The organism is Streptomyces sp. YGL11-2, from assembly GCF_050054615.1.
Lineage (GTDB): Bacteria > Actinomycetota > Actinomycetes > Streptomycetales > Streptomycetaceae > Streptomyces.
In genome coordinates, this window is record NZ_JBNHIN010000050.1 from 1 (window position 1) to 56,691 (window position 56,691).

The window sequence follows — 56,691 nt, forward strand, 5'->3', positions numbered from 1 at the left end:
GAACCCCACCCGCTCGTCAAGGAGTTCAGGCATACGCGAAGCCCCTTCCCGTGCCGGCCCACACGCCGATCCGCGGCCCATTCCACCGCGCCCCAGGCTGACACGACCGGCGCCCCCGCGCACCGGTCCGCACCGCATCGGCCCGGCCGGAGCACGTAAAAATGCCCCCTTGGAGAACGGCTCCGAGGGGGCATTTTGATGCTCCGGGGGACAAGCGGGGGACAGGATGTCTACGCGGCGCCCGACGCCCCGTCCCGGGGGACGGGGCTCACCAGCCGTAGGTGGCGCTTCTGCGTGCCGGGCGTCTGGGTCCTGGGGGCAGGGTCCTGCGATATCTGTCCTTCTGCTTGGGCGGGTGCGGCTTCCTCGACGCGGTCTGCGGGCTCGGCTACACCTGCAGGGGCAGCAATGGTGCTGGCAGAGGTCGCGGCTGTGGTCGGTGTGCCTTCTTCGACAGCAGGTTCTTGCTCTTGGGCAAGCTTGTCGATGCCTTTGCGGCGCGGCACAAGTTCGACAGGGGCATTGGCTTCGGCTTGTTCAAACTGCGGCAGGAGGCTGGTGTAGGTGTCGGCTGTCAGCTGGTAGTTGCTGTGGCCGAGCAGTGCCTGGATTGCCTTCATGGAGAGGCCGGCGGCCAAGCTGAGGGATGCGGCGCAGTGTCGCAGGTCGTGTAGGCGGATTGGCGGTAGGCCGGTTCGCTTGATGAAGCGGTCGAATGCGTTGGAGACGTTCTTGGGGTGGTGGGGGCGTCCGTCGGGTTGGGTGAAGACGTAGCCGGAGTCAACGTAGGGCCCGTACTTGTCGGGGTCGTTGTGGTGCGTTTTCTCCCATTCGCCGCGTTGTGTCTTCTGGACGTCGCACCAGGCGGTGAGCAGGGCGAAGGTGGCGTAGTCGAGGGTGACGGCGCGGCGGCCGCTTCGGCTTTTGGGAGTGTCTTGCCACACGGTGTTGGAGTAGTCGGTGACGAGCTGCTCGGTGATGTGGGCGACGCCTTTGGTCATGTCGAGTTCGTTCCAGGGCAGGCCGGTGGCTTCGCCTCGGCGTAGTGCTCGGTAGACCATGAGGTGCCACAAGATGTACATCGGGTGGTCGACGGCTGCGTCAAGGAACTGCCCGGTCTGCTCGGGGGTCCACACCATGACTGGGCCGGGCTTCTCTCCGGTTTCGCGCCAGCGGGCCACGCGCTCGTCGGTCCAGACGAGTGCCTCGGGCCGCTCGTATTTGGGCAGGACGACGAGCTTGGCCCAGTTCTGGGTGATGAGCTTCTCCACAACGGCGTCCCCAAGGGCGGCGGCGAGGCAGTTGAGAAATCGCTTCTGCGTGCCGGGGCCGGTGTTTTGACGGGGCTTTGCGAGGGCTTCCTTGAGGGCTTTGCGAGCCTGCCGCCATGCCTGGTGTAGCTCCGATGGGCGGGGCTTGGGGGCTTGCTTCCATGCCTGGTGGGCAGCCTGGCATTCATGTCGGGCACGCTTTGCGGCCTCCAGGTTGGCCTTCTTGACCTTGTTGAAGGCCCATATTTGCTGAAACATCGCCTGGATGTGACGGTCACGGAGTTCACGCATCGCAAGGTGGCCGATGGCAGGCTTAAAGACGCGGTCGATGTAGTCGCGGTAGTAGGTGCGGGTGCTGCGCTTGAGGTCAACACGCTTGTCGTACCAGCGGTCGAGGTATTGGGCGACTGTCTCTGTAGCGTCGACGTCGATGCCGCCTTGGGCGTCGTCCCAGAGATTTTGCGCCGCTTCCTTGGCCTGCGTCTGGGTGAGGAAGCCGCCTTTGCGGGGGCGTCGGCGCTTGCCTCCGGGGCCGTCGGGGAGTTTCACGTAGTAGTACCAGGAGCCGTGGTCACGTTTCTTCAGGAGAGGGCAGGAGGAGCCAAGTTCACGTGTCTTGGCGTTGCCCTGCGGGTCGAGGAGTGGCTGACCGTGCTCGTCGAGCTTGGGTTCGGTGCACTTGCACCGTTTGTAGGTACTGCCCTCAAACACGCGAAGAACCTCCCTGTATGTGCGGGATCTTTCCTTACGTGCCCTGATCATGCTGTAGCGAAGGCGGTGGCTCCTTGGCCGTCGTATGCTTCCTGCCAGGTGGCGCGGGGAAGAAGGGTGTGACCACCTTTGTCCTCATCTGCGATGGCCACGGAGCATGCTCGTTCAGGCGGGCGACGTGGCGGGATGTCGGTGGAGGAAGTGAAGGCTCTGCCGGCTGCCGTGAGCGTGGTGACGGCAGCCCGGGCGTTGGGCATCGGGTCCGACAAGGCGTACGAGTTGATCAAAACTGATGAGTTCCCGGCGCAGACGATCCCGCTGGGGCAGACCCAGAAGGTTTCGACGGCGAGCCTGTGGAAGGTACTGGGAATCTACTGAGTGATATGCACCCGCCTACGTAGGCCCGGGAAACCTGCGTTCATCGAGGTCCAGGCCCAGCACGCCAACCGCCTGCGGAGTACGGAAGACACCCACCCCACGGGGGATACCGTGAGCTGCATCACACCGAAAAAGGTCTTGACGCCTCCGACCTGTGCATATCGCACCATCAAGAACAGACCAAGCACGCGCATAGTGCACCGTTCAGGGATCCAGATATACATTGGCCTATGTCAGGTCTAAGCGGCCCCTAACGTGACGTCGATGTCATCGGTCGCAGGTGCGAATCACTGATCGGAGTCAGCTGCGTGGGACGGTTGTCGGGCTACGTCCGCTCAGGGGTGACACATGCTGAGGAGGCCCCTTTGCTGCGAGAGGCCGTCACACTGCTGTTCGACGGTCAAACGGAAGCCGAGGCGACGCGATGGCTGACCCGCAAGGGGATGCTGACCCCGCGCGGCAATGAGTTCCGCCGCGAGGTCTTGCACCGGTTGCTGACGAACCCGCGGCTGGCGGGCCTCCACGAGAACGGCGAGCCGATCGAGGGCTGGGATGAGCGGGTTCTGGAGCCGGCCGTCTTCATGCGCCTGCAGAAGCTGTACGTAGAGCGCAGCGAGAAGCGCAGTGCGTACCGTGAGGCGCATGACTACTTGCTCACGGGCGGGTGTGCGGTGTGCGACGAGTGCTCGCAGCCCCATGTCGGCAGTCGCGCTCACGCTGATGCCCCGCCGTCCTACAAGTGCGATGGCTGCGGCAAGACCCGCATCAATGCCGAAAAGCTTGAGGACTTTGTGGCCGAGCACGTGCTGGCCGAGTTGCTAAAACCTGGAGCGCGCAAGCGGCTTGAGAAGTTGGAGTGTGACAACGAGGCGGAGATCGCCCGCCTGAAGGAGCACATCGCGGGTGCCGACGAGCGGTTCGCGAGTATCGGTGATCTCTATGGGCGGGGGCTGATGGTGAAGGCTGCCTTCGTCGCAGCGCAGAAGGCCAGCAAGGAAGATTTGCGGGTCTCCAAACTCCGGTTGAAGCACTTGGAGCAGATGACCGATCTGCCGATTGGTGACGTGCATGACCTGGTGGCCTGGTGGCGCACGGCCTCGTACGCCTCGAAGCGGGGCCTTGTACTGCTGGAAGTCAAACACGTGCGTGTCGGTCGCGCCGAAGGCAGCCAGGACCCGGCCAAGCGGGTCCTGATCGACTGGCGGCAGCCGACCACCTGAAAGCTTTGTAACCATGCGCACCGCAATGCCTGCACAGCCTGCTCCTGCCCTGGTCCCTTTGTCCGAGGCGACGTGGGCCTGGATGCACAACCGCACCGACTGGGGTTACAGCAACAGTGGCCTCATCGCCTCCCGGGGCCAAGCTCTCTTGGTGGACACGCAGTTCACGCTGGATGCCACACGGCGCCTTCTTGCCGCTGTCGAAGAGATATGCCCGTCCGATGCCGTTCGCACGGTGGTCTCCACGCACCAAAACGGCGATCACACGTGGGGCCACCGGCTTGTCCCGCAGGCCGAGGTCGTCACCTCGGTGGCGAGCGCCGCGAGTAGCTGTCACGAGATGGGTCCCGAGCAGCTCACGTTGCTCGCTCAGTCGGCCGCGGCAGACAACGCGTCGGCGTACGTGGCTGAGCACTTCGGGCACTTCGACTTCACCGACGTAGTGGTGGTGCCTCCCACGCGCACGTTCGAGGGCCGGGAGGAGCGCCAGGTCGGCGACGCGGTCGTGGAGTTGATCGATCTGGGCGCCGGGCACAGTGCGGGTGATGTTGCCGTGCATGTCCCGGACGAGCGGGTGGTGTTCGCCGGCGATGCGCTCTTCTCTGGTGCGCACATGGTGGTGTGGTCTGGGTCGCTCAGCGGGTGCATCCGGGCGTGTCAGGTGCTGTTGGACACCGGTGCTGAGGTGTTCGTGCCGGGGCATGGGGCGCTACTCGACCGTGCCGGAGTCGCCGCCATCCAGGGCCGACTCAGTGACGTGGCCGAGGCTGCGGGCGCGTACGCGCAGCGTGGCGTGCCGCTGGCCAACGCCGCTCGTCTGATCAAGGCGAGCCACGCGGGCACGTGGGCGCATCCGGAGCGGCTGTTTACACAGGCCGCGGCTGCTTACATAGAAGCCGGGGTACCGGGGGTGCCGTCAGGCACGCTGGCGTTGGTGGAGGGCATGGCCGCGCTGGCTGGCTGAGCGCACTATCCGAGCGTAGGGGGCTTCCGCGGGCAGGGCGCTGCCCGCCCGGGGCCGTTCAGCTGTGTTGCAAGGTGCGTCACCGAGTTGATGCTTCCGGTCTAGGCCCGCCGTGTGGCGGGCCCTTTCTTGCGCCTTGCGTTGCTCTGCACGCCCCGTGCCGACGCCACGAAGCCGGCATGGGACTGCGACTGGAGTACTAAAGTGCCTGGCCGTAGATTCAAACCCCGTCGGACCGAGTCACAAAAGTGAAGCCGCGCCAACTTGATTCGCGCTGGTCAGGCGGCCGTTGAACCGCGATCGTTCCGCACATGGAAGATGAACCGCATTCCGGGCAGGTGCCCGTGCCGGGGTGGCGGCCCGCTCCGTGCGGTCAGACATAGTCCGGCGCGGGGCGAAGGACAGGCTCAGGTCGGCTCAGAACGGACGATCACCCAAGTGGGCATATAGGGCCGTAAGCGTGATCGCTTCGGAGTGGCGAAATATAGCGCAGGATCGCCGGTTACCCAAACCGGTGATCCTGCGGATTATTGATGGTCCACCGCCATTACCTGACCGTACGTCGAAAGGCATCGCCGAGATGACCATCAATTCAATGCGCCTCGCAATGGATGAACAGGGTCACGAGACGCAGGACGCCCGGTATAGCCCGACGAACATCCGCGCCACATGGAACGGGACAGCAAGCGTGGAGGACGCTTCCAGGGCGCTCGGGGTTTCACGGGCGAAAGGCTACGACCTGATTCGTCGTGGGGAGTTCCCATGTCGAGTGCTGCGCATAGGCCGCAGCACCCGTGTCGTCACCGCTTCGCTGCTCCGTGTTCTCGAAAGTGGCGAGCCCGAGTACGGGCCCTCGCCCAGGACCCCAGAACAATCGTAATCCCCGCTCATGGAACACCCTGAATCCGACTCCGGCTGACCACAACGGATCGCGAAGGTCAATATCACGTTCAACCCTCAGGGTTCACCAGCGGCGCCAGCGGGTGGCGGGGCCTTGGTCCCGACTGCCGGACGGGGATGAGCGCGCTCCCACGGGGCCTTACCGCTTCCTCTCTTCCGAGCTCTTCTCTGTTGTGGTTCCGGTTTCGGTGGGAGCAGGGGCAACGTCTGTTCCGCGGCGGCTTTCAGGTGAGTGAGGACCGCTGGGTCGGCGTAGAGGGCGGTGACCTCGGCCGAGGGCTGCGAGGAGTTGGGCAATGCGGTGGAGGGAGTCGCCGGAGAGGCACGAAGCGAGAGGCTCCGAGCGGTCCTCGTCACGGATGAAACGTGGACGGACGATGTTGAGCGTCTATCCAATGCTCACGCGGCGAGTGTCAGCACCGGGGAAGTCAGGCCATCGCCCCGGAACGCATCTGGATGGTGACGGTGGGGACGCGCGTCCGTGTCCTGTTCACTAACCACCTGCGGAGCGCGGGACGGGTCGCGGGGGAATTGTCGGCGGTGGATGCCTTCGTCCGGGCTTCCCGGTCAGGGGTTCTCGATCCAGTTGGGAGGGACGTCGCAGATCAGGTACGGGATGCGGGCTTTGCATGCGTCGCAGGACTGGGCGGTCCAGGAGTTCGTGGCGCCATGTCCGTGCCACGTCCGCATGTGTTGGGCGTCCTCCGCCTTGGGGCCGACGTAGACCATCTCGCTCATGCGCACGTAGTCGACGGACTTCCAATCGAGGTGCATTCCGCCCAGTCCGAGCAGGAGCTTGACGGCGGAGCACGGCCGGGTGACGCCCTGGATGTCTGCGCCCAGGTCCACCTTCTCGCCGCGGACGGTGAGCCATCCCCTGTTGTTCGCGGGAATGGCCGGGTCCGCCAGCGTCCACTTCCCTGGGTGGTAGGTGATCCCGTCGAGGTGCTTGGGCTGGATCCATGGCGCCGCAGTGCGTCCACTGGAGGCGTAGAGGTAGTACTCGCGCCCGCTGATCCTCGCTTCGAGTACGCCCATCATGAAGACGGCCGCCGGGTCGCCGACCAGGCTCTTGTCCTGCATCAGGTTGTCTTTGATCTGTCCCACGACGCTGCGCAGCTTCGCACTGTCGGTCAGTTCCGGAATGCCGTGGAGCAGCTTCCCCTGTTCCTTCTTGTTCCTGACGTAGTGACACCTCGGGCAGGTGTCCGTGGCGAAGCCGCCGTGCCGAAGATTGTCGTCTGCATCCGGCTTGCGGGGCTTGATCTTCGGCATGCTCGGCCTTCCGCCAACGGTCCGTGGAGCGGGGAAAGTAGCACGTGATGGCCCTCCCGCCAGCTCCGCCTCAGGGCGTAGCGATCAGATTTGGACGCTATTCGATGACACCCCGTCGCGACACCGTCACTCTGCGGAAGCCGCCACTCGGCCCTCTTCCGACCCTCCAGGGCCGAACTGCCCCCCAAGTCCCGATCGATTCTTCGGGAACAAGCACGGGATAACGCCCTATGTTCGATGGAAACAGTCAAAAGCTGGATTTTATCACGGAAACTCACGAAAGCGCCGCGCCCCCTCCCCCACTACCTGGCCTGATCACCGCTGCGACAGGTTCCCCCGCTGATAGCGTGCGCCGGAATTTCACGTCCACACACTCACGGCGGCCCGTGCCCGGCGCGGCCCATTGGCCAGGAGGGAATGCGTTGTGGCGGTGACCGCGATGACCGTCGGCGAACTCAAGGGCTGGTTGAAGACCCTTTCATCTCCAAATCCCGGACTGCTGCTACCCGATGGTCTCCCCGACACCCTCGGCGCCGGGGGTGCCCTCAAGAACGCGGTGAACCCCGGCGCACTTTCGGGCTGGTTCACCATGGGGACCACCCTCACCACGATGGTTCCGGACCCGGACCATCTCTGCGTCACCGGAATCATCGCCCCGGAGACCCCGAAACTCTCCCTCTGGTTCTTCAGTGACAAGGAAGGGAACCCCGACGACGCCACCGTCACCGGCGTCCAGTTCGGTCTGGCGCTGAAGAACCACCCCGTGATGTCCGTCCTCAGTGCCCTGGGGTTGCGGGACCTCCTCCTCACCTACACGATTCGCCTCCTGGACGGCGCCGCCGTCCGCGAGCTTTCCGCGCAGGCGAAGCTCGCCGTCGGCGGCGGGGACCCGCTCCTCATCACCTGTGCCCTCGACTTCGAAGCCGGACAGACCAGTTACGAGTTCGTCGTCGAGCCCGAGGCCGGCAAGGAATGGCATGTCGCCGAGGCGCTCTTCGGGCTCTTCGGCGTGGCCCCGCCGCCCGTTTTGAAGGACATCGCCCTCAAGCGCCTCGTGCTGGCCTACGACCACGGCAAGGGTCCCAGCGGGTTCCGTGTCGAAGTGGACGTCGACTTCCCGTTGGGCGACCTCGATGCCGACCTCGACGTCAAGGTGTCCCTGTCCAAGTCCCGCCGGAGCCAGACGTACGACCAGGAGTACAAGGCGCGTCTGGTCCTCGGTGTTCCCACACAGGGGGGCGGGGACGACACCGTCCGTACCCTGACGTTCGACATCAAGGACGTCCAGCACGCCGAGTTCAGCGCGACCTGCGAGGACTCCAAGGGCGTGTCGTTCGCGGACCTCGCCGGATTGCTGGGCGTGACGGATCCGCCGGCGTTCCTGGCCGATCTGGCCATCTCCGGCCTCACGGTCGGGTACGCGTCCGCCCGCAAGTCCATCGTGCTCGCCGCGAAAGAGAAGGGCGGCGGCTCGCTCGTGGTCGTCTCGGACCGGCCGAAGGGCGGCACCCGCGCCTGGGCCGTGCGCGCCGGCGTCGGGCTGGACGCCAAGCTCTCGGACCTGCCGTTGCTCCAGGGGCAGATTCCCCAAGGCCAGGACCTCGGCGTGCGCGGGCTGGGTGTGCTGCTCACTCCCGACGAGCTGAAGACCGACCGGATCACCGAGCTCAACAAGGCGCTCGCGGCGAGCGATGGGACGCTGCCCCTGCTGCCCGCCGACGGTCTGAGCAAGGGGCTGGCCTTCACGGTCGACCTCCAGCTGCCGGGATACTCCGAGACCACTTCGGTCGTCGTCCGGGGCGACCGCAAGAAGACCAAGGCCCCCGCCGGGGCCGTCGAGGCTCCCGCTCGGCCACGGCTGATCACTCAGGACGGCACGCCCGTCCCCGAGATCGCCGCCAAGAACATCACCGCGAACGTCACCGAGGACGCGTCGGCCACCCCCACCGGCCTCCCCCTGGTCGCCTGGCTCAAGGTCCAGCGCGACATCGGCCCCCTGAACCTCAGCCGCGTCGGCGTGGGCTTCGCCGACGACACCGTGTGGGTGCTGTTCGACGCCTCCCTCGGCATGGCCGGACTCACCGTCGGCGTCGACGGGCTGGGCATCGGGATCCCGCTGTCCCACCCCGTGCCGCCACAGTTCCGGCTTGACGGGCTGAGCGTCGGCTACTCCCGCCCGCCGCTGGCGATCAAGGGCGCCCTGGTCAACCGGCCCCCGGACGCCACGTACAGCACCCTGATCGAAGGTGCCCTGGCCGTCTCGGCCGAGAAGTTCGGACTGACGGTGCTGGGCGCGTACGCGCGGACGAGGCAGGACCCCGACCAGCCGTCGCTGTTCCTCTTCGGCAAGGTGAACGGCGAGTTCGGCGGGCCGCCGCCCGTGCAGATCACCGGCATCATGGCCGGTTTCGGCCTCAACACGGACCTGCGGCTGCCCGAGGGCGACCAGGTGCTGGACTTCCCGTTCCTCGCGGACATGTCCTCGACCGAGACCGACCCGCTCGTGGTCCTGAAAAAACTGATGGGGGGTCAGAAGGACGCCTGGGTACGCCCCGCCTCCGGGCAGCTGTGGTTCGCGGCCGGCCTCGAATTCAAGGTCTTCGAGTTCGTCAGCGGGCAGGCGCTGCTGGTGCTGGAGGTCGGCGATGACTTCGCCGTCGCGGTGCTCGGCACGGCGGAGGCACAGTTCCCCAAGGACCAGTCCCTGCCCGCGTACGCGAAGGTCCGGCTGGGCCTGTCCGCCAAGTACCGCGCCAGCGAGGGCGTGCTGAAGCTGACCGCGCAGCTCGCGCCCGGCTCGTTCCTCCTGTCCGAGGACTGCGTGCTGACCGGCGGCTTCGCGCTGTACACCTGGCTCACCGGCGCGCACACCGGTGACTTCGTCCTCACCCTGGGCGGCTACTACCCGCACTACCCGGTGCCCGGCCACTACCCGCAGGTGCCACGACTGGGCTTCAACTGGCCGATCACCTCCGAGCTGACCATCAGCGGCGGCTCGTACTTCGCGCTCACCCCCGGCGCGATCATGGCCGGTGGCGCGCTGGACGTGAACTTCCGCGCCGGCGACCTGCACGCCTGGCTGACGGCGCACGCCAACATCCTCATCGAGTGGGCACCGTTCCACTTCGACGCCGGGATCGACGTGAGCATCGGCGTCAGCTACGTGCTCGACCTGTGGCTGGTACGCGAGACGATCAGCGTCGAGGTCGGCGCGTCCCTGCACCTGTGGGGACCGCCGACGGGCGGCGAGGTCACCGTCCACCTCTGGTTCATCTCCTTCACCATCGGCTTCGGCGACGGCAACACGAGCGGCGACAAGGCCGCGCCCTGGACCGACGTGGTCAAGCAGCTGCCCGTGGCGAAGGACGCCGTCCGGCTGGTGCCCATGGACGGGCTGACGCCGGTGGAGTCCAAGGACACGCCGGGACTATGGACAGTCGGCACCGGCGCCTTCTCCTTCGCGGTGCGCACGGCCATCCCGGTGGGCAAGCTCCACCTCGGCGACCAGCAGCACACGATCGACGGCATGGACGTCAACATCCGTCCCCTCCGCGACGGCGGCGAGCACCTCGACTCGACGCTCACGATCACGCTCACCCACCACGGACGCTCCCAGGACCTGAGCAAGTGGGCCACCACACAGAACGTGGCGAGCCTGCCCGCGGCGCTGTGGAGCAAGTACGACGGCAAGCTGACCACCGGCAGCACGCAGCGCGTGGACGGCCAGCTGACGGGAGTCGACCTGCGGCTGCCGAAGCCCACGCCGGGCAGCACCCCCGGCCCCATCAAGGCCGGGACGATCGCGCACGACGACCGGACACCGAACGGCAAGCTGCCGCTGACGCGGCCGGCCGTCGTACAGGCCGTCACCGCCGTGGAGTCCGCGCCGGCGCGGGCCGAGGCTGCGCAGCCGGCCACCGTCGAGCTTGTCACCGAGACCGCGCCGGTACCGGAGGTCCGCACGAGCGTGGCCGCCGTCACCGGCGACCAGGCCGGCGCGCTGACCGACCAGTCCCGCGACCGGCTCTTCGCCGCCATGGACTACCTGGGCGTGAGCCCCGGCACCAACGAGCGGCTCGCCGCCACGGACGGACTGGTCGCGGGCGACATCGAGGCGAAGCCCGCGCCCCCGGTCCCCGGTCCGCCGACCGCGAGCGAGCGGCTGTACGTGCTGGGCGCGGGGGCGACCGTGACGCCAGTCGACGCGCAGAGCCTGACACCGTACGCTGGCGTTCCGCTGGAGTTCGCGTCGGGAGCCTCCGCGCCGTTCCACTTCGCCGTCGGCCCTAACGGCCACCGTCTGTGCGCGGTCGACAACGACCAGAACATCGACGTGCGCGACATCTCGGCGAACCCGCCGGGCGGCACCAAGTCCCTCTTCCACGACCGCATCTGGGGATACCAGCAGACGCGGGGAGCGGTGCTCTCGCCCGACAACAAGTGGGCGTACGTCACCGCCACGCAGTCGCAGCAGATGCTCGTGCTCAACCTGCAGCCGGATGTGCCCGTCAAGAAGTACGACTTCGGCCTCCAGGCGGCCATCGGCGAAGTCGTCCCCGCCGCTCGGTGGGATGACTCCTCGCAGGTCGTGTACGTCGCCAAGCCCGATCTGAACACCGTGGCCCAGGTGGACGTCACCAACGGGAAGTACCCCACGACCAACCCGGGAGACGACCTGCCCGCCGGTCCCTCCCCCACCCGCCTCGCCGTGGACCCCAAGGGCCGCTGGCTCTACGCGCTCAACCCAGCCAAGTCGACAGTGACCGTCGCCGACGTCGCTGCCAAGAGGATCGTCGCCACACTGCGCACCGGCACCGGACCGAGCGCCCTGGCCGCCTCGGCCGACGGCAAGCGGCTGTACGTGGCGAACGCCGTGACCGGCACGGTCTCCGTGTTCGACACCGGAGACGGCCTGCCGCGGGAAGCGGCGGAGCCCGTGTGGGTGGGGGCGGGGCCGACCGCTCTCGCGGTGTCCGCCGCGGGTGACCGGCTGTACGTCGTCCGGGAGAAGGTCAAGCAGGTCCAGGTCGTGGGCGTCGCGTCGGACCAGCCGGTCCTGCTCCCCGCCACCGTCCCCCTCAAGGACGCCCCGGTGGCCCTCGCCGTCACCGTACCGCCGACCGTCACCGACACCCCGGCAGCCCCCAGCGTCACCCGAATCACCGAAGGCGGTGCGGCATGAGCCACCCCGAGTACGCCCCGGACCCCGACCCGTCGCTGAACGTGCAGTTCGTCGACTCGCTGGTGCCCACACTCACCGCGGGGCGGTACAAGCTCACCGCGCATCAGTCCCTCACCAAGGGCGGCGCCCGGGTCGACACGGACAACTACCTGGACGCCCACGCGACCGAGCAGCAGGTGGAAGTCCGCGCGCCGCGCTTCACCGTGCAGCCGGAGTGGATCCACGGCGCGTACCCAACGCCGGGCGCGAGCGGCCTGTACGACGACGTGCTGCCGCACGTCACGCTCGACCGGGCCACCCTGCCGTGGGAGCGCGAGGCGAAGGCGAAGGACGGGAAGACGCGCCTGCCGTGGCTGGCCCTCCTCGTCTTCGGCGAAGGCGAGCTGCCCGACACCGACCCGCACTGCCTCGGGCAGACGGACGCGAAGACCGTGGCCGACCTGATCGGCTCCGAGAGCGGCGTCGTACTGCCCCCGTTCGACCAGGCCACGGACCCCATCACCGACGACGACAAAAAGCAGGTGTGCCGCACCGTCCTGGTGCCCGCCGCCGTCTTCCACGCGCTGGCCCCGACCGAGGTGGAAATGCCGCTCCTGACCCATGTGCGCCGGGTCAACGAGGAGCACCAGCGTGCCGCGCCGGGCGACGACCTGATCCAGGTCGGTGACTACGCGGTCGTCGTCGGCAACCGCCTGCCCCGCGCGGCGGGCGGCCGCTACGTCGCCCACCTGGTCTCCCTGGAAGGCTGGCAATCTCACCTGCCCGACGGCGCCAAGGAGACGTACGACGGACCCGACGAGAAGCTGCGGCTGATCTCCCTGTGGTCGTGGGCCTTCGAGACGATCCCCGACCACATCCCCGGATTCGCCGCGCTGACCGAGCACTTCGTCGACACCGAGGGCACGGACGGCTCCGCGCTGCTGCTGCGCGTGCCGCTGCCCGGCCGACCGCTGTCCGGAAAGGACCAGCGGGAGGTCGCCGACCGGCTCGGCCAGGGCTACCTGCCGATCTCGTGCCGCACCGAGTCCGGGCGCTCCACCTTCGGCTGGTACCGCGGGCCGCTCACCGCCCAGTACGTCATGCCGGAGTCCGACCGCGAACGGCGCCGCTGCGCGGCGGAGGCGCTGATCCACCTGGACCAGTACGGCGTCTTCGACGTGAGCCTCGCAACCGCGTTCACCGCGGGCCGGGGCGTCGCCCTCGCCGACCACCAGTTCGGCGCGGCGCTGCTGCGCCTACGCGGCAAGGTGCAGCGAGCGGCGGAGAAGAGGAGCCGCGCGACGGCGACCGCCGGGGCCCGGGCCCGTATCGAGCACCTGGTGGCGAACGGCCTCGCCGGCCACCTCGGCGAGGTCCTGACCACGCCGGCCCGCGCCCAGGCCGTCGCCGCCTCCGTACGCCGCCCCGGCGTCACCCCCGTACCGGCCGCGACCGAGTTGCCCGCCACCGCCGGACTCACCCTGGAGCGCCTGCGCGCCGACGTGGACCTGCACGCGCGGTTCACAGCGGACGACAAGCCACTGGTGGACCCGCACGACGACGACCTCACCCTCGTCCGGAACCGGCTGCTCGACCTGCGGAACCTGACGGGCGTGCCGTTCGCGCACCTCGTGCCCGACACGCGGATGCTGCCCACGGAGAGCCTGCGTTTCTTCTACGTGGACGCCAACTGGACCGCCACCCTGCTCGACGGCGCCCTGAGCGTGGGGCTCGCCCACACCTTCGACCTCACCTCGGACGACCTGGTCTTCGGGCCCAAGGGCGTCGCCCCGCTGCCACCGCAGGCCACACCGGTCACGGGTCTGCTGCTGCGCTCGGAGCTCGTCAGCGGCTGGCCCGCGCTGGAGGTCCGCCCGTACACGAACCCCCGGACCACCGAAGGGGAAACGGCCCTGCGGCTACTGCGCCGCGAGGCACTCGCCGACGACGTCCTGCTCGTCCTCGTCGAGGGCGTGCCGGGCCGGGTCGAGCTCGCCGAGCCGCAGCAGGGCGTGCACTTCGGCATCGACGAGCCGACTCAAGGCGGCAGCGACGACCCGATCAACGACGGCATCATCCGGCTACGCGAGATCGACCCGAAGAGCACAAGGCCCCTCGGGCAGGAGACCGGCGCACAGTTCCCGACGCGGCCGGGGCTGCGTTCCTACCTGCGCGCTGCGGGCGCAGGTGCCCCCGACACCGTGCTGAGCGTGACGCGCCTCGCCGACGGGCTGAAGGGAGCCCTGCACCTGAAGCGTCCGCTGACGCCCAGCGAGTTCGCCATCCAGATGATCAACGCCGCGCAGCGCCGCACCTTCACCACCGTTTCCACCGCGCAGACCCCCTTCACGACAGGAGACCACCCCAATGGCTGACCGCGACGACACCCTCATCGTCCCGGTGAACGTGGACGCCCTGGTGGTCAACCAAGACCTGCGCCAGCGCGACAGCCAGGGCTTCCGGCGCTGGCGCCCCAACTTCAACCTGCTGCGCCACAGCCTCAGCCCCGAGGTGGCCCCGTTCACCAACGAGGACCCGTGGAACGCCACCCAGAAGGGCGAGCCGGACGACAAGTACAAGAAGTACGACGGCGTCTACGTGCGCTGGGAGCTGCCCGACGCGCTGCGCCAGGGCGCCACGCGGGCCGAGAGCGGGCGCACGGAGTTCCCGCTCGTACCCAACCGCTGGCTCGTCGTCCGACAGGTGCAGGGAAGGGACGACCTGACCGCCGGCTGGGTGGTGGAGAGCGACTTCCTCGACCCCAAGGACGGCACGTCGCGCTTCATGCACCCGGTGCGGCCCGACGCCGGGGATCCAGCGACCACGCCGTACCGCTCGACGATCATCACAACGCAGATCGGCAAGAAGCAGAGCATCAACGGCAGCAGCACGTGGAGCGAGCCCACGGACGCCTCGCGCAAGGAGCTGTTCCTCACCGCGGTCGGCCCCGGCATCATGACCTTCCACGTCTACCAGCCGTACCACGAGAACGTCTTCTCGCTGCACGACCCGCTGGACGGCGTCGACTCCGGAGTCGTGAACTACCAGGTCATGGGCTGGTATTCGGACCCGGCCCAGGAGGAGCTGCGCCGCCGCCTGGACGGCACGGGCGCGACGGTCGCGTCCGTCCTGGCCGATCTCGGCTGGACGGTCGCCGACCTGCCGGGCACCTGGACGCCCGACAGCACCACCTACTGCGGCCGCGCCCTCCAGGTGCAGTGGAACCGCACCGGTACCGCACCGGACTCGGACCGCCCGAAGCAGTCGGACGTCCGTGACCAGATCGCCGTCGGGAGCAGCGCGGACGAAGCGCACGCCGCACTGGTCGCCAAGGCCCGCGCGGCCCTGCCCGACGGCTCCGGCAACGCCCTCGACCACACCACCGACCCCGCCCTCCTGCACGCCCTCGGCAAGGGCCTGCTGAACACCCTCGACGAGCCCGACGGCGACATCCTCACGGCGCAGACCCTGCACAAGGGCTGGTTCCAGCAGGTGCCGGGCGGCTATGTGTGGCGGCTGGCCGACACCGCCGACAAGGGCAACGTCTCCGGAGACCCGAAGTCGGTCACATGGTCCGGCGTCGCGCCCGAGCACGAGGCGTGGCTGGCGGAACTCAACGGCCACCAGAGCGCGTACGACGCCGCGGAGCGTGAACTGACCGCGTTGCAGCAGCGGTTGTACGGGCTGTGGTGGATGCACAGCCTGCCGCTCATCCCGCCGCAGTACCGCCGTGAACGGCTGTACGCCGAGATCGACCCGGCGAACGCGGACGGCCTCGCCGCCCGCGTGGCCGCCGCGCAGGACGACCTGAAGAACAAGAAGCTCAAGGCCGTCACCGACTGCCTCAGCGGCCACCCGCTGCCCAAGGGTTACGAACTACGCAAGGAGACCCTGCCGCCCTTCTACCAGGTCACCGACCCGACGATGGTGCTGGCCGGCGCGAAGAGCCACACGGCGTACAAGCCGCTGACAGGCGACGGGGCACTCATCTGCCGCATGCCGTCGCAGATCGTCAATGACGGGCGGGCGAACCCCTTCACCTCGCTCCAGCTTGGCGGGCTGCCGTCGGTCGCGTCGGCCCTGCTGATCGAGTTCGCGTGCGTGCTCGACCCGAAGGTGTCGTACCGGTCCGACATCGCCCCCGCCCCCTGGCGGCAGCCGTGGAAGCCGCTGCTGTTTCAGTGGCGGGTCGAGCACTGGCAGGTGCCCTACGGCAGCCCGAACAGTCCCAACTGGACGTTCGACGGCAGCCACTACCAATGGACGAACGGCTCCTCCGCCACCACCGCCATCGAGGTGACCGGGCGCCGCTTCCTCGTACCGCTGCCGCAGCACACGGCGAGCGGCGGGCTCGAACAGTACGCCGCCGACCACCCCGACGCGGCGACGGCCGAGGCGCTCATGACAGCGGCGGCGCAGATCAAGGACCTGGACCTGCTCTCGCAGCGGCTGGACCGGCTCACCGACGCCTTCGCCCTGCGCGATCCCGCGCCCGGCGTCAGCCCGCCCGGCAGGATCGGCAAGCTCATCGGTGACGCGTTCCGCCACCTGCCCAACCCGGGCATGCTGCCCGTGCCGTTCAAGGGCTGGCAGGACTCCGGCTTCACCCAGATCCGGGCCGGGCAGTTCGCGGTGAACAGGCTGAGCATCGTCGACGAGTTCGGCCAGAGCCTCGATGTCCTGCTGCCCGGCGACGCGCCCACGTTCGTCCCCAAGGTGGGCGACAGCCTGCACACTCACGGCAAGTTCGTCCAGCCCACGGACACGGGACGGTTCGTCCAGCTGCCGCCGCGCCTGCTCCAGGCCGCCCGGCTGCGGTTTGACTTCGTCGCCGAGCACGACGACACGCGGCTGGTCGACCTCACCGCGAACACCACGCCCGTGGGCGCGTGGATCGTCCCCAACTACGTCGACCGCTCGCTGCTGTGCTACGCGCCGACCGGCGAACCGCTCGGCGAACTGCGGCTCGAACTCCGCGAGGGAGCGGGCGGCGCCGTGACGACCATGGTCGGCTGGGGTCCCCTGCCGGATTCCCAGGTGAACACGATCGACGCCCTGCGCGATGCCCGGCCGCAGCTCTACGCGTTCGCCCGCGAGCTGGCCGCGAAGGGGCCGAACGCCTTCGCCGACCTGCTGGCCACCATCGACCACGCACTCGCCGGCATCGACCCGGGCAACCCGTACGGCGACGAGGTGCTCGGCGCGCTGCTCGGGCGTCCGCTCGCGCTGGTCCGCGCCCGGCTCGGCTTCGAGCTGGACGGCCTTCCCGTCGCCGACGGAGGCTGGCAGTACGCGCTGGACTGGAAGACGCAGGAGGCATGGGCCACGCGCCAGAGCGAGAAGGCGCCGCCCGAGATGGCTCACCTCGACTACCGGTGGCCCATCAGGCTCGGCAACGCCGGGCAGAAAGGCGATGGTCTGATCGGCTACTTCTCCCAAGCCGACTACGGCACGTTCTACTCGGTGGCCACGCCCGGCGAGCACCCGCACACGGACTACGTAGCGCGGATCTCCGACGCCAACTGGCCCAAGCTGCGGGCGGACTCGACGGACCGGACGCACCTCACGCTGCTGCTCGACCCGCTCGCCACCGTCCACGCGACCACGGACATCCTTCCCGTGACGGATCTTCAGCTCCCGACCCGCTTCACACGGACCGCCATGGCCACGATGCGGGTGGCGCTGCGGCTCAGCCCGGTGCTGACCACGACGCGGAAGGTCCCGGCCAAGGACGTGGGCGTGGGCGACGCGTCGTCCGGCTTCGTCAACGCCCTCGCCGTACCGCACCCCACGTCCCCGCAGGGCACGTGGGACTGGGCCGAGCTGGTCGTCCCGGACGCGCCCGCCGACGCCGGCCCCGCACCGCAGTGGAACCACGAGTCGGTCGTGCAGATCGACCAGACCGCCCGGCTGGACGAGAACGGCCCGACCGTACGCACCGGCTTCCTGCGCCTGTCCGGCGGCTTCACCACCAAGTGACTTCGAAGCAACCGCACCCGATCCCGATTCTGAAAGGAGCCGACTCCGTGAGCGAGCCGGACGCCCCCCTGCCCCTGCTGGACTACGCCATCATCAGCGAACCGTTCCCGCTGTACGCGACGACCGGTACCGACGACCCTGCCACGGCCCTGCACATCGTGGTCTCGAACGGCGGTGGCGAGACCGTTTACTGCCGGGAGATCGTCTTCTCCCTGCCGCAGGGCAAGCTCGCCCAGAGTCTGGTCGAGGCCGACGCGGGTGACGGTCAGGCCGATGACTGGGACGTGGTACGCCTCCAGCCCGGCACGCAGACCGTCCTGCCGTCGGGTGAGTACGCCCGCTTCCAGGCCACGCCCAAGGGTGACGACAAGAAGAAGACGGGCGTGGCGGTCGACGCCTCCGGCCTCGTCATCACCCTGAAGAACCTGAAGATCAGCTCCCGGCCCGGCACGGCCCGGATCGAGATCCGCGAGGTCGCCACCACGAACACGGACCAGTGGCCCGACAACCCGCGCTTCACCAAGCTGGCACTCACGAAGTTCCCGGCACCGAAGATCCCTGCCATGGCAGTCTCCGACTTCACGGCGGACAAGCTGGAGGTGACGGCCGGCACCTCGCTCCGCCTCACGTGGAACGGCCCGTCGACGCTCGACTACACGGTCTCGCACGGCGGCAGCGCGCACCCGGTCGGCAAACAGCACGCGTACGACGCGACGATCGACCGCGACACGACCTTCCAGCTCTCGTACGTCACGGGCGGGACCACGCGCTACCTGACGACCACGGTGACGGTGACGAACCCGAAGCTGACGGGGCTGGAGGTCGACGGCAACGTCACGGTCATTGGCGGTGCGATCACAGGAAGCAGCCTGAGCGTGGGCAGCGGCACGATCACCGGCGGTTCCATCACAGGCACGAGCGTCAACGCCGGGAGCGGTGCCATCACGGGCGGTTCCATCACAGGAAGCAGCCTGAGCGCGGGCAGCGGCACGATCACCGGCGGTTCCATCACAGGCACAAGCGTCAACGCCGGGAGCGGTGCCATCACGGGCGGTTCCATCACAGGCACGAGCGTCAACGCGGGCAGCGGTGGCATCACCACCAGCGGAAGTGTCACGGATGGCGGCCAACCCTTCCTCCGCCGCGGCTCCCAGGTCCGGATCAGGAATAGCTACCACTCGGAAGAAGGGCTGAACGAGGACAACAAGGCGTCCGGCGGTGTCTCGCTGAAGAGGGTGGACAGCGGTAACTCGCGCTGGTACTGGTACCTGGACCAGTGAGTAGTCATCCCGGGCCCTTGTGGTCCCGCCCGAGGATCCTGCTGGCCAAATGTGGGGATCAGGCGGCGAGGGTGAGGTCGAGGCGGGCGAGGTGGCTGGTGCGGGTGTGGCCAAGGGCCTCGCCGCCCAGGGCGCGCTCACGGTGAGCGAGGCCCTGACCGCCGCGAAGGCGGTCTCGGTCGGCGACACGCTCACCGTGTAGAAGGCACTGTCGGTGGGCGGTGACCTCACCGTCTCCGGACAGGCCACGATCAAGATGGACCTCGAAGCCGGCTCCCACTGGGTTTCCCCCTACAAGTTGAATAGCCCTCAACAACTCAGCCGAGCCGGAACGTTCCGCGAAGTACCCCCCCGTATTCCGGCAGGACCTCCGGGTAACGGTTGAAGAGATGCCCGAGCACCACCCCGCCTCGATTGTCCGCCGCCGGGGCGTCCCTCATCGCCGCGCGAATCTGGGACGCCGTCCGGCCACCCCGGCCCGTCACGGTCGAGCATGTCGATGGTCCAGGTGCACATGCGGTAGCCCAGCTCCGAGGCGACCCGGGGCTCCCGCTCGCCGAAGTCGCCGGTCCTTGTCGGCGATGGCTACCAGGTACCGCGCGATGCACGCGCCACCATCGGTCGGGCGAAGGACAGCAGTGACCAGGAAGAACACCACACGCTCGGTGAGCGTCACCGACTCCAGGAAGAGGAGGAAGGTGTGGGTTCCTCACATCTCGCACTGCCCCTACGAGCGGGTTCCTGGCTGTAGCCGTCTAATTCCAGGACTCGGCACCAAGTCCGGTCCGCCACCTCAGTAGCCGTTCGTGGCACCAGCGCACCCCACGGGCCCCGGTCTATGCGGGAGCTCAGACGGCTCGGGCGTTTCGAGAGGTCACCGCGCGGCGGGCTCGTACCACGAAGATCAACGAGCAAGCGCCATAACAGGTGGTGGCGGCCGCGAGGACACCGGACGCGCGCGGTCTGACCAGAGGCGTTGGTTCCACCAATGGACTCCCCGCGATGCTCACAAAGGAATTAGTACTCCAGTCGCAGTTCGCTATCACTGCTGGTCAGAGTCGTGTTCCTGAGTGTAGTCGGCTGACGTTTCGTCAGGTTGCGGGAGTTCGAGACCTCGCGTGCGGCGGCGGTAGTGGCAGCGTCTGGCGATGGCCTGGTGGCGGCGGCGCCAGCGGGACCAGCTCAGCGCGTGGCCGGCGTGCCGAAGGTGTGTGGCCGAGGGACGGCCAACTGCCATGAGTCGCCGGATTTCTGCCACGGTGAGCGGTGCAAGAGTGCCGGAACCGTTTCTGCCGCCCCCTTTTCGGCTGCCGCTGATGCCATGGCGGCGAGGAAGGCGTGGGCGAGCATGGCCAGGCTGATGTGCCGGTACCAGCCCGGATACCGGCGGACCTCGTACTGGTCGAGGCCGCACTCGTTCTTCGCGGCTTGAAAGGCTTCCTCGATCGCCCAGCGGGTCCCGGCGATGCGCACGAGCTCGGCGACGGCGGTGTTGTTGGGCGCGTAGGCGAGGTAGTAGGCGATCTCGTCTGGCCTGGCCAGGCTGCGGCGGGCCAGGACCCAGCGTTGGTGGGTGGGCTGATCGCCGTCGAAGTCGTCGATGGCGGGCAGTTGGGCTGCGGCCCAGTCGTAGACGCGCGGGCCTTTGGCGCCGTTGCCGCAGGAGTGGCGCTCCCAGGCGTCGTCGGGTGCCTGGGCGATGGCGAAGTCGATGCGGCCCAGGGCGTGGACATGCTGGGACTTCGGCACGGCCAGGACGTAGCCGACGCCAGCCTCCTCCAGCATGCGGCGCATCCGCCATTCCTGGCCGTAGGCGGAGTCCGCGGTCACCCAGGCGATGGGCAGCGGCGAAGCCAGTGCACGCGTCACCATGGCCTTGGCCAAGTCGCCCTTGGTGGCGAAGGCGCGCTCGTCGGGGATTCTCGCTGCCCGGCAGCGATCCCGGTCGGACATCCAGGACTTGGGCAGATACAGCTCCCGGTCCACCAGGGCTCGGCCCTTGGGTGAGGCGTAGGCGGCGAAGACGCCGATCTGGCAATTCTCGGTGCGGCCCGCCGTGCCGGAGTATTGGCGCTGCACCCCGGCCGAGACCGAGCCCTTCTTGAGGAACCCCGTGTCGTCGATGATCAGTACTCCAGCGGGGTCCCCGAGCCTCTCGGCGACGTATCCCTGCAGGTCATCGCGTACCTCGTCGGGATCCCAGCAGGCCTGGCTCAACAGATGCTGCAGACCCGCAGGAGTGCGGTATCCGGCGTGTTCGGCCAGCTGCCAGCTGTTCTTGCGGCCCACCGGGCCGATCAGACCGTGCACGTAGGCGCGCATCCGCCGCCGCAGATCCACCCGACCGAACCGGTGGCCGACCCGCACGAGTACTTCTTCCAGCTCCGCGGACCAGACATCGGGCTGCACATCATCTTGCACGACTAACACAACGGCCCGCCGCACGCGAGGTCACGAACTCCCGCAACCTGACGAAACGTCAGCCGACTACACTCAGGAACACGACTCTGACCAGCAGTGATAGCGAACTGCGACTGGAGTACTAGTCGTTCTCAGCCTCGTCGGGGACCTCGATCGTGGGGACGATCATGAGGCGCAGTGAAGGGTCGGCGTTGGGGGTGTAGCAGAGAAAGGTCACTTCGAAGACGGTGTCGCCGTGGCCGGCGAGGTATGTGCGTCGCTGTTGCTTGTCAGGGTGGTGGATGGCGGTGGTGTCTTCTTCAAGGAGGCGGGCGGCGACGCGGTCGCGTTCCTTGATCTCGTTGACGACCTCGGCAAGGCGCGGGTGATCGGGGTTGGCTTCGTAGCGCAGGCGCAGCTGGGAGGCCATGGGCTTGGCCCAGGATTCCTCCCAATCGATGAGCTGCATGCGCGCCTCGGGGTAAGTGAGCGCCCACACCATCACGTTGGTGCCATTGAGCATCCAGGGCCAGTCTTTGCCCGCTTGTTCATTCATGACCAGGACGTCCCAGGCGAAGTCTGAGACGTAAGCGCACCAGGGCTGGATACGGATGAAGGCTTCTGCCGCGGGGTGGATGAGGCTGGCGTCGGGGCGGTAGCGGCGGGGCGGTTCTTGGCCAGTGCCGTAGACGTAGAGGCTGTGGCGCTGCCCTTCGGTGAGTCGGAGGACACGGACGAGTGTTTCGACCCACTCCGGCGAAGGGGCGTGGCGGCCGGATTCGAGGCGCCGGTACCAGCTTTCGGATACGCCAGTGAGGACAGCCAATTCCACCTGGGTGATGCCGGGGCGGGAGCGGGTGCCGCCACCGAGAAGGCCGGGGACCATGCCGCCATCGCAAGAGGTGCGTATGTAGCGCAGGAGTCGGCTGAAGTGTTCAAGGTCGCGCATCTACTTGGTCCACATCCCTCAACAAGCAAAGCATTAGCAAAGAAAACGGCACGCCGAGTCGGCTTTAACGCCCCCCTAGCGGCGCTTGAAAGTTTGATCTGTCGCATGATCATCAGTCAAATCAAGACATAACGCCGATCAGCGGGCGAAAACCGGAACCGCGAGTACCGGCACTACCGGTACCGGTCCGCAGCTGCTGAAGCGAGAACAGCGCGCACGGTCTCAAAGACAAGGCAAAGTGGAGCCAGCGACTCCGCCGGTTCCGTGCAATCGGCCCGAGCCCGCCCTCTCGCCCGTATGCCGCGTCGGCCACGGGCCAACTCAGCATTTCTGAAAGGTGATTCCCTGTGTCCCGAAGCCGTAGCGTCTTCATCACTGGTGGCAATCGAGGCATCGGGTACGCGATAGCCACAGAGCTCGCCGAGGCCGGCCACAACGTGACCGTCACCTACCGCTCCGGCGAGCTGCCCACGCACTCCTACCAGCCAGGTGAAGAGCACAGCGGCGGCCGTTTCCTGGCCGTCCGGTGTGATGTGACGGACGCCGAACAGATCGATGCGGCGTTCAAGCAGGCCGAAGCCGAACACGGGCCGGTCACCACGGTGGTCTCCAACGCGGGCATCACCCGCGACGGACTGCTCGCCCGCATGAGCGAGGAGGACTTCACCTCCGTACTGGATGCGAACCTGACCGCCGCCTACCGCGTCGCCAAGCGCGCCCTGCCGAGCATGCTGCGCGCCAAGAGCGGCCGCATGGTGTTCATTTCGTCAGCCACCGCGATGCACGGCGAGGCCGGGCAGGCGAACTACGCCGCATCCAAGGCCGGGCTGATCGGTCTGGCACGTTCCATTGCTCGCGAGTACGGCTCTCGGAACATCACCGCCAACGTCATCGCGCCGGGGCTTACCGCGACTGACATGGCAGCAGCCCTGCCCGAGGACCGCATCCAGGCGCTGCTCGGACAGATCCCGCTCGGGCGGCTCGGACAGCCCGAGGAGATCGCGCGCACGGTGCGGTTCCTTATCGATGAAGGGACCTACATCACCGGCGCGGTCGTCCCGGTGGATGGTGGCGCGGGGATGGGGCATTAGCTGGTGAGCGGCTTTAGCAGCAACCCCTCGCGGGCTGCCGGGGAAGGTGACGGTATGGCCGCGTGCGGTAGCGGCCGTGGTTGGCGCGGTTCGCCAGTTCGCGTTTCGCCGACACGAGGGGGCGGGATTGGTCGACGTTGAACGCATCCTGGCCCTGACCCGGCGGCCGGCCCAGGTAAGGCCCGGAGAAGGGCGCGATGCGGACCGGATGAAGGTGTTAGCCGGGCTCGGGAGCGAACCCCGCACCCTGGCCGAACCCGTGGCATGGTCGGCCGCACGGTGCGTGACGCAGGCGCAGCACGCAGAGCTTCAAATTCCGAGCGACGGCTGGGACGCTGCGCGGGTGTGCGGGGCGTGCCCGATCAAGCGGGGGTGCTGGTCCACTCCGGGAGCGAGTGCTCCGGCCGGGGTGCGCGCCTGGCGTGACCGCGTGGACGAGGTGTAGGTGGGTGGCACTTGTGGGCGCCGAGATGTTCTCGGCGCCCACAAGTGTTTCCGCACGTCTGCACCCTTATAGGGCCGTGGTCGAGGTCACTTTGGCGGGGAGTGCGGGGAGTGGACACCCCCCTCGTGCATAGTAGAATTAATGCATGAAGTGAGGGAGAAAGAAGACCTCACCACCGCCCCCTGGAGCCCAAAGTGCAGCGCGTCCTCAAGATGACCCAGATCCATCGCAACCCGCGCCAGCCGCGCGAGTACTTCAACGAGGACGCGCTCAAGGAACTCGCCGCCTCCATCGACAAGTACGGCCTCATGCAGGCCATCGAGGTCCGCCCCGACAACGAACTCGGCGGCTACGAGATCGTCTCCGGCGAACGCCGCTGGCGCGCCCACCAGATCCTCGGCCGCACCAAGATCCGCGTCAACATCACCTCCGAGAAGAACGAACTGCAGCGGTTCAAGCGGTCCATGTCCGAGAACGTCAACCGCGAGGACATGACCCCCTTCGAGGAGGCCCACGGCTACCAGCGCATCCTCAACGAAGAGGAAGGCGCAACCATCCAATCCGTGGCCGCCGACTTCGGCAAGACCACCACCTACGTCAAGCTGCGCCTGACGCTGCTCGACCTGCGCATCGAGGTACAACAGCTCGTTCAGGACGGCAAGATCGGCACGCAGGCGGCCGTACAGATCGCCGTGCTCAACCTGGCCAACCAGGGCTCTGTCCTTTCGAAGTTCGTGCGCGGCGAGTTCGCCTCCGACAACGAGATCGTGCACTTCGCCTACGCGATGAAGCAGCAGCAGGACCAGGCCGTCCTCATGGTCGTCGAGGAGATGACCGAGGAACAGCGCCGCGAGAAGGCGAACGCGCAGAAGAAGACCCGCACCACGCTCGACAAGATCGAGCAGGTCCGGGAACTCCTCGACGAAATCGCCCGAACCGAGCCGCTCAAGCTCGCTGAAACCCTCGAAACCCAGGTCGGGGCACGTCTGGCGCAGCTCGACCGGGTCGCTGAGTCGCTGACGAAGGCCCGGTACCAGCTCAAGCAGGCCAAGGCACATGCCGAGGCGCGCGAACTGGTCACAGTCAACCCCGAAGCCGTCAACGACAACGAGGCCGCGCCCGAGCCTGTCGCTGTCTGATGTCGTCCGCAGGGTGCGCGGGCTCTTCCTCGCCCGCGCACCGCTCCATCGGTCGCAGCCTCGATTCCTCCCTCGAAGGGCAACACCCATGCGCTACACCGCACCTCTCAGCCCCGCCGAGGCAGAACGTCTCGGCAAAGACATCGGCACCATCATCGGCATCGCCGCCAACACCATCACCGGCATACGCGGCGACATGAACATCGACGACCTGATGCACGCCCTCACCTCCTCCGCCGCCGTCGATCTCACCACCGCCCGCTACCTGAAGGCACTCGAAGAAGGCCACCGCCGCGAAGAGGCCGCAGCCGCGGCCGGCACCGGGCTCGTCTTCGACTGGGCGGACGCCGTCCTGGAGACCCAGGACCGTCTGCTCCAGGACAGGGCCACCGAGGGCGACGGAGCAAAACGGTGAGCGCCGCTCCGGCCGGCCGCGACTGGACGGCCATGCAGCGCGCCGAGTTCGACCAGGACGCGCCCGTCGAACTCCCCGTCTCCGTCGGCCCGGCCCGCATCCCGGCCGCACCCGATCGGTTCGGCACTCAGCCGCTCTTCGGCGACCCCCTACCTGCCCCGAAGCCCCGTCCCACCAGGGCGCAGCGGCCAGGCGACGTCGACGGTCAAGACGAGCTGTTTTGACCTCGCAGGAAGACGCCGATGTACCTCATCACGCTTGACCCCGACTACGGCCTTGTCGCCGCACCCCGCTCACAGGCCGACATCGACACCATCACCGAGAACGCTTTGCACGCTTACGGCTTCCGCTGGGACGACACCATCGAGGCGTACACCAACTCCACGGACACCGACGAGGACACCGTGGTTCAAGTCGCCCTGCTCCTGACCGCTTTGGACCACTGCATCAGGGTCGTCGTCTAACGCGAACGCCCCACGAAAGCTGCGCAGCGCAACCCCCCGCGCTGAACACCAGCAGCTCCGCACTCTCTTCGGCGGCCCGCCCCAGCCGGCCCGTCCTCCCACCTTCATCTCTCATTACCAGGAGACCTTGTGCCGATCTACCTTCCCGAACCTGAACCCACTCGCCCTGCCGACGGCAAGGACTACAACCGGCTGAGCCTCAACGCGCGTATGGGCGTCGGCGGAGCCCAGTGTGCCCTGCTGCCGCACTCGTACCCCACCCTCCTTGAGAGCCGTGACACCCGGCGAGCCCGCTGGGGCGGCTTCGGCTGCTGCATCCGAGGGCAAGCCGATTGCCGAGACTGCCACGTCTTGGCCGCCACACTCGACGCGCCCAGCCAACAGGTGCGTTTCAACGCCTCCACCGTGCTCATCCGCGTCGAGACCACGTTCCGCGACGACGCGTCGTCGAACGCCCAGCCGACCACCGCACTGTGGATGACCGACCGCCCCGCCGACGCCGACTACCGCACTTACGGGCAGAAGTGGGACTGGTTCAATCTGCAACGCCTCAAAGGCTGGGAGCTCGGCCGGAAGCACCGTGACGAGATCGGCGAGGGCTTCTGGATGCACCGCACCCCCTACGCCAAAGCCCCGCACGTCGATGTGCGCACTCGCGAGTACGAGGGTTTCACACGGCATGCGTTCGTGGTGGCCGGTACCCGTGCCGCCCTGCTGACGTGCCACGGAAACTGTCGGCACGACGACGGCGCGCTCCTGAACGTCATCGGCCACCACACACCAATCGAGGTGGACGACGAGAACGTCAAGGTCCCTTGGCAGCAGTTCTCAGGCCTGCCGGCTGGGAACGAGCACGGCCGCCGTCTCGCGCTGGCGCCGCGGAGCGGCTCGGTCAGGGTCTCCCTCGTCGAAGGCCCGCGTCGGCTCGCACAGTTGGCCTTCGACGGATCGCAGTGGTCCGTCGAGCAGATCCGCGGGGCCGCCGCGGCGCTCCTTGACCACGTGAGCCAGTGAGGCTGGAAGCCCCCGCAGCTCTACCTACCGACGAGCACCTCATGGGCTCTGACCCGCTCAACGCAGACGCCTGGAAATTGGGGCGGGAAACGAATGGCACGAAGCGCCGTGACGGCCCGTCGGGATACCCGGCGGACCGTCACGGACCTGAGTCAAGCTCGATCACTGCCTTGATCAAGAAAGTGTGAGCTGTTTATCGACGTCGATAGCGAGCTGCGGCCCACACGCCCGCCGCGACGGCGGGAACAACGAGCAGCCACCCGGTGTCATCGCTCATCGTCGCGTATTTCGAACCAGTGGCAGCCGAGACAATCGCGGACAGTGCAATGAAGACGGCGACGGTTACGCCACCGCCGATTGCGATCTCCGTCCACCAGTTCCGCCGGCTACGGCTCATACCCGTGATCATCTCTCATCCCATTGCTATTTGGTGATGTAGTGGCACTGAACGGCCTTGCGCTGCCCATTGACCCACAACTGAGCGCAAGCCTTACCCGCCTTGACGGTCTTGGCTCCCTTGCTCAGCATGGGCACGGTACCCGTCTTGCACGAACCGTTAAGCGGGCCCTTGTCGACGCGGTAGGTCTTGTTGTTGGTGTCCGCGTAATGGAACTCGATACGGGTGTTGCAGAACTTGGCGGCAAGAGCCATCGGGCCCACGCAGTCGACGCCGGCCCGCTGGGAGTTGATCTTCAGCCCCTTGCCGCTGACGGCATGCGTAAGGAAGCAGCCTGCAGGGACCTTGATCGTCAGTCCGCCTGCGCTGTACGTGAAGGCGCCGATCGCGGTCGAACCGGCCGCCGAGCGCAGCACCGGCGGATTCTCGTCGGCCTCCGTGGCCGGTTGGTCTGCGCCAACAACGGCTGCCGGGGCTGCGGGCGCCGGAGCCGCGGATGCAGGAGCCGCGAGAGCCAGAACGGCCGCACCGGCGGTGGCCCCGACGGCAGCGGTGATGAAGGTCTTCGATATAGGCAAAGCGGTAACTCTTTCTGGGGGCTACGGCAGGACAGACAAATCCGCCTGCGTCTCAGCTTGTGGCACAAGCACGCGTGGCTGCACACGTCAGCCGCCCGTGCCGTTCCCGGTCCGGGCGGCGTGCACCAGGGCCAGAGAGAGCAACGGACTCAAGCGCACCCTCCCTGTGGCACCGACAAAGAGAATCTAAACAGATGGCATTGCTTGAGTAAAGGCAAGGTCAATGATCAACTCTTCGAACATTCCAGGAGTCGCACGCGCAAGGCGAGTGGAAATCTCAACTCAGAACATTTGGCGGCACATTGCGATTCAAGGGACGCCGCAGCTGCTGGTCATCGATGACCGCAGGGCGAAGCGGTCCAGTCCCAGGGCTGTTGCTTCGGCTTCTTCCCGTTCGCGCCGAGCTCGCTCCAGCCGGGTCTCGGTGTCCGCCAGTCGCCTTTCGGATTCGGCCAGCTGCTGTTGGACCTCGGCCACCGTTGCGGGTATCCGCTCTGCGACGCGGTCGCGATCTTTCTCCAGCACCGCACACCGCTCGCGCAGGGAGGCCACCACGGCAGCAGGGTGTAGATGATCTGGGTGGTGCTCAGCAGCGTCTCCTGCGCCTGCAGCTGGCCCTTGCGCGCCTCGTCCAGCCGGATCAGCAGCTGTGTCTCGGACCCCGATGCCGGCTTCTCTTCCTCCAGCGCCGCTGTCTTCTCCAGTGCTGCCTTCTCCGCCGCCCGCAGCAGCTCCCCTCCGCGCCGCAGCTGCGATTGCCGCGCCCTGGGCTCCCTGACCAGAGCGTTGACCACGTCCTCCAGCAGCCAGCTGGGGATCAGCTTGCGGCCCATGAGGAATTCGCCCCACGTCGTCTTTCCGTAGGCGAACCTCTTCTCCAAATCCCGCTGCCCCAGCCCGTGCGTGAGCTTTCTGAGCCACTGGGCCAGCTCTTGGGCCTGGGGAGTATCTCCGTCCACAGGGCCTCGCTTCCGGCCCGGTCCCACCTGCGGCATAGCCGCCCAACCCCCGTCCTGTCCGCCCTGTCCACAACATCACCGTCGCTGGCGTGCGGCAACGCCATCGGCCGAGGCAGACAATCAGACCACCTGCGCACTCTGGTCCTCAAATCCAACTCCGCTACCCAACAAAGGACTTGGCAATGAGGAACAGCACGCGGCGACCTCTGGACCTGATCGTCTTCATGGCCGTCTTGGCCACCGGGGTGCTCCTGATCGCTCTCGGCGTCCCGGCCAGCTCCCTGGCCACCATCAGCGTCGCCCTCTCCGGCCTGTACAACGCCTGGACCGGAATCGCCCGCACCCCGCCCTCCCCCCCACCATCGCGAACCCTCCGACGACGGCGGACGTTCCCGGCCGGTACCGCAGCCCGGCAACTGATCGGGTTGCCTGCAGGGGCCGACCGTGCGCCGCACTCCTTCGTGTGCAGGACGCGGTCGGCTCGGCCCAAGGGCCCATTCAGATCGCCGGATCCGTTACACGGCTGAGATCGGAGTGACGGCTCGTTGACGCCAGACCGTGTAAACCGGGTGAATCACGGTAGATACGTTGACTTCCGTCCTGTAGAACTACCTCTTTTCCGGAGTTGACATGCCTTCTGTGAGCATCGTCGGGAAACACCGTCATGTTCGGCGTTTCGTCTCGACGTCTATCGCCGCCGTCGCCGCCGTCGGCCTGACAGCGACGGCCGGTCACGCGGCATCGCCCTCCTCCAGCCATTCCGAGGGGCACTCGACCGCTGCCCACTCTCCCCTCGACACGTGCCGGAAAGGCAGTGACGGTGGCACCTACAACGGCCCCGTAGAGGGCGTGTTGAAGTACAAGGCGGGGAAGCTGACCGTCACGGAGAAGATCGGCGGATCTAAGGACATCCCCCACACGGTGGTGTCCCAGCTCTGCCTCACTGCGCACACCAAGGTGTTCGGCGCCCTTCGCATAGGCGACGCCCATCGCCTCACCGTCAACAAAGAGGGCTACGGCACCGCACCGCGCACCCTCACCCAGCTCAAGAAGGCTGCCGAACGCGGCGACGTCGTAGTCCGGGCCGACATCAAGGACAATGTCGCCGTCAAGATCTGGGAGCACTACAAGCGGGGCTGATCCCGGCTCTGGTCCTCGGCCACATGGCCGAGGATCAATGCGCCCGCGTGGACTCGACCTCGTGCCGCGCCCATCAGCACGCCGCGGACGCCCGCACCGAAGCGCCGTGTGGCTCTGGACGACGCGGCCGGCTTGTTCGGCCAGACCCGCACGGCGGTAGCGTCGGTCCCATGATCGTATGGCTCAACGGCACCCACGGCGCAGGCAAGACGACGACCAGTGCACTTGTGCAGCAGCTGATCCCGGATTCACGGGTGTTCGACGCCGAGAAGGTCGGCGAGACACTCATGGACATCACGCCGGGGCTGCCCGAGACGGACAACTTTCAGCACTGGCCGCCGTGGCGGCCGCTCGTAGTCGAGACCGCCCGCCGCGTACTCGACTACACCGGCGGCACTCTGGTGATGCCCATGACTGTCCTGATCGAGGAGTACTGGCGCGAGATCAGCGCGGGCCTCGCCAACCATGCCATTCCGGTACGGCACTTCGTCCTCCACGCCGACCAGGACACCCTCCGCGAGCGCATCGCGGGCGACACTGTTCTTGGCCCCAACTCCCCGTTCCGTCTCAAATATCTTGAGCCCTATGCCGAGGCGGCCCGCACATGGCTACACGGTGAGGCCGAGGTCATCGACACCACCCACCTCACGCCCGCACAGGCAGCCCTGCAGATCGCAGAGGCCGTCAAGAGTTGAGGCCCGCCCGCCACGCGAAACAGGCCCGGCGAGGATTGGACACGGTTCTGCGGAACGCGTTCGGAGGACACGAGCGTGGAATGCCGAAGCCCTGCAGGTCACGGCGATGCCGTTGGACACCGAAACACGGAACCTACAGAGCGGGAACGGTCAGCCTGCTGGCGCCCCCGGCTCAGCCGAAGAACACCAGCAGCAACGACCCCACGGTGACGACGACGGCACCGATCACAAACCCGAGGATCACCTTCCGCTGCCAGGGCGCGATATAGCCACCGCGCAGCGCGCTCCCCATCCGGCCGACCTGATCGACCCGCCCCATCGGCGTCAGCGGATCCGTCGCCCCCTGCGGCATGCCCTGCGTCCAGTCGGGTCCCGACTGCGGGTAGCGGCGTCGCCACCCCTCGTCCTGTCGCCACGGCAGTTCCATCTGCTGCTCCTTGCCCTATGCGCCGGTTACGCCGAGCCTGCGTCCCCGTGTACCGACGTGGCTTCCCCGTCCTTCGGTTCCGTTCCCTCGGCTACCCCGCCTCCATCGAACGATGCGGAGAAGTCCCGGGTGAGCCCGTGTCAGGCCGACGGTGGTGAGCCGGATGCGGCAAGCCCTTGCACACCGCAGGTGGTGCGACCCGCGCACCGCTCGTGTGACCTGGACTCCGTAACCGTCGTCACCGGTGGTTCGTTGGCGTGATGCGTCCCTCACATCCGTCCCCCGCGGATGGGGCTGAAGGGGCCTGAGCCGGTCGGTTCAGGCCCCTCACACACGCTCCGCTCCGCCAGCACCTGCCATGCCGTGACCGAGCTCAAACGAGCCCAGTTGTGCCGATCATGACTGACATCGATGAACGACTCCTGGCGCTGATCGACAGCGTGGCCGCCTGCGACGAGAAGCGCCTGCCACTGCTGACGCTGCACGAAGCACGCGCGGCGGTCGAACTGCTGCAACTCCTCAATGCAGGCAACGGCGAAGGAGCGTACGCGGCCCGGCACCTGGCGCGGAACCTTGCCCGCCGGATCCCGGCGTAGAGACGACTGCGTCCACCTCGATCCCGCAGGCGGGGCGACACATCCTGTGTTGACGCGGACGTCAGAGGTCCTCGGACCGATCGAGGTCCATCTCGTGCTGCCGTTGAGCGGCAGCGGCGAGAGCGTCAAGCCGGTCGACCAGCCGCGGCTCGACCAGGCCGGTGGCCAAGTCCGAGACCGACGTCCCGGACGGGACGGTGGCCGATCGAGCGTGTGCCCAGGCCACGTCGTAGCTCAGGTCGAGCACCGCCGCGTGCTCATCCCCAACCGCACCGTCGGCCCGTTGGATGGCGCGCAGCATCTCCAGGGTGGGCGAAGCCGTCTCCGGCAGCTGTCCGAGGGCCTCGACCACCGTGCTCCACCCGGAGTCAAGGAGGGTTGCAACGGGTGCGAGAGGCGTCAGGTGCACGCGGGAGCCGTCTGTCGGCTGATCCAGCCGCCGGGCGCGCACGACGGCGTGGAGGGCGGCGGCCAGGAGGCTGGTGGCTACCGGGCCGCGGCCGTGGGGGTCTGTGTCCACCAGCCATCGTTCCGGCTTCTGTTGCTGGTGCCACCACACCAGGGTGATCGCCCACCGTTCGCATGCCTCCCAGACCGTCGCGAAGTGGGTCTGGATGCCCATCGACTGGGCCCGCTCCAGGGCCTGTTCGTCTGGCGTGGCCGGGCGGAGTTGTTCGGTGCGCAGCATCTCGCGCTGGTGGCCGGCGTCCGGGTCGCGGAACAGCACCTCGTAGCCCGTCGGCGGTCCATCGTTCAGCGTCTGGCGCTCGGCGTCGAGGGCCCAGGTGCTGGACATAACGGTGGCCACCTGGCCTTCGTACCGGCCGTCTGTTGCGGTGACCAGGGTGCCGCGCTCGTAGCCGCCCCGCTCGCGGGTGAGAGCGGCGAGCGCGGCGTGGGTGGCGTGCGGGGTGAGGACCTCTACCGCCGGGTCGGGCAGCCCGGGGGCCAGACCGCGCGGCATGCCGTCCCAGGGGCCGTCCTCGGGCCATGTCCGGGTCAGCCACACCCAGGCGGCCATGCCCTCGGTGGTCATGTCCACGGAGGCCGGGTCGATGTCCCTCGCCACGGCGAGGTCCTGGCCGACCAGCCCGGCCGCCAACTGCCGCAGGTGCCCGGCACCCCGGTTCAGATGCCACACCAGGTGCCCTGTGTCCACCGGGTCCTGCTCGCCTTGGGTGCCAAGGGCGGTCAGGGCGATCGCCACGAGCCGCTGCACGCCTACGTCCTCCCAGGCCGGTTCGGTGGTGGGCAGCCGGTCCACCGCGGCAATGTCCTCAGCCCGGGCGCACGCCTCGCCCCATCGCTCCCACCCCATGACCGGTCCCCTCACGTTCGGAACTGCGAAAACCTCACGCTACCCGTGGCCGGTGACAGTCCGGTCAGTTCGCGTAGGGCGCCCAGTCGCTCGCGGAAGACGGTCCATCCCGACCGCTCTCTGATCCGCGGTCACCGGAGTCGGCCACCAGGGCCTCGCCACCGGTCTCCTCCAGGCGGTCGGTCGGCCAGCAGCCGTGGCGCATCGCCCTGCTGCGCCAACAGCCCCTCCCGGCGGGCCAGATCCGTCTTCGCGGCCGCCTCCACCTGGTCCTACTGCCGCCCGCACGGCCCGCCCACCCCATGAGCCTCCGAAAGCCGCTCTGTGCACTTCCGGGCGGTTCTGTAACAGCCGGCCGACAGACCGCCGATATGTGCCGTTACATGGAACGCTGATGGGGCCCTGATCATGTTCCTCGGTGAGGCCACCAACGGCCCGTACACCGTCTGCGAGGAACTCCCATGAACCGTGCACTTCGCTACGCCACCGTCGGCGCCATCGCCGCCTCCCTGCTCGCCGGCGGCTCGGCCGCCGCCTTCGCCGCGCCGCAGGACCTCCACGCCGCCAAGCCGGCCGCCGCGCCGGCCCCCGCCTCGCTGACCGCCAAGGCCAGCGCGACCACGGTCAAGGCATGGCAGCAGTTCCAAATCTCCGGCGCCACCTTCGGCAAGGGCACCGAGGGCGACCGCGGCGTCACCGTCCAGCAGAAGCAGGGAAAGAAGTGGGTGTCGCTGCCCGCCAAGGCGCCGATCAACGACCGCGGTGCGTACTCGGTCCGGGTCAAGCTCGGTCTCAAGGGCGTCAACCAGCTCCGGATAGTCTCCGAGAGCGGAGAGTCGCCGGTGGTAAAGGTCACCGTCCGCTGACCTGACCGCGGCCAGTCAGCGCCCACCCGTGGAACTCGCGTCACTTCACGGATGGACGTCGCTTACCGAGGGATGCCACCCACGAGATTGCGGGTGGCCATCCACACCGCGGCGAGGCCGAACACCACGGCATTGCCGCGGGCCGTCAGCTGCAATCGGCACGCCCGGCATTCGGTCGAACTCGCGGAAGCAGTAAGCCCTGTGGCCTGTGCGTTCGTCACCGACCAACGCGAGTGGGGGGGAGGGGCGTGTCCCTAGCACCAACGATCCTGCGCCGAACAGGTGAGGGGCGGGAGGCGTTCAACGCCCCCAGATCAACCTGCGGCGGGTTCCCATCGCACCTCATCACGCCAGCGTCCTCTCAAGCTGCCCGGTCGCTGCCGCGGGTGAGCCAGCCCTGACGGCGGATGGTGAGGAGCCCGAAGACGTCGAGGGCATGGGAGAGGACGTCGGTAGCAAGGAGCTTGAAGGCAAGGACCCGACGTCGGCCGGTGCGGTGCAGCAAGCGGCTGGTGCGCAGGAGACGCCGGCCGCACCAGTAGGTCACCACCATGGCCGGCGCGAGGAGGTCGCCGGAGGCGGCCAGCCAGAGGTAGTACGCCGTGCCGAGGATGAATCCCAGGCGCAGGATCACCGAGACCGTGACGCAGCGTGCCAGGTAGGGGTGTTGCCAGATCCATCCGCCGGCCAGTGCACTCAGGTGTTCCCGCCAGCTGTTGCGCTGGTGGCGCAGTCTCTGGCGGACGAGGCCGGTGAAGGTGTCCGGGAAGCGGGACCATACGTGCGCGTTGGCCTGCAGGACCGTCCGGTAGCCCGCCCGGAGGGCCAGTGCGGACAGCCGCGTGTCGTCACCGGGACCGCAGCGCACGCCCAGGAAGGACTGCTGGACCAGGTCGGGGCCGACCTGTTCGAGCAGAGCGCGCCGGTAGACGGCGGTGCGGCCGGGAAGGCAGCCCAGGGCCTGTCCCCGGACGGTCTGGGCGGCCATCACCACGATCGGTCCCCGGCCGCGACGGATTTCCTCCCAGAACGTGGCCGGTTCCAGGACGAACGACTGGGTCGCCACCCCGCCGACCGTCGGATCCACGAACGGCGCGCTGACCGTGGGCACGAGGTCGCGGGCCCAGACCGTGTCCGAGTCCGTGAGAGCGACCAGGCCCGCCGTGACCGCTTGCCAGCCGGTTCGCAGCGCCCGGCGCTTGTCCCGGTCCGCCGTGGTGATCACTCGTACGCCATGTGCCCGTGCCACCTCGGCACACGCGGTGTCGTTTTCGTGGATCACGCAGACGATTTCCGCCACGTCGTTGCGGAGCCATGAGCGCAGGGCCCGGCCGAAGAGGGCGGGGTCCTCCCGGTAGACGGGGCACACCACGGCCATCGGCTCGCGATGGCCGCGCCGGGCCGGCCGGTACCGCCTGGCGGCGCGTAGACGGCTGGCCCGTTCGAGGCGGCCCAGGACGGCAAGCACGATCGCCGGGGCAAGTTCGGCCGGCACCAGCCACACCGCCGCAGCCGCCATGGCCATGGCAGCGTCAGGTCCGGGGAAGGTCGTCCGGGACGGGGTCCGCCGACCCCATCAGGTTCATGAAGCCGAAGGCGTCGCTGTCAGCGATCTTCAAGTCGTCGGTGTCCATGGCGGACGGATGCTTCCCGCCGGCCACGGGGAACAGCGGATAACTCTCGTCCAGCTCGTACGTCACGGGGCCGTGACCACTCATCGGTTCCTCCTCCGGATCGCCCGCCTTCCATGGATTCCACGGATCCTGTGAGAAATCAACGGTTCCTTCAGGACGACTTAAGCGTCAGCGGAAGCTCAACCGCGTTGAGCGGTACCGGAAAACCGACGAAGAGTCCCGCCACGCGCGACCTGCACACCGCCCTGAGAACACAGTTGCATCCCCGAGCCGACGGGCGGCCGGAGCGCCTTGCCCCGCGACCGTGACGGCCTCGGAGCTGCCCCACACCTCCCAGCTTGCCGGACCAGCACCCGCTGACCTGGACCTCGCGCTCAGGCGTCCTTTTCTCCCAGCGGCCCCGATACTCCCAGCGAGGTTGCTACACAGCTTCTCACCGGCCAACGCCCAGTGGGGCGTGTCAGGCTGTCGGGCAGCCGGCAGCTTTGAGGCCGGTGTTGAGCTGCTTCTTCAGGGCGGTTTCCTTCTGCGGTGTGATGTCCTGGTTGGGGATGGTCAGCTTGATGTCCTTCTTGCTCGTCCCCTTCTTCACCGTCATCGCGACCGTCATGTCACGCGGGACGACGGACTTGGGGTCGCCGTAGGCGGCGGTGATGTTGTAGGAGAGCTTGTCTTTTTTACCCAGGGTCGAGAGGCACTTTTTCGCCGCGTTCTCCGTCTTCTTGTAGATCCCGCGGTTGATCGAGGCTTTCATCGGGACGAGGTTGATGCGCTTGCTGACGCCTTTGAGGGTGCTGGCTATCAGGTGGCCGCCGTCGTAGCCGCCGCCTCCCCATCCGCCCACGGTCGTCTCGCACTGGCTGCGAGGCGAGTTCCCCGCCGACAGCGAGTCAGCTATCGCCCGGTCAGGCCGGCCTGCGGAGTCGATGTGGAACTTCCACCGGGACACGACGGTCTTCCCTGCCCATGCCTTCAGGTACGGGTCACACGGATAGTCCGCCCCGGCGGACGGGGCCGCGGTCGCCGCGGGAACGGCAAGCAGGGTGGTCATGACGCCTGCTGTGCCGAGCACGGCGGAGATGCGGCGCAGATGCCGACGCGGGCAGTGGGACGAAGACGCTGACGACCCGGTCATGGGCTACCTCCAGAGGTCAACGGCCGGGAGCAGCAGCCGCGCACAGCCGTCGTCCAAACCGCCCGCCGCGACCGGCGCGTCCCGGAGCACGGTCGTCCTCAGACAACCAGTAAGGAAGACGGCGCCGCAGGCATCCTCGGGCCGATGGCTGAAGCCTCGCGCAGAAGCGGGATGAACGGGCCACCACGGCAGCCTCGGAGTGCTGAGCGCACTGCATCGACGAGCACTATGCCGAGGGCTGGGAGATGGTGACGGCCCAGTTCCTCCACCGCCTCGCGCAAGTCCTGGCCCACGGCGTCCCGCGGCCGAGGAGCCGGTGTCCCGTGGCCAAGGAGATGGCCGCGGGACACCGGGGCCCGTAGGTCAGCCTGCGCGCCAGCCCCAGATGTACGGAGACATCGGAGTGCCGTCCTTCATCCACCGGGGTCAGAACTTGAGGGCGAGGGTCTCTGCGAGGGAGAGGGACGAAGCGGCCTGGAAGAGGTCGCCGGCGACCGCGGCACGGTGCGCCAGGCCGGCCATCGTCACCACGTCCGAGAGAACGCCGACATCCTCGCCGTCACCCTTGTCGCCTTCATTGAGCCGGGCGCTCAGCGCCTTGTGGGCCTGGCCCAGGACGTCGGACCAGCCACTGTCGAGCATCTCGGTGGACAGCCCCGACAATTCGGTGAGCCACAGGTCAGCGTGGGACCGGAGGATCTCTTCGGGAGCGCGGAAGTCGAGGACGGTTCCGCACGGCAGCTGGAGATCCGCGCTGGGCGTTAGCTGCCCGGGCCACGTCTGCAGGCCCTGGGCGTGAATGGGGCACACAAATGCAATCCAGGACGGGCCGGCTCCGGTTTCTGGTCCCTGTCGGAGAGCAGTGGCGGTGTCGGGGCAGTCCAGGACTCTCCGCAGGCCGGTGAGCACTCTGTCGCCGATCAACCGCCGGACAGGATCGTGGTCTGACGTCACATCAGGTCCTTCCTGAATCGGTCATGGCCTGCAGAGCAGGCCCGCGTGTCCGCGTACCCCTGCTCGGCGCCGCGACCCGGGCACGGCGTTACCGGTGCCGCCAGATCTGGTGGAGCCGGAGTGCTTCTGTCTGCCACCATCCGGGCTCGGCCTGGTCGCGGCCGAGTCGGTTGAGGAGCTGCTGGTACAGCTGGGGGTTGCTGGTGTCGTTTACCGCGATCAGCGAGGACAGCAACGGTTCATCGGCCGGATTCTGCTTTCGGACCCGTATGAGGATTTCGACTCGCAGGAGGACTTCGAGCTGGTCATCGGGGTTTAGTGGGGGCAGGGCGGAGCCGAGTTGGGTTCGCAGTCGGGACCAGGATGTCGTCGAGTGTTCCCTGGCAGTCTTCTTCAGTTCCCCTGTCACCGCGGCGGCGACTTCCGTCACCGCGTTGCTCGGCAACCGAGGGGGCTCGCTCTTCTTCGGTTTCTCCGAGCGCGGCTGGCGCTTCGCGGCGGGGCGTTGCGGCTCGGCCCGGTTTCGGAGCCGCGGCTGACTGTCGTGGCCCTGGCCCTTGTGCTGCTGCTCTGTCTCTGGGCGAGGTGGAGGAACCGGGCGTGGGCTCGTCTGTGAGACGGTGTCGGCGCGGGCGACCCAGTCGAGTACTTCCTGGCGCTGATGGTCAGTTACCTCGTTGCCGGCGGCTGCCGTTGCCTTCGACAGCTTCGTGACCGTCTGCTGGAGTTCTGCCGTGGTCATACGGTCGCCCAGGCGCCGCAGGTCGTGGAGAATGTCGCACATTCGCCGGTGTGCGGCCGCTTGCGGGTCCTTCTTCTTGGCCTGGGACCGGAGGATGGCAGGGGCGGTACGGGGGGTGTGCCGGCTGGGGATCTTGGAGAACTTCGGGCCGCGGACCGGCGGCGCGGCGTCGCGGTGTTCCCATCGGGCAGTGCGTTTGAGGTCTTCGAGGTAGGCAGCCGCCGCGTCCGCAATGGCGTCCTCTTCTTTCGTGCGGTCATCACTGGCAGTCGCGTCGACGCGAGTGAGCAGGGCTCGGACCTGGGGCGGCTTGTGGTTGAGCGTGGCGTGCTGCAGATCGCGGAAGAGATTCTGGCGCTGCTTCGCCTGCCGGGCCCGGCGCTCCTCCAGCCACTGCCGGGCAGTGGCCAAACCGGTGGCCAGTTGCTGGTGGTCTTGATGCAGGCCGGAGCGTTCGATCTGGCGGCATATCTCCTCCGCCTGACGCGTTGATCCGCTCCGGCGGGCCTCAGCGAGGCGGAAGAGCATGTCCTGCCCCCTGATCGGCTGGCGGGGTGTTGTGGGAGTGGTCCGTGGAGGGGGGTTGGTGCGAGGTGGGGGTGTGCGGCGGGCGCGGATGATGCGTTCGGCTGCTGGCGTCGACAGCCCGCGCTCGGTCATGTCGCACTCGTCGAGGGTGAACCACTCGGTGCCTCGGGCGAACGCCTGGGTGCCGATACGGACCTCGCGGGCGGTGCCGGCGCTTTCGAAGCGGACACGGTGGACGTACCAGCGCCGCACCAACGTGTCGTCGTCCACCGGCACGGTCATGCCCAGGACGACGTCGACGTCGTGGTTGTCCCAGGCCGGCGGAACGGCCGCGTCGAGGTGGATGCGCAGGGCGCCGTTGCCGGCGTCCCAGGCGATGTCCAGGACGGACCCGATGGCGGCACCGTCGGGCTGGGGGAAGGTGAAAGCGGCCTTGTGGCCCCGGTCGGCAAGCCACGTTGCGGCTGCGGCCTTCAGGTAGAGGTGGTCGGCGCTGGAGACGTCGCGGGCCCGGCGCTCGCAGATCCGCGGTTGTCCGGTGGGGTCGGGGTGGTGGGCGAAGTGGCAGACGCGGTCGGTGTAGAGCTTCGTGGTCAGCTGACCGCCGCAGCCGCCGAGCAGATGCCCGCACCAGAACGTGTCGTGCTGATGTTGCCAGCGGAAGGAGTCCAGCTCGATGGCCTCCAGCGGGAGCACCAGCGGTTGGTCCGAGTCCGCGCTGCCCAGCACAGCCGTCTGAATCTGCCGCCTGTCACCCTGCATGTACACCCACCCTTCGCCCCAACTCATCGTGCCATCAGCTGTGTTGACCATGCAGGTGATCGCGGTGTTCGAGCCGCAGACCTCAGCGGAGCAGGCTGGGGAACGACAGCCGTGGTGCCGGAGCTGGGTGCGGAGGGAGAGCGCGCGCAACAGTGGCCGCTGTCGTTCCCGGGCGGCGAGCCGGCCTGGGTGGAGGCCGGTCGCTGCCTGCGCCTGTCCCCCCGCAACCGCGCCCTGGCCCACCTTGATGGCGCTATTTGAAATTCCCTGTACTCAGGCACGGGACAGACCTGCTCGCATCGATTCCCCACCTCGGCGCGCTAGCGGGCCACGTTCCCGTCGCGGTGTTGTGAGCGGTGTCCGAACGTTGTGGGCGGTGATCGCCTTGTCCGGGAGAAGCGGAACGGAGTCCTCGGGGACCATCGCTGGCCAGAACGGGCAGCACAATCACCGGAACAACGTACTGACCGGGCGTCTCTCGACAAGTCCAACGGATGGGCGCGGAACGTCCGTTCCCGGTACGGATGTGATGTTTCGCCCACCCCGTTGACCTGTCGCCGCACCACGCGACCGCCCCATACTCCAGAACCTGACGAACCGACGGGTAAAGGGGCACGGTGAGCACAGGGGCGGCAGCAGGGACCTGGAAGCTCGGGGATCTGGAGGTGAACCGCGTCGGCTACGGCGCGATGCGGCTGACCGGCAACGGCATGATGGGCAACTCCGACGGCACACCGATCGACCGTCCTGGCGCCGTGCGGCTGCTGCACAGCGCGTTCGAGCAGGGCGTCAACCACATCGACACAGCCGCCTTCTACTTCTCGCCGCTGCGGTCCGCAAACGAGCTCATCAACCGGGCCCTGTCGTCCTGGCAGGACGACGTGGTCGTGGTGACCAAGGTTGGCCCGCAGCGCGGCCCCTCCGGCGAGTGGCACACCATGGCCCGCCCCGACCAGCTGCGCGGCCAGGTCGAGGAGAACCTGCGCCAGCTCGGCCAGGACCACCTGGACGTGGTAAACCTGCGCTGCAACGGAGCCGAGATGGTCTCGATCGCCGAGCACTTCGGTGCCCTCGCCGAGTTGCGGAAGGCGGGCCTGATCCGGCACCTCGGCCTGTCGAACGTCCGGCCGCAACACGTTGCCGAGGCCGGGACGATCGCGCCCGTGGTCTGCGTGCAGAACTCCTACGGCCTGGACTGGCGCCGCGCCGACGAGAGCGGGCTGGTGGACCTGTGCCGGGAGCAAGGCATCGCCTTCGTCCCGTACTTCACCATCTCCGGCCTACGGCGCGAGGCGGCCGCAGCCCAGGAGCACGACGCGCGCGTCCACTCCGTCGCCCGCGCCCACGATGCGACGTCGGCCCAGGTACGGCTCGCGTGGACTCTCCACCGCGGTCCGCACATGCTGGCCATTCCCGGCACGACGAACCCGGCGCACCTCGCCGAGAACATCGCCGCCGGCGCCCTGCGCCTGACCGACGAGGAGCTGGCCCTCCTCGACAAGCCGGGCGAGAGCGCCGTCTGAGGCTCTGCCAGCGACGCTCGCCGACAGTCCCTACTCCGTTGAACACCGGACCAACTGGGGAGACGGCACTGTGCCGTTGGGGACGGCAGTATCGCCCCGCATGCTTACATGTCAGGATCCGTTGCCCTCGGTCACCCACAAGGGTGGTGCTGCAGGCGACGGCGAACTGCGGCCGACCACCGTGTCGTGGGTGGAGACATGGACGAACGCATCGACGAGCAACACCTTGGTGAACCCGGCCTGCTGGTGCTCGACATCACCGCCGCTGATGAGGCAACCGCCCTGGCCGCGATAGCGGACCTGGATGCGCTGTGGATGACCTCCGGAGTCGCTCGCGTGCGACGCGTGCCCGGAGAGCCGGGCGTCCGGGCCCGCGTATACGCGGCGCTGCGTCGTCCGGCCGGCCTTGGCTACACCGCCGAGGCCCGTACGAGGTCAGAGGCCGAGTTCGGTCTCCGGGCGGCAGATGTAGCACGCCTCCACGCTGGCCATGAGCGCCTCCACGGCCTGTTCCCGTTCCTGGGAAAACGCTGAACGGACCAGAGGCGAAGGCGCGGTTCTGATCTGCTGGAGTGCATGGTCTCGCTGGTCGAGAATGACCCCGCCGGCACTCCAGCCCCGGTACGCCACACCGTCGTTCACCAACCGGTTCGCGGGTCCTGGGCTGAGGGGACAGGCGTGGGCGGCAGCGGTGCTGGCCAGACATTGGGCCCGCCGCCGTGCCACTCGATCACAATGCCGCTGCGGGGATCCTCGTAGTCGGGTTCGAGACGGTTGGCGGACAAGAGCGCGACCACGTCTTCGACGCATGTGGCCGTGCCGACAGTTCGCCCTGCTGCGCTGAGACGTCGGGTCGGTCCGCGCACCCGGTGAACAATCACCGGCATCGGCCAGTCGCGGCATTCTGCGTCGAAGACCAGCTGGGTACGGGTCGGCGCGCTGCCCCTGATCGGGAGTTGGTTGTGCACGGGAGGTCCCGCGGTGTCCGGGCCAGCCGGTGTTTCCGCCAGCTGGATACGGTCCAGGAGCTCGTAGGCGACGCGCGCTTCCTCGATCAGCGCCAAGAGGACGTCCTGGATCTGACGACGGCGGACCGGGTCGTCGCAGGCAGAGGTGTTCAGCAGGCTATAGGCGTAGTAGTTGACCGCCGAGCTGCGGGCCGGGGAGATGTGCGCGAGAGACGGTAGCGGCTCCAGATCCCACCTGCTCAGGCCATGTCGGACCCGTGACGTCGTGGTTCTCAGTCGAGAACCACGAGGTGGTCGGCGGCGCCGCCGTGCCATTCGATCATGAAGAGGGTGGCGTCGTCGCTGGTGTGCCCGCCCCGTTCCGTCTTCAGCGTGTGGGAGAGCCGGCGCAGATCCGCCCGCACCCCCTGTGACGGCTCTTCTCCCAGGTGGTTGACGCAGCGGGTGAGGCGTTCCTCACCGAACGGCTCGCCGCCGGTGACGTGTTCCTCGATGATGCCGTCGGTGTAGCACAGCACCCGGTCGCCGGGCTGGAGCAGGTGCTCTCGGATCCGGGGCTCCTCGCCGCCGAAGCCGACGGGCAGCGTTGTTGCGCTCTCCAGTTGCTGCACGACCCGGCCGTCGCGGATCAGCAGCGGCGCGGGGTGGCCCGCGTTGACCAGCTCCAGCTCACCGGTGGCGATGTTGACGTGCATCAGCTGGGCGGTGACGAAGTGGTCGGGACCGAACTGCCGGGAGATGGCGTCGTCCATGAACGCGTACTTCTCGGCCAGGCTGACGAACACGCGCCGGGCATGCCGGTAGGCACCGATGGCCACGGTCGCCATCACGGCGGCGTCCAGGCCGTGGCCCATCGCGTCGATCACGGCCATGTGCAGGATGTTGTCGTTGAGGGCGTAGTCGAAGCTGTCACCGGCGACGCGGTAGGCGGGCTCCAGGATGCCGGCCACCGAGACCTGCGGCACTGTCATCGTCAGCGGCGGCAGCAGGCTCCACTGGATCTCCGCCGACACGCTCATCGGCTCCCGGCGCCGGGCCAGGAAGAACAGGTCGGTGTAGGCGTTCTTGGTTACCAGCATGTCGGCGACCAGGCCAGCGAGCCTGCGCAGCAGGCGCCGGTCGTCGTCGCCGACGGCGTCCACGGTCAGGGCCATCACCCCCACCTGGTCACTGCCGTCCAGCAGCGGCAGATACATCCGCACGCCGCCTTGGGCCTGCGGCACCTCGACGACGTCCGCGCGCAGGAAGGCCCGGCCGGCGGGGGAACCGGCCATCGGCTCGGGCTGGCCGACGTGCAGCTTCCTGCCCGCAAGCGGCACCAGCAATTCCTGCGCGTAGTCCTGGAGCAGGATGGAGACGTCACGGCCGCCGATCCTGGCCACCTCCTCCGCGACCAACGGGGCGATCAGCTGCGGCGGCATCAGCCGCGCCCGATCCAGCAGCAGGCCGAGCAGCCGCTCGCCGAAACCCTCCGACCGGTCCACGCTTTCCTCGCCCATGACCCGCCTCGCCACTTCCTTGCCGCCACCCATGCTGGTCACCGCATCCGCACAACGTGACCTGGGAAGGCCGCCGGGGCGCTCATTACGCCATGCGCGGCATGTCGGCCCGCGCTGTCCGCGCGGAGTGATGACCGCTTGCCTTCCCGGACGACGGTGAGGACCTGGACGGCTGGACCCTGCACCGGCTCCGCCACAGCGCCCTCACGCACGACGCCGAACGGCTGCGGGTTGGCCAGCAGCCGGGTGTTCTCCTCGAAGACCTCCTCCGCCCGCCGGTAAGAGAGCCGGGCCCGGCCATTCTCCGGACACACGTCCAGCGTCGACGTCCCGGCCGGGGCCTTACGGCCGGTGAGGAACAGCGGGCCATGGGTACGGTTGATCAACGCTCTGACACGGCTGTGGCAGACGCTCAGCTCCCCGGTCAGAGCACTGTCGCCGCAACCTTGGAAGGACGTGCCAGAGGCACGACGGGACCCCCGCGGGGGCTGACACTCGGTTGTCGATCAGCCGGCGAACCGATTCAGGGGGTGTCCGTCCCTCGGCGGTCCGTGCCCAGCCGCTCGATGTAGTCCTCCCAACGGGGCAGTCCGTGGTGGGCGGCGCGGGCGTGGACGTGCTCAGTGACCTGCTGGATGTAGCGCGGCGGCATGGCGCGGCGGGTGGCGTAGTCGGCGGCGAGGCGCTGGTGGAGGTGGGGCGGGAGGATGCGGGCGGACTGGGCGAGGAACCAGGTGCGGGCGCCGGGGCTGATCCGGAGGACGTCGGGGAAGACGGTGACGGCTCCGGCCTCGGCGCAGGCGTCGACCAGGGCATTCAGGGCGTCGGGGTGATCGCCGGCATGCGGGATGAGCGGGGCGATGAGGACCCCGGCCGGGACGCCCGCAGCGCGGAGGGCGGCGATGGTCTCCAGGCGGGCACGGGGTGGGGCGGCGTCGGGTTCGAAGGCCCGCCACACGCGGTCGTCGAGGGAGCCGAGGGAAGTCATGACCAGGACGTCGGTGACGCGGGCGGCTTCGGCGTACAGGGGGATGTCACGGCGCAGGAGGGCGGACTTGGTGGTCGTGGTGAAGGGGACCCGGTAGTCGGTCAGGGCGCGGATTATGCCGGGCATCAGCTGGTAGCGGCCTTCGGCGCGCTGGTAGCAGTCGGTGGAGGTGCCGACCATCACCCACTGGTCACCGGTCCTGCCGGTGCGCAGTTCGCGGCGCAGAGCCTGAGCGGCGTTGGTCTTGACGTACAGGTGGGTCTGGAAGTCGTCGCCGGTGTCGTGGCCGAGGTGGTGGTGCCCATCTCTGGCGAAGCAGTAGGTGCAGGCGTGGCTGCAGCCCCGGTACGGATTGAGGGTGAAACCCATGCCGCCGGGGGCGGCGCCGGGCATGCGGTTGAGGAGGGTGCGGGCCTGGATCTCGTGGAAGGTGATGCCGTCGAAGCCGGGCGATGGGGGCGGCGTGGGGGTGACCTCCGCGGCCGCGAACAGCGCCTCCTGGCCGCCGGGCCCGTTCACTGGCCCGCCTCGGTCCGGTCGTGGTCCGTCGTGTGCTCCGTTTCGGCGGCGCGGGTGAGTTGCCTGCCCAGCTCGGCGATCTTCACGGCGAGGTCCGGTGCTGCCTGCAGGGTGGTGTGCGGGCCCAGGGTCAGCAGCTGTACGGCGATGTGGAGGGGGTTGTCGGAGGCGAGGTCCACGGCGGTGGTGTGGGCGTCGAGCACGTGGAGGCGGTCGGGGAGGGCGCCGGTGCGGGCGCGGATCGTTTCGGCGGGTTCGGGGACGGTGGCGCGGGCGGTGTAGCGGGCGGGGGCGGAGGCGATGGTTCTGGCGACGTAGGCGGCCGGGTCGTCGGCGGGCAGGTCGCGTGCTGTGACGCGGCGCCCGGTGGGGGCGGGGTGGGTGAGGCGGTCGACGCGGAAGGTGCGCCAGGCGTCCTTGGCGAGGTCGTAGGCGACCAGGTACCAGCGGCTCCCGGCGGCCACCAGGGAGTGCGGTTCAACGCGGCGGGCAGCGGGGGACGGCGTGTGCTTGCTCTGGTAGTCGAAGGTGACGATCTCGTGGTCGCGGCAGGCCGCCGCCAGGGTGGCCAGGGTGGCCGGGTCGGCCTGCGGACCGCCGCTCCAGGGCAGCGGGACGGTGGCCTGCTGGAGGGCGGAGACCTGGTGGCGCAGGCGGGCGGGCAGGACCTGTTCCAGCTTGGCGAGGGCGCGCACGGCGGTGTCGGCGATGCCGGTGACACCGGAGGTGGCGGTGCGCAGGGCGACCGCGATGGCGATGGCTTCCTCGTCGTCGAGCAGGAGGGGCGGCAGGTCGATGCCGGCGGCGAGACGGTAGCCGCCGGCGTGCCCGGTGGTGCCCTCGACGGGGTAGCCGAGGTCCCGCAGGCGGTCGATGTCGCGGCGCACCGTACGGCCGGTCACGCCGAGGCGCTCGGCGAGCTCGGCGCCGGACCATTCGCGGCGGGTCTGCAGCAGAGAGAGCAGGCGCAGCATGCGGGCGGGCATGTCCTGGGTCATGCCGCCCACACTGCCGGCATTTAAGGACGCGAGGTGTCCTAAAAGGGATCTACCGTCGAAAACGGATCGGAAAGGTCCGGCGGCGTCACAGCCGCCGAGCCCGTGAGCGCGCGAGGTCACCTCCGGACGGTGGCGATCGGGAAAGGGCGCGCGCCACGGTGCGTCATCCCTGTTGAAGGAGGCATTGTCATGGGTTTCATGGATCCCGGAAACGTCGTCTGGTTCGAGATCAGCACCGCTGACGGCCAGGCGGTGAAGGACTTCTACGGCCCGCTGCTCGGCTGGAGCTTCGCGGTCGACCCGGACTCGTCGGTCGGCGGCGTGACCTACACGCGGATCATGGCGCCGGGGATGCCGTTCCCGATGGGCGCGATCTACGACAACGCGCACAGCCCGGAGGAGACGATGAACGTCTCCATCGTCTCGGCCGATGTCGCCGCCGACCAAGAGCGGCTGGAGAAGACCGGGGCGACGGTCGTCGTACCCGCCACCGCTGTCAGCGACGTGACCACCTTCGCGCGGCTGGCCGACCCGCGCGGCAACGTCTTCTCGCTGTTCCAGAACAACCAGACGCCCGAGCGGCTCAAGGAGTTCGCCGACCAGGCCGGCGAGCAGATGCAGGAGATGACGGCGGGGCCGGTGCCCGGCGCGTACGCCTGGTTCGAGATCGGCTCCACCGACGCCGAGGCGACGAAGGACTTCTACACCCGCGCCTTCGGCTGGCAGATCGTCTTCGACGAGACCGCGGGCGGCAAGCCCTACTCCAACGTCTTCACCGGCAACCAGTGGCCCTCCGGCGGCATGTACGACCTGGGCACGGACGGCGTCGACTACCTGATGCCCGACTTCCTCGTCCTCGACGTCCCCGCCACCACCGCCAGGGCCCAGGAACTGGGCGCCACCGTCGAGTTCGGCCCGGACGCCAACCCTGACGGCCTCGTCTACTCTCGCCTGCTCGACCCGCGCGGGAACCGCTTCGGCCTGTTCTCCATGCCCACGAACGCCCCGCAGGTGTCGGCATGAGGATCGCGCTGCTGGGCACCGGCTTCGGTCAGGCCCACGCCGCCGCCTACGCCGCGCGCGGTGACGTCGAGGTGGTGATGTTCGGCCGCAACCCCGCCAAGACAGCCGAAGCGGCGGACAGGTTCGGGTTCGCCTCGTCGACCGACATGGACCGGGCGTTCGAGGACGACTTCGACCTGGTCGACATATGCCTGCCCCTTCCCCTGCACGCCGAGTACACGCTGCGCGCGCTGGCCGCGGGCAAGCACGCCCTGGTCGAACTGCCGCTCGCTCAGACGATGGACGACGCCCGGCGGGTGGCAGAGGCCGCCGAAAGCAGTAGCCGACACGTGTTCGTGGACATGTTCGAGCGGTTCATCCCCGCCAACCGGGCGCTGTTCGACGCCGTACGCGCGGGAACGTATGGACGTCTGGAGCAGCTGACGCTGCGCAACCAGACGGCACACCTGTGGCCCGGCGTCTCGCTCGGGCTGCGGGTGCTGCCGCTGGAGGCGATGCACAGCGACCTGGACATCATCACCCGCACTCTGGGCCGGCCGGAGCGCGTCGAGGTCGCCACCGTCGCCCGCGACGGGTCCAGCGCCGCGGTCGAGGCGGTCTTCCGCTTCGACGGCGCGCTCGCCCGCGCCAGCGTCTCCTCGCTCATGCCCATGGCCTGGGGTGCGCGCGGCGGCTACACGGCGACCTTCAGCGAGGGCGTGCTGGAGTCGGTGTCCACGATGGGCTTCGACGGCAGGCCGTCCGGGACGGTGACCGCGTACACCGCCGGCGGCGTAGGGGAGCTGGAGGTGGAGCCTGCCGACCAGTACGCGACGATGATCGACCACGTCCTGGCCTGCCTGCGCGGCGAGGCCGTCAACGAGATCGCCCCGGCCTCCGTGCTCGACGCCCTGCAGCTGACCCTGGACGTCGAGCAGCAAATCAACGGGAGTGTCGTCCGGTGATCCCGCCGATCGGGTTCGGGACCTGGCAGCTCAAGGGCGACGACGCCTACCGAGCCGTTTCGGTGGCCTTGGAGACGGGGGTACCGGCATCTCGACACGGCCGCGATGTACGGCAACGAGGCGGCCGTCGGCAAGGCGCTGGCCGCGAGCGGCTTGGCCCGCTCCGAGGTGTTCGTGACGACGAAGTTCGCCCAGCGCCATTCCGGCGGGGAGCAGGAGGCGCTGGAGCGCGCGCTCGCCCTCCTCGGCCTCGACCACGTCGATCTGTGGCTGCTGCCCCGCTTAAGGAGCCGGGCGAGAACGCCGCCGTGTGGGACGCGTTCCTGGCCGCCGCCGAGGACGGGCTGGCCACCCGCGTCGGGGTGAGCAATCACAGTCTGGCCCAGCTGGACGCGCTGACGGCGGCGACGGGTGAGGCTCCGGCGGTCAACCAGGTCCGCTTCCACCCGATGCGGTACGACCTGGCTTTGGTGGCCGGACATGAGGAGCGCGGGGTGCACCTCGGCGTCGGCAACCCCGTCACCCACGGAGCCCGTATGCCCGACGCGTTTGCGTACACCCTGCCGTACGTCGCCGCGGCCTTCCTCGCTGCCTTCGCGCTGCTGTACGCGGTACCGCGTACAGCAGGACGCAACGACACACGCGGCGGCACTACAACCGCCGGCGTTACCGCGCCCGACAACGTCGCCGAGGCCGAGCAGGCCGCGGCCCCCCGCTGACGGCGCGAAATGGGCACCGCCGGACTCCTCCGAGCCGGTAGGTGCTTCTGCCAAGACCCCGATGGGTCTTGGCAGAAGCACCTACCGGCTCTCGATGGCTTCCAGGGCCCGCTCGGCGATCCTGCGCAGGTGCGGGACCAGCTCGGGCGGCCCGAGGAGGGTGTAGTCCAGGCGCAGGGCGGCGATTCGGTAGGCGAGATACTCGGCCGAGTCGACGGCTGTGCGCAGGCGGCAGCGGTGCTCGTCGATCCGTTCCAGAGTTCCGAGGGAGGACGGTACGCCCTCGGCGGCGCGCTCGATCGGGGCGTGGATGATCAGTTCGGCGCGGCAGTTGCCGGGGCCTGCGGCCAGGGCGTCGGCCACGTATGCGGTGGCGTCCTGGCCGTCGGGCAGTTCGCGTTCGGGGACGCGGGCGCCGGTGCGGTGCAGGGCGTCGATCCGGTCGATGCGGAAGGTGCGCCAGTCGGCGCGGTCGAGGTCGTAGGCGACGAGGTACCAGCGCCGGCCGGCGGCCACGAGCCGTTTGGGTTCGGCCAGTCGCCGCGTCGGCGCCCCGCGCGCGGGGGCGTAGCTGAAGCGGATCTTCTCGTGGGCGACGCAGGCGGCGGCGAGGGCGGCCAGCAGCTCGGCGTTGGCCCCTTGGACAGGCTGGGGGAGGAAGGTGGCGGCCTCGGCGAGGTGCGAGACTCTGTGGCGCAGTCGCGAGGGCAGCACCTGTTCCAGCTTGGCCAGGGCTCGCAGTGAGGTGTCCTCGATGCCGGTGACGGCCGCCGTGGCCGCCGCGCGCAGGCCGATGGCGATGGCCACGGCTTCGTCGTCGTCCAGGAGGAGGGGCGGCATCGCGGTGCCCGCGCTGAGGCGGTAGCCGCCGATATTGCCCTGGGTGGCCTGGACGGGATAGCCCAGCTCGCGCAGGTGGTCGATGTCGCGGCGGATGGTGCGGGGTGTGACCCCCAGACGCTCGGCCAGCTCGGCGCCCGTCCAGTCACGTGGGGCCTGCAGCAGCGAGAGCAGCTGCAGCAGACGGGCGGCGGGATCTCTGGTCCCTCGTGTCACTCCTGGATCGGCTGTCATGCCGTCCACCTTCGCCGCCTGTGAGGACATTCGATGACCTATTGGGCCTCTACCGTCGAAGACGTCGGGTGAAACACCCGGTTCTCCCCATTTTTCTCCGGCCATCAGGCCGTCAGAAAGGAGCCCCCATGGCCACCAAGGAAATCTTCCACCGCTTCGTGCCTCTGCTGTACGTGCGTGACAGCCTGGAGGCGATCGCCTTCTACAGCGACGCCTTCGGTGTCGAGGAGCTCACCGAGCGCACCATGCTGCTGTCCCAGGTGCCTGGCATGGAGGAGACGCCGGGCGCGGACCGGACAGTCGTGTACTCCAAGCTTCAGTTCTCCGACGGCAGCTCGCTGGGCGTCGCCGAGCTGAGCGCCGACACCAAGGCCGACGGCGAGCACGTCATCGGCAACAACATCCACATCGGACTGGTCTACGAGGACCCCGCCGAGCAGCGCACGGCCTTCGACAAGCTCACGAAGGACGGCAAGGTCCTGGAGGCGTTGGAGAACCGGTTCTGGGGCGCCGCCTACGGCGCCGTGCGCGACAAGTACGGCGTCATCTGGGAGACCAACTGCTACCTCCCCCAAAGTGATGGTGATGGGGCCGGCGCGCTCACCTGACGGCATCGTCGCCGCGGCCCCGTCCGCAGCAGCGCGGCGGACGAGGCATCCACTGCTTCACCGTTGACGACTTCGACACGACCGTGGAGCGCATCCGGCCCCATGTCGAGGTCGCCAAGGACACCGTCACCAACTACGACCGCGCCGACCGAAGTTCTTCTTCCGCGCCCGGGCGGCTACGCCCTCGGCATCTTCGGCCCGATCGGCCACACATGATCCGCCGACACGACAACACACAACACCGAGCACGACAAGGACTGACCCGTGCACACTCCCGCCATCTCCGCCTGTCTGGGCGTCAACGACCTCGACGACACCATCGCCTACTACGAGAAGCTCGGCTTTCAGGCCCTCCCCGCCGACCCCAACGCCTATATCCGCGTGCTCACTTACGGCGGCGAGTTCGCCTTCATGCTCCAGCAGACCAAGCTCCTCGGCATCTGGCTGCCGCCCCTGAAAGACGCCCCCACCGGCTGCTGCGGCATGCACTACCTTGCCGTCGACGACTTCGACGCCTGGGTCGCCGACCACCGCGACCACATCGACGTCATCAAGGGCCCGGTGAATGCAGGCGGCAACCACATGGCGCTCTACTTCCGCGACCTCAACGGCTACATCATCGGTGTCACCCAGAAGCAAGAGCACTGACTGATCTCTCATGAGAGGCGAAACCGGGCACTGCTTCCGCGCTTCCCTCCTTCCCCCTCGGCCTGATCATGCCCCTCCCTGGCCAGGCGATCGTTGCTCAGCGCCGAAGGGCGCGTGCATCTCGGACATCGGCAGACCTCCCAAGCGGACCGACCCGCACCCCAGCAGTACTGCCGTGCCGCACTACGGCAGTAGGAAGTACCGCGCGAAAACTGCCGCTTCGGCAGCCGACGGAACGAGAAGACATTGACTCAGCAAGATCACACAATCACGCGCACAACTGGGGCGGCACAGCCGATCATGGCGCGCCGCTCCCTCCTGGCCCTCCCTTTGCTGTTTCTCCTCGGGTTCGCGGCGGTCTACGTTGTCGCCGCCTGCACACCGTTCGGCCAAACGGCGGAGAACTCCCTGGTCAGGGGATTCGCTGATCAGGCGCGGATCCTCGCGCTGGTCGAGTCGGTGGGTCCACCGCCACTCAAGGCAGCCATGCCGACCCTGGTCGCAGGCACGGCCCTGATCGCTGCGGTCGCCGCTGTGCGCCGCTGCTGGTGGCAGGGCTGCGCGGCACTCGCGGTCGTGGTGACCACGGTCGGCGGAACGCAGGTGCTCCGCATGGTCCTACCCCGCCCCGACTTGGTACACGCTCCGCAAAACCTCATCGAGGCGAGTTTCCCCAGCGGTCACGTCGCCATCGCCGCCGGGCTGGCCTTCGGCGCGATTCTCGTCGCTTCCCCGCGCGCCCGCCCCTACATCGCCGCCGCCGGAATGCTGTGGCTCGCCGTCACCGCAGCCGCCGTCCAGACGCTCTGCTGGCACCGGCCCAGCGACGCGATCGGGGCCACGCTGCTGGGCTGCGCCTGCTACTGCCTGGCGACCCGATCGCTGCCCGCAGCCACCACGGCCGGCGGCACGGTGTGTCCCCGCGCATTGCCAGCCATCGCTCTGGCCCTTGCGGCGGCTGGAGCGGCTGCCGCCAGTACACGTGAGGACTCCGTCATGCGCCCGCTGGTCTTCGCCGCGGCGGCCCTTCTGTGCGCAGCCCTGCTCTGGATCACCGTAGCGAAGCAGCCCGCACCGCCCGCACCTGGCGCAGGCCCGGTGGCACGCTGAATGTGTGCCCCCACAACCGTGGAAGGCCACGCCCAGGAAGACGGCTGCCACCAGCGTGGGCACCAGGGCAGCAACGCTCCCACTCAATGGCGCCCAACAGGCCCCGCGACACCGAGCGCCCGCAGTGCGTCCGCGACAAGTACCGCATCGTGTGGGAGACCAACTGCCACCTTCCCCACGGCGATGGCGAGGCGACCGGTGCCCCCGCCTGACCGACCGGCCCCGCCGGCGCGGGTTCACGAGGTGAGTTCGCGCTCCAGCGGGGTGCGGTAGGCGGGGGTGAAGCGGCGATTCCCGAGGAAGGCCGTGATCCTTTCCGCCTCGGCCTCGATGGCTGCCCGGGCGTCGCGGCCGGGGTCGTCGAGCAGCCGCCAGGTCAGGGTTCCGTCCTTGCGCTGTGCCCAGCCGCCGATGATCCGGCCGTCCCACCACACGGTCGGGCCGATGTTGCCCATCCGGTCGAAGAGCGCGGGAACATGGTCGGCATCGAGGTAGAAGCCGCGCTCCCGCCAGCCCATCGGGGTCGGGTCCAACGCGGGCAGCAGTACGGCCGACGGCTCCGGCGCGGCAACCGGCGCATCCAGGTGCTCCGCGAGCGCATAGCCGGCGCCCTCGTCCAGACGGACCTCGACCGCGTCCGCGGCGGCCACGGCCTTGCGGGTCTCGGCGACCGTCCAGCCCGTCCACCACTTCAGGTCGGCGACGGTGCCCGGTCCGAAGGCGCCCAGCCAGTGGCGGACCAGCTCCACGCGGGCCACCGGGGCGGGAATGTCCGGCAGTTCAGGCGCGAGGGTCCAGGCATGCTGGTTGCTGGTCCAGCCGCCGCGCCGGCTGCCGCGGGTGAGGCGGCCGTCGGCGGCCAGGGCGAACAGCAGGTCGGTGGCGATACTGCGGCGCGAATCGTACGGCTTGCCGGGCGAGACGACAACCTGCCGATCCAAGCCTGGGACGGCGGTGGCCAACTCCGCCGTCGTGGCCTCGCCCCGTTCCCGTACGGCCTCCAGTGTTCCGCGGCTGACGTCCTCCAGCCAGGTGGCGTCGCCGTAGCCGTTCGCTTCCAGCTGGCGCAGCAGCCCCTTCATGCGGGCTGCGGCGTTCGGCCGGCCTACGGCAGCCAGCATTACCGGTGCCAGGGAGGTGGGGACGACGAAGAGGGTGCAGCGCATCGCCGTCATCCGCAACAACACCTCCCGCTCGTAGAGTTCACGCTCGATGCACTCGCAGCTGGGGCTCTCCACTCGGGCGGCAGCCGAGAGGTAGACCGTGGCGGCGTCGGTGGCGTGCAAGGCCAGCACCGACTCGGCCACCTCCCGGACGACGCTCGCTCGCCGGCCGGGGCCGGGCAGATGGTGTCCGGCCAGGCGGGAGCGGCGCTGCGCGTCGGTGATGCGGGGAACGGTGTTCATGCGAGGGCCTGCGGGGTGTCCTGGCCAGGGGCCGGGCCGGAGGCGGGGGTGGGCGCTGGCAGGTCCGGGTTGGGGGTGAGGATGCGGCGCAGAATGCCTTCGACCTCCGCCCGGGTGGGCGACGTGGTGCCGGCAAGACCTTGCAGGGTCAGGCCGTTGGTGGCCACGGCCGCGGTACGGGCGGTGAGCGGGTCGACGTACGGCAGGAGTGCGTCGATGCTCAGCTCGATGAACCGGTCGGCAATCGGGCGCAGCGCGGGCCGGCGCAGAGCCGCCAGGTACAGCTCGAACTCCATGACCTGACTGTCGCGTTGGGGGCCGAAGCAGCCCATGAGGGCGTCGGTGAGCAGCACGGTGAGCTGCTCCGGGGTGAGTTCGGGGCGTTGGGCGACCCAGTCGGCGAGGTAGGCGGCGTAGCGGTCGACGGCCCGCTGCAGGGCGGCCTGGATGAGGTCGTCCTTGGCCGCGAAGTGGTAGGTCGTCGCGCCGAGCGGGACGCCCGCCCGCTCGGCGACAGCTCGGTGGGTCAGCCCCTCGATGCCGCGCTCGGCGATGACCTTCTCAGTGGCGGAGATGATCTCCGCTATCCGCCGCTTGGGGTCGTACCGCCGCTTCGTGGCATCCTGCCCGGCCATGACCGTCCCTCCCGCGTGTCTCGCACACCTTGATGAATGTGACTTGTGTACGAAGGTATCAATCTTCCCCCGGAAGCGCCCGCGGGCTCCCGTACCGCCGAAAAGGTCTCCGCTCACCTTGCGTTTTTCCCGTTACTTCGCACCGTTTGAGCAGGTGAAGCGGTTGGTCACTTCAAACCGTTTGCCCCATTTGACGGTAACGCTCGACAGAAATGCTGGACGTGTGTACTAATTGAAGAGGGCTTCGAGCGCCCCACAGCCTGAGAGCAAGGGTTTCTGCGGCTACGCGCTCCAGGCCGCCCGGCCGCCACAGGCGCTACGACCTGGCGGCATCGCACGACCAGCGACAGCGGCGAACCGCCGCTGCACCCGGCCCCGGCCTACACGCTCCCCCACCTGACCACTCCCGCCATGCCGCCAACCCCGATCGGAGGGAAGCCCGCCATGATGAACATCGCCCCCTGCCTGGCCGTCAAGGACCCCCTCGCCACCGCCGCCTTCTACCGGAAGATCGGCTTCGGCGTCCTGGACACCGGCCCCCTCAACCCCGAACACCCGCTGCTGATCATCACTCACGACGGAAAACCCGCCCTGATGGTCCAGACCGACAGCAGCCTGCGCGAGCTGCTGCCCACCATGCAGTCCACCAACGGCTGCTCGGGCATCCACTACTTCACCGTCGCCGACTTCGACGCCACCGTCGAACGCATCCGGCCCCACGTCGAGGTCGTCAAGGACACCGTCACCAACTACGACCGCACCGGACGCGAGTTCTTCTTCCGCGACCCCGACGGCTACATCCTCGGCATCTTCGGCCCCGACAACATCGACGCCTTCCGGCAGCAGACCGCGACTGAACCCGCGGCCGAGACCACCTGAGGGCGCCACCGCCATGAACACTCCCGCCATCTCCGCCTGCCTCGGCGTCAACGACCTCGACGAAACCATCGCCTACTACGAGAAGCTCGGCTTCCAAGCCCTCCCCGCCCCGCCCCACGCCTACATCCGCGTGCTCACCTACGGCGGCAAGTTCGCCTTCATGCTCCAGCAGACCAAGCTGCTCGGCATCTGGCTGCCGCCCCTCAAGGACACCCCCACCGGCTGCTGCGGCATGCACTACCTCGCCGTCGACGACTTCGACACCTGGGTCGCCGATCACCGCGGCCACCTCGACGTCATCAAGGGACCCGTCGACGCAGGAGGCCACCAGGCGCTCTACTTCCGCGACCTGAACGGCTACGTCATAGGCGTCACCCAGAAAACCCCGCACTGACCAGCCACCCCAACTCACCTACCATTCCAAGGAGTTACCGCCATGACGAACACGAAGACCACGAAGATCGCCGTCCTGGGCACCGGCGGCGGAGCCCGCGCCCACGCCGCCCGCCTCGCCGAACTCGGTTACGAAGTCCGCGTCGGCACCCGTGACGTGGAAGCCACCCTGGCCCGCAGCGAGCCCGACATGATGGGCAACCCGCCCTACCGGCAGTGGCTTGCCGACCACCCCGGCGCCCAGCTGCACACCTTCGCAGACGCCGCGGCCGCCGCCGACGAGATCGTCATCAACGGCATCGATGGCCACAACGCCGTCACCGCCCTGACCGCCATCGCCGACCGCCTGGCCGGCAAAACCCTCATCGACTACGCCGTCCCCTACCTCTACGGCGCCGCGATGGACCACCCCTGGCCCACCCCGTGGGGCGTGATGCCCAAGCTCGACCCCTGCGACACCGACAGCCTCGGCGAACAGATCCAGCGCGCGCTGCCCGACGTGAAGGTCGTCAAGTCGTTCGTCACGCAGGAGCAGGAGACCGTCGTCAACCCCAAGACGATCGGCGGCGGCGACCACACCATGTTCGTCGCCGGCGACCACACCGACGCCAAGCAGACCGCCACCGACCTCCTCACGGCGTACGGCTGGAGCGACGTCCTCGACCTCGGCGGCATCGTCACCGCCCGCGGCATGGAGATGTACGCCCACATGCACAGCGCCATCGGCCTCGCCCTCGGACTCGGCACCCACTTCGGCGTCAAGATCGTCCGCTGACGCCCCAGGAGCACAGAGGCCCGGGCCACACACGCCCGGGCTCACGGACGACTCCCGGAGAAAACGCGACCCGTACTCAACCGCGCCCGCCTCAACACGCGGAACTTGACAGGGAACAGACGCGGTCGGTGTAGAGCTTCGTGGTCAGCTGACCGCCGCAGCCGCCGAGCAGATGCCCGCACCAGAACGTGTCGT

General features: G+C 68.4%; 53 protein-coding genes and 1 pseudogene. 32 read left to right on the forward strand and 22 right to left on the reverse strand.

Annotation, left to right across the window (positions count from 1 at the left end; all coding sequences use genetic code 11):
• Positions 1-230: 230 nt before the first annotated feature.
• Complete coding sequence (locus ACO1BR_RS35320; protein WP_426799200.1) at positions 231-1,982, reverse strand: tyrosine-type recombinase/integrase; 1,752 nt, start codon at positions 1,980-1,982, stop codon at positions 231-233.
• A 186-nt stretch (positions 1,983-2,168) separates the two neighbouring features.
• Between ACO1BR_RS35320 and ACO1BR_RS35325 the strand changes: the two genes are divergently transcribed.
• From ACO1BR_RS35325 to ACO1BR_RS35340, 4 genes are all read left to right on the forward strand, one after another.
• Positions 2,169-2,360, forward strand: a complete 192-nt coding sequence (locus ACO1BR_RS35325; RefSeq protein ID WP_426799201.1) for a DNA-binding protein — start codon at positions 2,169-2,171, stop codon at positions 2,358-2,360.
• Between the two features lie 365 nt (positions 2,361-2,725).
• Entirely contained in the window at positions 2,726-3,580 is an 855-nt protein-coding gene (locus ACO1BR_RS35330) for a recombinase family protein (RefSeq protein WP_426799202.1), read from the forward strand.
• A gap of 82 nt (positions 3,581-3,662) precedes the next feature.
• Complete coding sequence (locus ACO1BR_RS35335; RefSeq protein ID WP_426799247.1) at positions 3,663-4,544, forward strand: MBL fold metallo-hydrolase; 882 nt, start codon at positions 3,663-3,665, stop codon at positions 4,542-4,544.
• Positions 4,545-5,151: 607 nt separating this feature from the next.
• Positions 5,152-5,424 (forward strand): helix-turn-helix domain-containing protein, encoded by a 273-nt coding sequence (locus ACO1BR_RS35340; protein ID WP_426799248.1) that lies wholly within the window; start codon positions 5,152-5,154, stop codon positions 5,422-5,424.
• 587 nt (positions 5,425-6,011) lie between these two features.
• Here the strand turns inward: ACO1BR_RS35340 and ACO1BR_RS35345 are convergent.
• Positions 6,012-6,719, reverse strand: coding sequence for a hypothetical protein (locus ACO1BR_RS35345; RefSeq protein WP_426799203.1), 708 nt, complete (start codon positions 6,717-6,719; stop codon positions 6,012-6,014).
• Between the two features lie 424 nt (positions 6,720-7,143).
• Here ACO1BR_RS35345 and ACO1BR_RS35350 point away from each other — a divergent pair, with 424 nt between their 5' ends.
• The 5 genes from ACO1BR_RS35350 to ACO1BR_RS35370 are packed head-to-tail and all read left to right on the forward strand — an operon-like array spanning position 7,144 to position 19,341.
• Positions 7,144-11,901, forward strand: coding sequence for a DUF6603 domain-containing protein (locus tag ACO1BR_RS35350; RefSeq protein WP_426799204.1), 4,758 nt, complete (start codon positions 7,144-7,146; stop codon positions 11,899-11,901).
• On the forward strand, positions 11,898-14,255 hold the full coding sequence (locus ACO1BR_RS35355; protein ID WP_426799205.1) for a hypothetical protein: 2,358 nt from the start codon (positions 11,898-11,900) through the stop codon (positions 14,253-14,255). Before ACO1BR_RS35350 ends, ACO1BR_RS35355 begins: the two co-directional genes overlap by 4 nt.
• On the forward strand, positions 14,248-17,859 hold the full coding sequence (locus tag ACO1BR_RS35360) for a hypothetical protein (protein ID WP_426799206.1): 3,612 nt from the start codon (positions 14,248-14,250) through the stop codon (positions 17,857-17,859). Before ACO1BR_RS35355 ends, ACO1BR_RS35360 begins: the two co-directional genes overlap by 8 nt.
• Positions 17,860-17,906: 47 nt before the next feature.
• A complete protein-coding gene (locus ACO1BR_RS35365) occupies positions 17,907-19,139 on the forward strand; it encodes a hypothetical protein (RefSeq protein ID WP_426799207.1) in 1,233 nt (410 codons plus the stop codon).
• 49 nt (positions 19,140-19,188) lie between these two features.
• The gene (locus ACO1BR_RS35370; RefSeq protein ID WP_426799208.1) at positions 19,189-19,341 is read left to right on the forward strand and encodes a hypothetical protein; all 153 of its coding nucleotides are present in this window, start codon (positions 19,189-19,191) and stop codon (positions 19,339-19,341) included.
• Between the two features lie 980 nt (positions 19,342-20,321).
• Here ACO1BR_RS35370 and ACO1BR_RS35375 read toward each other — a convergent pair.
• Both ACO1BR_RS35375 and ACO1BR_RS35380 read right to left on the reverse strand, forming a co-directional pair.
• Entirely contained in the window at positions 20,322-21,548 is a 1,227-nt protein-coding gene (locus tag ACO1BR_RS35375) for an IS701 family transposase (RefSeq protein WP_426799249.1), read from the reverse strand.
• A gap of 133 nt (positions 21,549-21,681) precedes the next feature.
• A complete protein-coding gene (locus tag ACO1BR_RS35380) occupies positions 21,682-22,488 on the reverse strand; it encodes a helix-turn-helix domain-containing protein (protein WP_426799209.1) in 807 nt (268 codons plus the stop codon).
• Between the two features lie 347 nt (positions 22,489-22,835).
• On the opposite strand from ACO1BR_RS35380, the gene fabG reads away from it, so the two are divergent.
• The 6 genes from fabG to ACO1BR_RS35410 all read left to right on the forward strand — a co-directional run bounded on the left by fabG (position 22,836) and on the right by ACO1BR_RS35410 (position 27,056).
• Entirely contained in the window at positions 22,836-23,579 is a 744-nt protein-coding gene (gene fabG, locus ACO1BR_RS35385; RefSeq protein WP_426799210.1) for a 3-oxoacyl-ACP reductase FabG, read from the forward strand.
• Positions 23,580-24,218: 639 nt separating this feature from the next.
• Positions 24,219-25,163 (forward strand): ParB/RepB/Spo0J family partition protein, encoded by a 945-nt coding sequence (locus ACO1BR_RS35390; protein ID WP_426799211.1) that lies wholly within the window; start codon positions 24,219-24,221, stop codon positions 25,161-25,163.
• Positions 25,164-25,251: 88 nt separating this feature from the next.
• Positions 25,252-25,578 (forward strand): hypothetical protein, encoded by a 327-nt coding sequence (locus ACO1BR_RS35395; RefSeq protein ID WP_426799212.1) that lies wholly within the window; start codon positions 25,252-25,254, stop codon positions 25,576-25,578.
• Positions 25,575-25,802 (forward strand): hypothetical protein, encoded by a 228-nt coding sequence (locus tag ACO1BR_RS35400; RefSeq protein ID WP_426799213.1) that lies wholly within the window; start codon positions 25,575-25,577, stop codon positions 25,800-25,802. The genes ACO1BR_RS35395 and ACO1BR_RS35400 overlap by 4 nt, the downstream gene beginning before the upstream one ends.
• An 18-nt stretch (positions 25,803-25,820) precedes the next feature.
• Positions 25,821-26,042 (forward strand): hypothetical protein, encoded by a 222-nt coding sequence (locus ACO1BR_RS35405; protein WP_426799214.1) that lies wholly within the window; start codon positions 25,821-25,823, stop codon positions 26,040-26,042.
• A gap of 129 nt (positions 26,043-26,171) precedes the next feature.
• Positions 26,172-27,056: a hypothetical protein gene (locus ACO1BR_RS35410; protein WP_426799215.1), complete on the forward strand. Its 885-nt coding sequence runs from the start codon at positions 26,172-26,174 to the stop codon at positions 27,054-27,056.
• 423 nt (positions 27,057-27,479) lie between these two features.
• On the opposite strand, the gene ACO1BR_RS35415 is transcribed toward ACO1BR_RS35410, so the two are convergent.
• Positions 27,480-28,031: a hypothetical protein gene (locus ACO1BR_RS35415; RefSeq protein WP_426799216.1), complete on the reverse strand. Its 552-nt coding sequence runs from the start codon at positions 28,029-28,031 to the stop codon at positions 27,480-27,482.
• 332 nt (positions 28,032-28,363) lie between these two features.
• Complete coding sequence (locus ACO1BR_RS35420) at positions 28,364-28,990, reverse strand: hypothetical protein (protein ID WP_426799217.1); 627 nt, start codon at positions 28,988-28,990, stop codon at positions 28,364-28,366.
• An 849-nt stretch (positions 28,991-29,839) separates the two neighbouring features.
• Between ACO1BR_RS35420 and ACO1BR_RS35425 the strand changes: the two genes are divergently transcribed.
• Both ACO1BR_RS35425 and ACO1BR_RS35430 read left to right on the forward strand, forming a co-directional pair.
• Positions 29,840-30,130, forward strand: coding sequence for a hypothetical protein (locus tag ACO1BR_RS35425; protein ID WP_426799218.1), 291 nt, complete (start codon positions 29,840-29,842; stop codon positions 30,128-30,130).
• A 170-nt stretch (positions 30,131-30,300) separates the two neighbouring features.
• Positions 30,301-30,825, forward strand: coding sequence for an AAA family ATPase (locus tag ACO1BR_RS35430; RefSeq protein WP_159505976.1), 525 nt, complete (start codon positions 30,301-30,303; stop codon positions 30,823-30,825).
• A gap of 172 nt (positions 30,826-30,997) precedes the next feature.
• Here ACO1BR_RS35430 and ACO1BR_RS35435 read toward each other — a convergent pair whose 3' ends face one another.
• Positions 30,998-31,252 carry a hypothetical protein gene (locus ACO1BR_RS35435; RefSeq protein WP_159505975.1) on the reverse strand — a complete coding sequence of 85 codons (255 nt, stop codon included), beginning with the start codon at positions 31,250-31,252 and terminating at the stop codon, positions 30,998-31,000.
• A gap of 398 nt (positions 31,253-31,650) precedes the next feature.
• Between ACO1BR_RS35435 and ACO1BR_RS35440 the strand changes: the two genes are divergently transcribed.
• The gene (locus tag ACO1BR_RS35440) at positions 31,651-31,848 is read left to right on the forward strand and encodes a hypothetical protein (RefSeq protein WP_426799219.1); all 198 of its coding nucleotides are present in this window, start codon (positions 31,651-31,653) and stop codon (positions 31,846-31,848) included.
• Positions 31,849-31,909: 61 nt separating this feature from the next.
• On the opposite strand, the gene ACO1BR_RS35445 is transcribed toward ACO1BR_RS35440, so the two are convergent.
• Positions 31,910-33,166: a hypothetical protein gene (locus tag ACO1BR_RS35445; protein WP_426799220.1), complete on the reverse strand. Its 1,257-nt coding sequence runs from the start codon at positions 33,164-33,166 to the stop codon at positions 31,910-31,912.
• A 461-nt stretch (positions 33,167-33,627) separates the two neighbouring features.
• Here ACO1BR_RS35445 and ACO1BR_RS35450 point away from each other — a divergent pair, with 461 nt between their 5' ends.
• Positions 33,628-34,032 (forward strand): hypothetical protein, encoded by a 405-nt coding sequence (locus tag ACO1BR_RS35450; protein ID WP_426799221.1) that lies wholly within the window; start codon positions 33,628-33,630, stop codon positions 34,030-34,032.
• A gap of 361 nt (positions 34,033-34,393) precedes the next feature.
• Here the strand turns inward: ACO1BR_RS35450 and ACO1BR_RS35455 are convergent, their stop codons facing one another.
• From ACO1BR_RS35455 to ACO1BR_RS35475, 5 genes are all read right to left on the reverse strand, one after another.
• Positions 34,394-35,557: a glycosyltransferase gene (locus ACO1BR_RS35455; RefSeq protein ID WP_426799222.1), complete on the reverse strand. Its 1,164-nt coding sequence runs from the start codon at positions 35,555-35,557 to the stop codon at positions 34,394-34,396.
• 7 nt (positions 35,558-35,564) lie between these two features.
• Positions 35,565-35,750: a hypothetical protein gene (locus ACO1BR_RS35460; RefSeq protein ID WP_426799223.1), complete on the reverse strand. Its 186-nt coding sequence runs from the start codon at positions 35,748-35,750 to the stop codon at positions 35,565-35,567.
• A gap of 376 nt (positions 35,751-36,126) precedes the next feature.
• On the reverse strand, positions 36,127-36,717 hold the full coding sequence (locus ACO1BR_RS35465) for a DNA/RNA non-specific endonuclease (RefSeq protein WP_426799224.1): 591 nt from the start codon (positions 36,715-36,717) through the stop codon (positions 36,127-36,129).
• 510 nt (positions 36,718-37,227) lie between these two features.
• Positions 37,228-37,611 (reverse strand): hypothetical protein, encoded by a 384-nt coding sequence (locus tag ACO1BR_RS35470; RefSeq protein ID WP_426799225.1) that lies wholly within the window; start codon positions 37,609-37,611, stop codon positions 37,228-37,230.
• A 232-nt stretch (positions 37,612-37,843) separates the two neighbouring features.
• Positions 37,844-39,787, reverse strand: a complete 1,944-nt coding sequence (locus ACO1BR_RS35475; protein WP_426799226.1) for a zinc finger domain-containing protein — start codon at positions 39,785-39,787, stop codon at positions 37,844-37,846.
• Between the two features lie 617 nt (positions 39,788-40,404).
• Between ACO1BR_RS35475 and ACO1BR_RS35480 the strand changes: the two genes are divergently transcribed.
• Complete coding sequence (locus tag ACO1BR_RS35480; RefSeq protein WP_426799227.1) at positions 40,405-41,310, forward strand: oxidoreductase; 906 nt, start codon at positions 40,405-40,407, stop codon at positions 41,308-41,310.
• 198 nt (positions 41,311-41,508) lie between these two features.
• Complete coding sequence (locus ACO1BR_RS35485) at positions 41,509-41,844, forward strand: DUF6207 family protein (RefSeq protein ID WP_426799228.1); 336 nt, start codon at positions 41,509-41,511, stop codon at positions 41,842-41,844.
• On the opposite strand, the gene ACO1BR_RS35490 is transcribed toward ACO1BR_RS35485, so the two are convergent.
• The 6 genes from ACO1BR_RS35490 to ACO1BR_RS35515 form a co-directional block, all read right to left on the reverse strand.
• Positions 41,746-42,036 (reverse strand): DUF6233 domain-containing protein, encoded by a 291-nt coding sequence (locus ACO1BR_RS35490; protein ID WP_426799229.1) that lies wholly within the window; start codon positions 42,034-42,036, stop codon positions 41,746-41,748. The genes ACO1BR_RS35485 and ACO1BR_RS35490 overlap by 99 nt on opposite strands.
• On the reverse strand, positions 41,949-42,374 hold the full coding sequence (locus tag ACO1BR_RS35495) for a hypothetical protein (RefSeq protein ID WP_426799250.1): 426 nt from the start codon (positions 42,372-42,374) through the stop codon (positions 41,949-41,951). The genes ACO1BR_RS35490 and ACO1BR_RS35495 overlap by 88 nt, the downstream gene beginning before the upstream one ends.
• A 176-nt stretch (positions 42,375-42,550) precedes the next feature.
• Entirely contained in the window at positions 42,551-43,810 is a 1,260-nt protein-coding gene (locus ACO1BR_RS35500) for a PP2C family protein-serine/threonine phosphatase (protein WP_426799230.1), read from the reverse strand.
• A 5-nt stretch (positions 43,811-43,815) separates the two neighbouring features.
• Positions 43,816-44,163: a site-specific integrase gene (locus ACO1BR_RS35505; protein ID WP_426799231.1), complete on the reverse strand. Its 348-nt coding sequence runs from the start codon at positions 44,161-44,163 to the stop codon at positions 43,816-43,818.
• A 137-nt stretch (positions 44,164-44,300) separates the two neighbouring features.
• Entirely contained in the window at positions 44,301-45,284 is a 984-nt protein-coding gene (locus tag ACO1BR_RS35510; RefSeq protein ID WP_426799232.1) for a radical SAM protein, read from the reverse strand.
• The gene (locus ACO1BR_RS35515) at positions 45,281-46,282 is read right to left on the reverse strand and encodes a helix-turn-helix transcriptional regulator (RefSeq protein WP_426799233.1); all 1,002 of its coding nucleotides are present in this window, start codon (positions 46,280-46,282) and stop codon (positions 45,281-45,283) included. The genes ACO1BR_RS35510 and ACO1BR_RS35515 overlap by 4 nt, the downstream gene beginning before the upstream one ends.
• 189 nt (positions 46,283-46,471) lie before the next feature.
• Between ACO1BR_RS35515 and ACO1BR_RS35520 the strand changes: the two genes are divergently transcribed.
• From ACO1BR_RS35520 to ACO1BR_RS35535, 4 genes and pseudogenes are all read left to right on the forward strand, one after another.
• Complete coding sequence (locus ACO1BR_RS35520) at positions 46,472-47,305, forward strand: VOC family protein (RefSeq protein WP_426799234.1); 834 nt, start codon at positions 46,472-46,474, stop codon at positions 47,303-47,305.
• Positions 47,302-48,249, forward strand: coding sequence for a Gfo/Idh/MocA family protein (locus ACO1BR_RS35525; RefSeq protein WP_426799235.1), 948 nt, complete (start codon positions 47,302-47,304; stop codon positions 48,247-48,249). Before ACO1BR_RS35520 ends, ACO1BR_RS35525 begins: the two co-directional genes overlap by 4 nt.
• 87 nt (positions 48,250-48,336) lie before the next feature.
• Positions 48,337-48,615, forward strand: a pseudogene (locus tag ACO1BR_RS35530) (aldo/keto reductase); the annotation flags it as partial.
• Complete coding sequence (locus ACO1BR_RS35535) at positions 48,558-48,968, forward strand: hypothetical protein (protein WP_426799236.1); 411 nt, start codon at positions 48,558-48,560, stop codon at positions 48,966-48,968. The pseudogene ACO1BR_RS35530 and the gene ACO1BR_RS35535, both read left to right, overlap by 58 nt.
• An 81-nt stretch (positions 48,969-49,049) precedes the next feature.
• Here the strand turns inward: ACO1BR_RS35535 and ACO1BR_RS35540 are convergent, their stop codons facing one another.
• Positions 49,050-50,042 (reverse strand): helix-turn-helix transcriptional regulator, encoded by a 993-nt coding sequence (locus ACO1BR_RS35540; protein WP_426799237.1) that lies wholly within the window; start codon positions 50,040-50,042, stop codon positions 49,050-49,052.
• 128 nt (positions 50,043-50,170) lie between these two features.
• On the opposite strand from ACO1BR_RS35540, the gene ACO1BR_RS35545 reads away from it, so the two are divergent.
• The 4 genes from ACO1BR_RS35545 to ACO1BR_RS35560 all read left to right on the forward strand — a co-directional run bounded on the left by ACO1BR_RS35545 (position 50,171) and on the right by ACO1BR_RS35560 (position 52,620).
• Entirely contained in the window at positions 50,171-50,650 is a 480-nt protein-coding gene (locus tag ACO1BR_RS35545) for a VOC family protein (RefSeq protein ID WP_426799238.1), read from the forward strand.
• Positions 50,651-50,914: 264 nt separating this feature from the next.
• Positions 50,915-51,298, forward strand: a complete 384-nt coding sequence (locus ACO1BR_RS35550) for a VOC family protein (protein ID WP_426799239.1) — start codon at positions 50,915-50,917, stop codon at positions 51,296-51,298.
• A gap of 300 nt (positions 51,299-51,598) precedes the next feature.
• Entirely contained in the window at positions 51,599-52,408 is an 810-nt protein-coding gene (locus tag ACO1BR_RS35555; protein WP_426799240.1) for a phosphatase PAP2 family protein, read from the forward strand.
• 86 nt (positions 52,409-52,494) lie between these two features.
• The gene (locus ACO1BR_RS35560) at positions 52,495-52,620 is read left to right on the forward strand and encodes a hypothetical protein (RefSeq protein ID WP_426799241.1); all 126 of its coding nucleotides are present in this window, start codon (positions 52,495-52,497) and stop codon (positions 52,618-52,620) included.
• Positions 52,621-52,644: 24 nt separating this feature from the next.
• Here the strand turns inward: ACO1BR_RS35560 and ACO1BR_RS35565 are convergent, their stop codons facing one another.
• On the reverse strand, positions 52,645-53,814 hold the full coding sequence (locus ACO1BR_RS35565) for a winged helix DNA-binding domain-containing protein (RefSeq protein ID WP_426799242.1): 1,170 nt from the start codon (positions 53,812-53,814) through the stop codon (positions 52,645-52,647).
• Complete coding sequence (locus ACO1BR_RS35570; protein WP_426799243.1) at positions 53,811-54,449, reverse strand: TetR/AcrR family transcriptional regulator; 639 nt, start codon at positions 54,447-54,449, stop codon at positions 53,811-53,813. The genes ACO1BR_RS35565 and ACO1BR_RS35570 overlap by 4 nt, the downstream gene beginning before the upstream one ends.
• 444 nt (positions 54,450-54,893) lie before the next feature.
• On the opposite strand from ACO1BR_RS35570, the gene ACO1BR_RS35575 reads away from it, so the two are divergent.
• From ACO1BR_RS35575 to ACO1BR_RS35585, 3 genes are read left to right on the forward strand one after another with little or no spacing between them, the layout of a single operon-like run.
• Positions 54,894-55,328 (forward strand): VOC family protein, encoded by a 435-nt coding sequence (locus ACO1BR_RS35575; RefSeq protein WP_426799244.1) that lies wholly within the window; start codon positions 54,894-54,896, stop codon positions 55,326-55,328.
• A gap of 13 nt (positions 55,329-55,341) precedes the next feature.
• A complete protein-coding gene (locus ACO1BR_RS35580; RefSeq protein ID WP_426799245.1) occupies positions 55,342-55,722 on the forward strand; it encodes a VOC family protein in 381 nt (126 codons plus the stop codon).
• A 42-nt stretch (positions 55,723-55,764) separates the two neighbouring features.
• Positions 55,765-56,496, forward strand: a complete 732-nt coding sequence (locus ACO1BR_RS35585) for an NADPH-dependent F420 reductase (RefSeq protein WP_426799246.1) — start codon at positions 55,765-55,767, stop codon at positions 56,494-56,496.
• The last annotated feature ends 195 nt before the right edge of the window (positions 56,497-56,691 follow it).

Bases quoted from the DNA above. Each gene is read 5' to 3' on its own strand.
- ACO1BR_RS35445 (WP_426799220.1), bottom strand. From the start codon at position 33,166: ATGGGGTGGGAGCGATGGGGCGAGGCGTGCGCCCGGGCTGAGGACATT.
- ACO1BR_RS35345 (WP_426799203.1), bottom strand. From the start codon at position 6,719: ATGCCGAAGATCAAGCCCCGCAAGCCGGATGCAGACGACAATCTTCGG.
- ACO1BR_RS35515 (WP_426799233.1), bottom strand. From the start codon at position 46,282: ATGACCCAGGACATGCCCGCCCGCATGCTGCGCCTGCTCTCTCTGCTG.
- ACO1BR_RS35430 (WP_159505976.1), top strand. From the start codon at position 30,301: ATGATCGTATGGCTCAACGGCACCCACGGCGCAGGCAAGACGACGACC.
- ACO1BR_RS35555 (WP_426799240.1), top strand. From the start codon at position 51,599: ATGGCGCGCCGCTCCCTCCTGGCCCTCCCTTTGCTGTTTCTCCTCGGG.
- ACO1BR_RS35450 (WP_426799221.1), top strand. From the start codon at position 33,628: ATGAACCGTGCACTTCGCTACGCCACCGTCGGCGCCATCGCCGCCTCC.
- ACO1BR_RS35405 (WP_426799214.1), top strand. From the start codon at position 25,821: ATGTACCTCATCACGCTTGACCCCGACTACGGCCTTGTCGCCGCACCC.
- ACO1BR_RS35460 (WP_426799223.1), bottom strand. From the start codon at position 35,750: ATGAGTGGTCACGGCCCCGTGACGTACGAGCTGGACGAGAGTTATCCG.
- ACO1BR_RS35545 (WP_426799238.1), top strand. From the start codon at position 50,171: ATGGCCACCAAGGAAATCTTCCACCGCTTCGTGCCTCTGCTGTACGTG.
- ACO1BR_RS35440 (WP_426799219.1), top strand. From the start codon at position 31,651: ATGACTGACATCGATGAACGACTCCTGGCGCTGATCGACAGCGTGGCC.
- ACO1BR_RS35565 (WP_426799242.1), bottom strand. From the start codon at position 53,814: ATGAACACCGTTCCCCGCATCACCGACGCGCAGCGCCGCTCCCGCCTG.
- ACO1BR_RS35540 (WP_426799237.1), bottom strand. From the start codon at position 50,042: ATGACAGCCGATCCAGGAGTGACACGAGGGACCAGAGATCCCGCCGCC.
- ACO1BR_RS35570 (WP_426799243.1), bottom strand. From the start codon at position 54,449: ATGGCCGGGCAGGATGCCACGAAGCGGCGGTACGACCCCAAGCGGCGG.
- ACO1BR_RS35525 (WP_426799235.1), top strand. From the start codon at position 47,302: ATGAGGATCGCGCTGCTGGGCACCGGCTTCGGTCAGGCCCACGCCGCC.
- ACO1BR_RS35475 (WP_426799226.1), bottom strand. From the start codon at position 39,787: ATGCAGGGTGACAGGCGGCAGATTCAGACGGCTGTGCTGGGCAGCGCG.
- ACO1BR_RS35340 (WP_426799248.1), top strand. From the start codon at position 5,152: ATGGATGAACAGGGTCACGAGACGCAGGACGCCCGGTATAGCCCGACG.
- ACO1BR_RS35485 (WP_426799228.1), top strand. From the start codon at position 41,509: ATGGACGAACGCATCGACGAGCAACACCTTGGTGAACCCGGCCTGCTG.
- ACO1BR_RS35520 (WP_426799234.1), top strand. From the start codon at position 46,472: ATGGGTTTCATGGATCCCGGAAACGTCGTCTGGTTCGAGATCAGCACC.
- ACO1BR_RS35560 (WP_426799241.1), top strand. From the start codon at position 52,495: ATGGCGCCCAACAGGCCCCGCGACACCGAGCGCCCGCAGTGCGTCCGC.
- ACO1BR_RS35575 (WP_426799244.1), top strand. From the start codon at position 54,894: ATGATGAACATCGCCCCCTGCCTGGCCGTCAAGGACCCCCTCGCCACC.
- ACO1BR_RS35580 (WP_426799245.1), top strand. From the start codon at position 55,342: ATGAACACTCCCGCCATCTCCGCCTGCCTCGGCGTCAACGACCTCGAC.
- ACO1BR_RS35360 (WP_426799206.1), top strand. From the start codon at position 14,248: ATGGCTGACCGCGACGACACCCTCATCGTCCCGGTGAACGTGGACGCC.
- ACO1BR_RS35370 (WP_426799208.1), top strand. From the start codon at position 19,189: ATGTGGGGATCAGGCGGCGAGGGTGAGGTCGAGGCGGGCGAGGTGGCT.
- ACO1BR_RS35455 (WP_426799222.1), bottom strand. From the start codon at position 35,557: ATGGCCATGGCGGCTGCGGCGGTGTGGCTGGTGCCGGCCGAACTTGCC.
- ACO1BR_RS35325 (WP_426799201.1), top strand. From the start codon at position 2,169: ATGTCGGTGGAGGAAGTGAAGGCTCTGCCGGCTGCCGTGAGCGTGGTG.
- ACO1BR_RS35435 (WP_159505975.1), bottom strand. From the start codon at position 31,252: ATGGAACTGCCGTGGCGACAGGACGAGGGGTGGCGACGCCGCTACCCG.
- ACO1BR_RS35585 (WP_426799246.1), top strand. From the start codon at position 55,765: ATGACGAACACGAAGACCACGAAGATCGCCGTCCTGGGCACCGGCGGC.
- ACO1BR_RS35380 (WP_426799209.1), bottom strand. From the start codon at position 22,488: ATGCGCGACCTTGAACACTTCAGCCGACTCCTGCGCTACATACGCACC.
- ACO1BR_RS35335 (WP_426799247.1), top strand. From the start codon at position 3,663: ATGCACAACCGCACCGACTGGGGTTACAGCAACAGTGGCCTCATCGCC.
- ACO1BR_RS35465 (WP_426799224.1), bottom strand. From the start codon at position 36,717: ATGACCACCCTGCTTGCCGTTCCCGCGGCGACCGCGGCCCCGTCCGCC.
- ACO1BR_RS35355 (WP_426799205.1), top strand. From the start codon at position 11,898: ATGAGCCACCCCGAGTACGCCCCGGACCCCGACCCGTCGCTGAACGTG.
- ACO1BR_RS35395 (WP_426799212.1), top strand. From the start codon at position 25,252: ATGCGCTACACCGCACCTCTCAGCCCCGCCGAGGCAGAACGTCTCGGC.
- ACO1BR_RS35500 (WP_426799230.1), bottom strand. From the start codon at position 43,810: ATGGGTGGCGGCAAGGAAGTGGCGAGGCGGGTCATGGGCGAGGAAAGC.